Source organism: Marinomonas sp. HM11-D (genome assembly GCF_057626615.1).
This window is the reverse complement of record NZ_JBMMKT010000020.1, coordinates 1-45,043: the sequence shown is the minus strand read 5'-3', so window position 1 is coordinate 45,043 and position 45,043 is coordinate 1. Positions and strand designations below refer to the sequence as shown.

The 45,043-nt window shown below is 48.3% G+C and carries 47 protein-coding genes; 29 read left to right on the top strand and 18 right to left on the bottom strand.

All coding sequences use genetic code 11. The features are described 5' to 3' along the window. Window positions 1-264: 264 nt before the first annotated feature. Window positions 265-1,224 carry a zinc transporter ZntB gene (locus ACOSVP_RS17770; RefSeq protein ID WP_487348820.1) on the bottom strand — a complete coding sequence of 320 codons (960 nt, stop codon included), beginning with the start codon at window positions 1,222-1,224 and terminating at the stop codon, window positions 265-267. Window positions 1,225-1,348: 124 nt separating this feature from the next. Between ACOSVP_RS17770 and ACOSVP_RS17765 the strand changes: the two genes are divergently transcribed. Then, the gene (locus ACOSVP_RS17765; protein ID WP_487348819.1) at window positions 1,349-2,308 is read left to right on the top strand and encodes a class 1 fructose-bisphosphatase; all 960 of its coding nucleotides are present in this window, start codon (window positions 1,349-1,351) and stop codon (window positions 2,306-2,308) included. 68 nt (window positions 2,309-2,376) lie between these two features. Here ACOSVP_RS17765 and ACOSVP_RS17760 read toward each other — a convergent pair whose 3' ends face one another. Then, window positions 2,377-2,694, bottom strand: a complete 318-nt coding sequence (locus ACOSVP_RS17760; protein ID WP_487348818.1) for a hypothetical protein — start codon at window positions 2,692-2,694, stop codon at window positions 2,377-2,379. 258 nt (window positions 2,695-2,952) lie between these two features. On the opposite strand from ACOSVP_RS17760, the gene ACOSVP_RS17755 reads away from it, so the two are divergent. From ACOSVP_RS17755 to ACOSVP_RS17740, 4 genes are all read left to right on the top strand, one after another. Then, window positions 2,953-4,182, top strand: coding sequence for a hypothetical protein (locus tag ACOSVP_RS17755; RefSeq protein WP_487348817.1), 1,230 nt, complete (start codon window positions 2,953-2,955; stop codon window positions 4,180-4,182). Between the two features lie 160 nt (window positions 4,183-4,342). Next, window positions 4,343-5,629 carry an L-fucose:H+ symporter permease gene (fucP, locus tag ACOSVP_RS17750; RefSeq protein ID WP_487348816.1) on the top strand — a complete coding sequence of 429 codons (1,287 nt, stop codon included), beginning with the start codon at window positions 4,343-4,345 and terminating at the stop codon, window positions 5,627-5,629. Window positions 5,630-5,870: 241 nt separating this feature from the next. Then, complete coding sequence (locus ACOSVP_RS17745) at window positions 5,871-6,254, top strand: SpoIIAA family protein (protein WP_487348815.1); 384 nt, start codon at window positions 5,871-5,873, stop codon at window positions 6,252-6,254. Window positions 6,255-6,318: 64 nt separating this feature from the next. Beyond that, the gene (locus ACOSVP_RS17740; protein ID WP_487348814.1) at window positions 6,319-6,738 is read left to right on the top strand and encodes a hypothetical protein; all 420 of its coding nucleotides are present in this window, start codon (window positions 6,319-6,321) and stop codon (window positions 6,736-6,738) included. A 4-nt stretch (window positions 6,739-6,742) separates the two neighbouring features. On the opposite strand, the gene ACOSVP_RS17735 is transcribed toward ACOSVP_RS17740, so the two are convergent. Together ACOSVP_RS17735 and ACOSVP_RS17730 are read right to left on the bottom strand one after the other, a co-directional pair. Next, complete coding sequence (locus ACOSVP_RS17735; RefSeq protein WP_487348813.1) at window positions 6,743-6,994, bottom strand: hypothetical protein; 252 nt, start codon at window positions 6,992-6,994, stop codon at window positions 6,743-6,745. An 86-nt stretch (window positions 6,995-7,080) separates the two neighbouring features. Beyond that, complete coding sequence (locus ACOSVP_RS17730) at window positions 7,081-8,331, bottom strand: DEAD/DEAH box helicase (RefSeq protein ID WP_487348812.1); 1,251 nt, start codon at window positions 8,329-8,331, stop codon at window positions 7,081-7,083. Window positions 8,332-8,535: 204 nt separating this feature from the next. Between ACOSVP_RS17730 and ACOSVP_RS17725 the strand changes: the two genes are divergently transcribed. Next, window positions 8,536-9,267, top strand: coding sequence for a substrate-binding periplasmic protein (locus tag ACOSVP_RS17725; RefSeq protein WP_487348811.1), 732 nt, complete (start codon window positions 8,536-8,538; stop codon window positions 9,265-9,267). 51 nt (window positions 9,268-9,318) lie between these two features. On the opposite strand, the gene ACOSVP_RS17720 is transcribed toward ACOSVP_RS17725, so the two are convergent. Next, a complete protein-coding gene (locus ACOSVP_RS17720) occupies window positions 9,319-11,241 on the bottom strand; it encodes a RecQ family ATP-dependent DNA helicase (protein WP_487348810.1) in 1,923 nt (640 codons plus the stop codon). Window positions 11,242-11,414: 173 nt separating this feature from the next. Between ACOSVP_RS17720 and ACOSVP_RS17715 the strand changes: the two genes are divergently transcribed. From ACOSVP_RS17715 to ACOSVP_RS17700, 4 genes are all read left to right on the top strand, one after another. Next, window positions 11,415-11,807, top strand: a complete 393-nt coding sequence (locus ACOSVP_RS17715) for a SpoIIAA family protein (RefSeq protein WP_487348809.1) — start codon at window positions 11,415-11,417, stop codon at window positions 11,805-11,807. 26 nt (window positions 11,808-11,833) lie between these two features. After that, window positions 11,834-12,505, top strand: a complete 672-nt coding sequence (locus ACOSVP_RS17710; protein ID WP_487348808.1) for a TIGR02466 family protein — start codon at window positions 11,834-11,836, stop codon at window positions 12,503-12,505. Window positions 12,506-12,530: 25 nt separating this feature from the next. Beyond that, window positions 12,531-12,881: a DUF4870 family protein gene (locus tag ACOSVP_RS17705; protein WP_487348807.1), complete on the top strand. Its 351-nt coding sequence runs from the start codon at window positions 12,531-12,533 to the stop codon at window positions 12,879-12,881. Window positions 12,882-12,981: 100 nt separating this feature from the next. After that, entirely contained in the window at window positions 12,982-14,067 is a 1,086-nt protein-coding gene (locus ACOSVP_RS17700; protein ID WP_487348806.1) for a GGDEF domain-containing protein, read from the top strand. Here the strand turns inward: ACOSVP_RS17700 and ACOSVP_RS17695 are convergent. Next, on the bottom strand, window positions 14,060-14,632 hold the full coding sequence (locus ACOSVP_RS17695) for a TetR/AcrR family transcriptional regulator (protein ID WP_487348805.1): 573 nt from the start codon (window positions 14,630-14,632) through the stop codon (window positions 14,060-14,062). The two genes, ACOSVP_RS17700 and ACOSVP_RS17695, sit on opposite strands and share 8 nt — an antisense overlap. Before the next feature lie 104 nt (window positions 14,633-14,736). On the opposite strand from ACOSVP_RS17695, the gene ACOSVP_RS17690 reads away from it, so the two are divergent. Both ACOSVP_RS17690 and ACOSVP_RS17685 read left to right on the top strand, forming a co-directional pair. Continuing rightward, a complete protein-coding gene (locus tag ACOSVP_RS17690; RefSeq protein WP_487348804.1) occupies window positions 14,737-15,222 on the top strand; it encodes an HPP family protein in 486 nt (161 codons plus the stop codon). Between the two features lie 72 nt (window positions 15,223-15,294). Continuing rightward, window positions 15,295-16,302, top strand: coding sequence for an LLM class flavin-dependent oxidoreductase (locus tag ACOSVP_RS17685; protein WP_487348803.1), 1,008 nt, complete (start codon window positions 15,295-15,297; stop codon window positions 16,300-16,302). Window positions 16,303-16,325: 23 nt separating this feature from the next. On the opposite strand, the gene ACOSVP_RS17680 is transcribed toward ACOSVP_RS17685, so the two are convergent. Together ACOSVP_RS17680 and ACOSVP_RS17675 are read right to left on the bottom strand one after the other, a co-directional pair. Beyond that, on the bottom strand, window positions 16,326-17,243 hold the full coding sequence (locus ACOSVP_RS17680; RefSeq protein ID WP_487348802.1) for an alpha/beta hydrolase: 918 nt from the start codon (window positions 17,241-17,243) through the stop codon (window positions 16,326-16,328). A gap of 15 nt (window positions 17,244-17,258) precedes the next feature. Next, window positions 17,259-18,242 (bottom strand): helix-turn-helix transcriptional regulator, encoded by a 984-nt coding sequence (locus ACOSVP_RS17675; RefSeq protein ID WP_487348801.1) that lies wholly within the window; start codon window positions 18,240-18,242, stop codon window positions 17,259-17,261. A 178-nt stretch (window positions 18,243-18,420) separates the two neighbouring features. On the opposite strand from ACOSVP_RS17675, the gene ACOSVP_RS17670 reads away from it, so the two are divergent. After that, on the top strand, window positions 18,421-20,535 hold the full coding sequence (locus tag ACOSVP_RS17670; protein WP_487348800.1) for a TonB-dependent siderophore receptor: 2,115 nt from the start codon (window positions 18,421-18,423) through the stop codon (window positions 20,533-20,535). A 50-nt stretch (window positions 20,536-20,585) separates the two neighbouring features. Here ACOSVP_RS17670 and ACOSVP_RS17665 read toward each other — a convergent pair whose 3' ends face one another. Beyond that, window positions 20,586-21,959, bottom strand: coding sequence for a sensor histidine kinase (locus tag ACOSVP_RS17665; RefSeq protein ID WP_487348799.1), 1,374 nt, complete (start codon window positions 21,957-21,959; stop codon window positions 20,586-20,588). Window positions 21,960-21,977: 18 nt separating this feature from the next. Continuing rightward, window positions 21,978-23,543, bottom strand: a complete 1,566-nt coding sequence (locus ACOSVP_RS17660) for an HD domain-containing phosphohydrolase (protein ID WP_487348798.1) — start codon at window positions 23,541-23,543, stop codon at window positions 21,978-21,980. A gap of 238 nt (window positions 23,544-23,781) precedes the next feature. On the opposite strand from ACOSVP_RS17660, the gene ACOSVP_RS17655 reads away from it, so the two are divergent. The 5 genes from ACOSVP_RS17655 (at window position 23,782) to ACOSVP_RS17635 (ending at window position 27,915) form a co-directional block, all read left to right on the top strand. Then, window positions 23,782-24,813, top strand: a complete 1,032-nt coding sequence (locus tag ACOSVP_RS17655; protein ID WP_487348797.1) for an MBL fold metallo-hydrolase — start codon at window positions 23,782-23,784, stop codon at window positions 24,811-24,813. 144 nt (window positions 24,814-24,957) lie between these two features. Continuing rightward, window positions 24,958-25,365 (top strand): ketosteroid isomerase-related protein, encoded by a 408-nt coding sequence (locus tag ACOSVP_RS17650; protein ID WP_487348796.1) that lies wholly within the window; start codon window positions 24,958-24,960, stop codon window positions 25,363-25,365. Window positions 25,366-25,404: 39 nt separating this feature from the next. Then, complete coding sequence (locus tag ACOSVP_RS17645; protein ID WP_487348795.1) at window positions 25,405-26,007, top strand: GNAT family N-acetyltransferase; 603 nt, start codon at window positions 25,405-25,407, stop codon at window positions 26,005-26,007. Window positions 26,008-26,019: 12 nt separating this feature from the next. Then, window positions 26,020-26,898: a carbon-nitrogen hydrolase family protein gene (locus ACOSVP_RS17640; protein ID WP_487348794.1), complete on the top strand. Its 879-nt coding sequence runs from the start codon at window positions 26,020-26,022 to the stop codon at window positions 26,896-26,898. A gap of 471 nt (window positions 26,899-27,369) precedes the next feature. Beyond that, window positions 27,370-27,915 (top strand): YaeQ family protein, encoded by a 546-nt coding sequence (locus ACOSVP_RS17635; protein ID WP_487348821.1) that lies wholly within the window; start codon window positions 27,370-27,372, stop codon window positions 27,913-27,915. Here the strand turns inward: ACOSVP_RS17635 and ACOSVP_RS17630 are convergent. From ACOSVP_RS17630 to ACOSVP_RS17615, 4 genes are all read right to left on the bottom strand, one after another. Beyond that, window positions 27,912-28,214 carry a hypothetical protein gene (locus ACOSVP_RS17630; RefSeq protein ID WP_487348793.1) on the bottom strand — a complete coding sequence of 101 codons (303 nt, stop codon included), beginning with the start codon at window positions 28,212-28,214 and terminating at the stop codon, window positions 27,912-27,914. The two genes, ACOSVP_RS17635 and ACOSVP_RS17630, sit on opposite strands and share 4 nt — an antisense overlap. Continuing rightward, on the bottom strand, window positions 28,214-28,615 hold the full coding sequence (locus tag ACOSVP_RS17625) for a hypothetical protein (protein WP_487348792.1): 402 nt from the start codon (window positions 28,613-28,615) through the stop codon (window positions 28,214-28,216). Before ACOSVP_RS17625 ends, ACOSVP_RS17630 begins: the two co-directional genes overlap by 1 nt. 27 nt (window positions 28,616-28,642) lie before the next feature. Next, entirely contained in the window at window positions 28,643-28,981 is a 339-nt protein-coding gene (locus ACOSVP_RS17620) for a hypothetical protein (RefSeq protein WP_487348791.1), read from the bottom strand. Between the two features lie 143 nt (window positions 28,982-29,124). Beyond that, on the bottom strand, window positions 29,125-30,357 hold the full coding sequence (locus ACOSVP_RS17615; RefSeq protein WP_487348790.1) for an NAD(P)/FAD-dependent oxidoreductase: 1,233 nt from the start codon (window positions 30,355-30,357) through the stop codon (window positions 29,125-29,127). Between the two features lie 237 nt (window positions 30,358-30,594). Between ACOSVP_RS17615 and ACOSVP_RS17610 the strand changes: the two genes are divergently transcribed. From ACOSVP_RS17610 to ACOSVP_RS17575, 8 genes are all read left to right on the top strand, one after another. After that, window positions 30,595-31,572 (top strand): TRAP transporter substrate-binding protein, encoded by a 978-nt coding sequence (locus ACOSVP_RS17610; RefSeq protein WP_487348789.1) that lies wholly within the window; start codon window positions 30,595-30,597, stop codon window positions 31,570-31,572. Then, window positions 31,573-32,103 carry a TRAP transporter small permease subunit gene (locus ACOSVP_RS17605; RefSeq protein ID WP_487348788.1) on the top strand — a complete coding sequence of 177 codons (531 nt, stop codon included), beginning with the start codon at window positions 31,573-31,575 and terminating at the stop codon, window positions 32,101-32,103. Between the two features lie 12 nt (window positions 32,104-32,115). Next, window positions 32,116-33,417 (top strand): TRAP transporter large permease, encoded by a 1,302-nt coding sequence (locus tag ACOSVP_RS17600; protein ID WP_487348787.1) that lies wholly within the window; start codon window positions 32,116-32,118, stop codon window positions 33,415-33,417. A gap of 135 nt (window positions 33,418-33,552) precedes the next feature. Continuing rightward, window positions 33,553-35,298, top strand: a complete 1,746-nt coding sequence (locus tag ACOSVP_RS17595; RefSeq protein WP_487348786.1) for a putative bifunctional diguanylate cyclase/phosphodiesterase — start codon at window positions 33,553-33,555, stop codon at window positions 35,296-35,298. A gap of 107 nt (window positions 35,299-35,405) precedes the next feature. Next, on the top strand, window positions 35,406-35,834 hold the full coding sequence (locus tag ACOSVP_RS17590; protein ID WP_487348785.1) for a DUF7282 domain-containing protein: 429 nt from the start codon (window positions 35,406-35,408) through the stop codon (window positions 35,832-35,834). Window positions 35,835-35,990: 156 nt separating this feature from the next. Beyond that, window positions 35,991-36,641: a 2OG-Fe dioxygenase family protein gene (locus ACOSVP_RS17585; RefSeq protein WP_487348784.1), complete on the top strand. Its 651-nt coding sequence runs from the start codon at window positions 35,991-35,993 to the stop codon at window positions 36,639-36,641. Between the two features lie 183 nt (window positions 36,642-36,824). After that, window positions 36,825-37,841, top strand: coding sequence for an amino acid ABC transporter substrate-binding protein (locus tag ACOSVP_RS17580; RefSeq protein WP_487348783.1), 1,017 nt, complete (start codon window positions 36,825-36,827; stop codon window positions 37,839-37,841). A gap of 8 nt (window positions 37,842-37,849) precedes the next feature. Then, window positions 37,850-39,565 (top strand): GGDEF domain-containing protein, encoded by a 1,716-nt coding sequence (locus ACOSVP_RS17575; protein ID WP_487348782.1) that lies wholly within the window; start codon window positions 37,850-37,852, stop codon window positions 39,563-39,565. A 3-nt stretch (window positions 39,566-39,568) separates the two neighbouring features. Here ACOSVP_RS17575 and ACOSVP_RS17570 read toward each other — a convergent pair whose 3' ends face one another. Together ACOSVP_RS17570 and ACOSVP_RS17565 are read right to left on the bottom strand one after the other, a co-directional pair. Further along, a complete protein-coding gene (locus tag ACOSVP_RS17570) occupies window positions 39,569-41,137 on the bottom strand; it encodes an EAL domain-containing protein (RefSeq protein ID WP_487348781.1) in 1,569 nt (522 codons plus the stop codon). A 134-nt stretch (window positions 41,138-41,271) separates the two neighbouring features. Beyond that, complete coding sequence (locus ACOSVP_RS17565) at window positions 41,272-41,859, bottom strand: DUF2057 family protein (RefSeq protein WP_487348780.1); 588 nt, start codon at window positions 41,857-41,859, stop codon at window positions 41,272-41,274. A 143-nt stretch (window positions 41,860-42,002) separates the two neighbouring features. Here ACOSVP_RS17565 and ACOSVP_RS17560 point away from each other — a divergent pair, with 143 nt between their 5' ends. Both ACOSVP_RS17560 and ACOSVP_RS17555 read left to right on the top strand, forming a co-directional pair. Then, window positions 42,003-42,668 (top strand): 7-cyano-7-deazaguanine/7-aminomethyl-7-deazaguanine transporter, encoded by a 666-nt coding sequence (locus tag ACOSVP_RS17560; RefSeq protein WP_487348779.1) that lies wholly within the window; start codon window positions 42,003-42,005, stop codon window positions 42,666-42,668. 71 nt (window positions 42,669-42,739) lie between these two features. After that, window positions 42,740-43,024: a TIGR03643 family protein gene (locus tag ACOSVP_RS17555; protein WP_487348778.1), complete on the top strand. Its 285-nt coding sequence runs from the start codon at window positions 42,740-42,742 to the stop codon at window positions 43,022-43,024. A gap of 51 nt (window positions 43,025-43,075) precedes the next feature. On the opposite strand, the gene ACOSVP_RS17550 is transcribed toward ACOSVP_RS17555, so the two are convergent. Next, window positions 43,076-44,029 (bottom strand): glutathione S-transferase family protein, encoded by a 954-nt coding sequence (locus tag ACOSVP_RS17550; RefSeq protein ID WP_487348777.1) that lies wholly within the window; start codon window positions 44,027-44,029, stop codon window positions 43,076-43,078. Between the two features lie 13 nt (window positions 44,030-44,042). After that, window positions 44,043-44,447, bottom strand: a complete 405-nt coding sequence (locus ACOSVP_RS17545) for a DoxX family protein (protein WP_487348776.1) — start codon at window positions 44,445-44,447, stop codon at window positions 44,043-44,045. A 254-nt stretch (window positions 44,448-44,701) separates the two neighbouring features. On the opposite strand from ACOSVP_RS17545, the gene ACOSVP_RS17540 reads away from it, so the two are divergent. Continuing rightward, window positions 44,702-44,860, top strand: coding sequence for a YqaE/Pmp3 family membrane protein (locus ACOSVP_RS17540; protein WP_072242132.1), 159 nt, complete (start codon window positions 44,702-44,704; stop codon window positions 44,858-44,860). Window positions 44,861-45,043: the final 183 nt, after the last annotated feature.

Sequence of the window (45,043 nt, the reverse complement as noted above, 5' to 3'; positions counted from 1 at the left end):
GAATCCATTAAGCAGACTCATTAGGATAGGACTCAACGTTATTTTTCAGTGACTTCTAGTGCTTGCGCGTGGAACGGAAAATAATTGTTGCGAACTAATCAGCTGCAAGAATCGCCTTTGTATAGAAAAGCTCTTCAGGCTTATTAAGATAGAGCCCAGCGTTATTTTTCAGCGACTTCTAGCGCTTGCGCGTAGAGCGAAAAATAATGGCTGGGCTCTAGCTCTCTACAAAACCTATCTAAAGAACTAAAAACAACCAAAGACCTAGAACCAGCGGCTCTTACGCATCAGCACATATTGGCCGATGCCCATTAATACCAGCACGCCGACAAACAGCCAAAATGCTGCACTATTCTCTACGCCAGGCATACCGCCAATATTGATACCAAATAAACCGGTTAAGAAACCTAACGGCATAAAGATACCGGATAGGATTGACAGCACATACATGCGGGCGTTCATCTTCTCTGCTTGATGGTTGGCGAATTCTTCTTGCATCAACAAACAGCGCTCGCGCAAGGATTCCAAGGCTTCCACATAACGAGTGATATCGTTGGCCGCTTCCTGAACATGGGCTAATTGTTCTTTGGTCATCCAAGATTGCATCTCACTCGCTAAGCGAGAAATCGCTTCTTTTTGCGGTACGAGGAAACGACGTAGGCGAACGGTTTGTAGACGACGATCCACAAGGATGGCACGTTGCTCCGCTTCAACGCGTTCACTCATTTCTTCTTCAAGCTCGCCCAAGGTATCTTCCAAACCATCGATGACGCCGGCCATACGCCCCGTCAGGGTATGGGTTAAGGTGGCCACAAGATCAGCGATGTTTTCCGGGCCTTCACCTTTTTCTAAGTTATCCACCTGCTCAATCACAGATAACAAGCGACGACGGCGAGTCGAGACAATAAAGTGTGGCGTCGCCCATAGGCGCAAGGACACCATGTCCGATGGATCTGAGTCAGGGTTAAGGTTGACGCCACGTAGAGTCACCAATACGCCCTGTCCCATTTTCACGGTACGTGGGCGGGTTTCATCGGCAAACAAGGCGTCTACCACCGCATCTGGAATCTCGACCATATTATCGAGCCAATCGCGACCATCGTCTTTAGAGCAATCGATATGTACCCAATGGGCACCCGTTTCAGGAAGGGTTGTTGGTAGTTGAGTTTCGCGGGTTGCGCCACCTTTTCCATCAAATTTTAAGTAGTGCAGTAAGTAATCCATAGCGTTCTCATCTCTTTATCAATGAGTCGAGCCTTCGACTCATATTTATTGGCTTTTTGGCTGACGCGAAACCAAGGGGGTGGCATAATTTCGGATAGCGAATAAATAAAAAGGACCCTATGCCATGCAAAGCCTATCTCAGTTCCTTGCGTCTGATGTCTCATCCGCATCATTGCAGGAAGTTCTGTTAGTCACAACCCAAACTTGTATCGAAATCTCTGGCGCTCTTAAGAAGGGTTCCCTAGCTGGCATCCTTGGGATGGCAGGTAACGAGAACGTACAAGGGGAAGAACAAAAGAAACTGGATGTGATCTCTAACAACATGCTTAAAGGTGCTTTGCTAGCCTCTCCTGCCGTGCGCGCGATCGCATCGGAAGAAGAGGACGACATCGTTCCTGCGAATACAGCTGGCGAATATTTGATTGCCTTCGATCCATTGGATGGCTCGTCAAACATCGACATCAACTCTATGGTGGGTACGATTTTCTCCATCTACCGCCAGGTAGGTAGTGAGCCAGCAACGGAAGCAGACTTCCTACAGCCGGGCAAAAACCAAGTCGCGGCAGGTTATGTGCTTTACGGTCCATCCACTATGTTGGTATTCACCACAGGTCATGGCGTGAACATGTTTACGCTAGATGTTGAGCAAGGCGAATTCATCCTAACCCGTGAAAACGTGAAAGTGGATGCAGAGACACAAGAGTTCGCGATCAATATGTCGAACCAGCGTTTCTGGTCTGACGCGATGCAAAACTACGTCAATGACTTGGTTGCTGGTAAAGACGGCTCCCGTGGCAAAAACTTCAACATGCGTTGGGTCGCGGCGATGGTCGGTGATGTGCACCGCATCCTATGCCGTGGCGGTATCTTTATTTACCCATGGGATAAGAAAGATCCTAACAAAGCTGGCAAGCTACGTTTGATGTACGAAGCGAACCCAATGGGCATGCTGCTTGAGCAAGCCGGTGGTAAAGCCTTCACTCATACCGATCGCATTCTGGACATCCAGCCAGATGGCATTCACCAACGTGTGGCGGTGGTATTGGGTGCAGCAAACGAAGTGGATAAGTGCCTAAGTTATTAACACTTATCATGAAACACAAAAAGACCGACTAATTTAGTCGGTCTTTTTCGTTGTGGAGGCGGTCACTATTAATCTGGTGCGACGCCGGATAGGAAGATCTGTACTTGCTGATGCTTCTCTCCCCAGATATGGGTTTTCACATCTTGTAAAAATTTCTGTGCTTCATGCAGGGTAACGATCCCCGCCATCAGTTCGACACCAATCCCTTCTTGGGTAAAGAAGAAACGCCATACATGGCCGTCGACTTTTACTTCCCCTTCCCCGTTTACATAAGACACTTGTTCAAAGTTGTAATCAGATGGCACAAAACACGCAAGCTCTTTGCCTGCGTCACCGTAATTCATGTCCGGAACATACCCTTGGCGATCGACTAATCCGAATTTCATACTGCGCTCCTGTTGTTGTTTCCTTCAGCATAGACCTTTGCAAATTTATTTGCTGAGTTTTTGCTGTGGGGATTGCGCAGGGTCATCAGGGGGCTGATTGCTATTTGTATTGCACGATGGTTTGGTGGAGAAAAACCAACAATTATTTTTTGCTCTACGCGCAAGCGCTAGAGGTCGCTAAAAAATAACGTTGGTTTCTCTCTAATGAGTCCAGACGCATGTTAGTATCAGTGCAAGTCGTAATACGGGAAGCATATTGTGAATCAGGGACATTCAGATAAGAAAGCGCCTCAAAAGAAAGCAGATATCTCTTACAAAATGTGGGCTACTGCTTTAACGCTATTAGTCTTAATCATCATTTTCTATCATCGTACATACTTTTCTTTGCGATATGAGATAAATTCTATTGAACGTCTCGCACAGCTTGGAGATAGCTTTGGTATTTGGTCTTCCCTCTTCTCAGGTCTAGCCTTTGCCGCTGTTGCAGCGACATTTGTTATGCAAAGAAAAACCCTTGATGCCCAAATGGAAGAGCTTCAACTTGCTAGAGAAGAATACGCAAGGCAGAGCAAAGCGCTAGCTGGCCAAGAAAAAGTTATGAATGAACAGTTTGAAGCAATTAGGCTTCAACAGTTTGAAAGTACGTTTTTCAGGCTCATAGATGATTACAGATTATTTAGAAGTAAAGATAACTTCCGATATAGTAATGAAAACTCATTTAAATTTGCCTCTATTCTAGATGCTGACCCAAATTACCAAATAGAAGTAAGTGACTTATATTCAAATGCAGATTTATGGAAGTCTTACATAAGTAAAGTAAGCTCTATAATTAGATTCACACATTACAACTATTTGAAAGATAACAGTAACATAAAGACATACCTAGACGTGCTAGATAGTGAATTTAGCCAACTAGAGCTCTTCTGGCTTATACTGGCTTTGTCCTTTTTTTCTGATAAAGAAGATGCGGATTTATATGTAAACACTAGGTTTCTAGAAAAATTTGATTTTGAAAATTCATACTTTGGCCCTCTATTAAAAGACGAGGAAAACATATATGAAGATCGACTAACTTTATTTTCAAACATTAATAAAGATATTTTATCTGGGAAATATTCAGACATATGTAAAAAGCAAACAATAAAAATCGAAATGCACATCAGAAAAAATGAAGACAAAATTGAGCAATCAAGAAAACAAATAAAAATAATAAAAAATGATAGAGAAGAATGTATTAAAATAATTGAAAAAAGATTTTATGACAACAAAGATGAATTGTATGAAAAGTTAGTCAATAATAACATTGAATACCGACCAAGGAATTACGAACTTTTAGATGTGCAAAAAATTAAAACCATAGAAGATTTAACATCTCAAATGTCGAAAATCCAAGGGCTTATCGAAAAAGAGAATCGATATATTCATCAAAATATTGATCAGATAGAGCGTTTAAAAGAACTAAGTAACATTCTATCTAGTCAAGTATAAAAATTAGCCTCGACACCACATTTCACATTTATTGCAAATTACGCCTCGACTGTTAATCGTTCATCAGTAATAGCGCTCTAAGGTGCTGCCTTCATGCATTCGTCTGGCTCTCATTTGCCGGACGCTTTCAGCAATAAGAACAAGATAAAGGCAGTTTCCTATGCAAGCTAATGAGCGCGAGCCATTCGTGTACGCCAATATGCGTTTGGCGTTTATTCTTTTGATCACCTGTTTTGCAGCGTGGGGGGTGGCGGCGAATATGACCGACCCGCTGGTGAAGGTGTTTAGTAAGATCTTTACCATGAGTAACCTGCAGTCGGCGTTGGTGCAGTTTGCCTATTATGGGGCGTATTTCTGTTTGGCGTTGCCGGCGGCCTTTATCAATGTCCGTTTCTCTTATAAAACCGGTGTGCTGACGGGGCTTGGTTTAGCTTGTTTGGGCGCTTTGGCGTTTTACCCTGCGAGCCTGTCGATGACTTACGGTTTCTTTTTGGCGGCGCTGTTTATTATGGCGGCGGGCTTGTCGATTTTAGAAACTTCGGCCAATCCGTTTGTGATGGCGATGGGGCCAAAACATAACGCCACCCGTCGTTTGAATCTGGCGCAAGCGTTTAACCCTGTGGGCACTAACATCGGTGTGTTTTTGGCTGCGGTGTTGATCCTACCTAGCTTAAATACCGCGACGGCAGAAGAGCGTGCGGCCATGTCCCAAGATGCGCTTAATGCGGTGCGTGCCGCAGAGCTGCAAGCAGTGATGACGCCCTATGTGGGCATGGCATTAGTCTTGATCGTGATCTGGTTGTTGATTGCTTTTGTCAAAGTCCCGCGTGCCGAAAACGCAGGCGTCAGCCAAGAGCAAGAACAGCACGATGGTTTTGTCGCGACCCTCAAGCGTCTTATCAAACTGCCGCAATACCGTTGGGGTGTGGTGGCGCAATTCTTTAACGTGGCGGCGCAGACCTGTGTCTGGACCTTTACCATTCAATACGTGCAGGAAGTCCTCGGCGGCAGCGAAGCCAATGCCGCGGATTATCTGCAATACAGTTTGATTTTGTTCTTAATTTCACGCTTTGTCATGACGTGGCTGATCGGTGTTTTCCGTCCCACTATCTTGTTGGCAGTACTAGGCTTTGCCGGCACCTTGCTCTGCGTCTACGCATCCCAAGCCTCTGATATCACAGGTGTATTGGCGATTGTGGCGATCTCAGCTTGTCTGTCATTGATGTTCCCGACCATCTACGGCATTGCCCTAACGGGCTTAGGTAAAGACACCAAATTTGGCTCAGCGGGCTTGGTGATGGCGATCCTTGGTGGTGCCATTATGCCGATGGTTCAAGGCGCCGTAATCGATACCTTTAGCGCCAGCGTGTCTTATCTCGTGCCAGCCGTTTGTTTCTTAATTGTGGCGGGCTACGGCGTGTTTGCCGTGCGTCATATTCAAGACTAACCCTGCACTAAAGCGCTGCTGACAAGGCAGCGCTGTTCCCCTCTTGATCCCGACAAAGATCTGCCGTTCTTGATGGTTTGGCGACTTTAACCGCCTTTTCGTTCGCAATTGCTACCCAATCCGCACAATAACTCAAGAATTGCCTGTCAGGCTGACAATTGATGCTGAGCTAATCAACTTTCCTCGCAACGCTTTTGATTTACATTAACCCTATCGCAACGAACGGACGGAGGGTGACTCCATGACAAATCAAACAAATAACATTTCCATGAATTTAGAGCGCCATCGTGACACCTTGGTGATCAACTTAAAGCCAACAGGCCGCCCAAGCAGCAAAGACTTTAAAAAGCTGTCTGCCATGCTAGAAAGCGCGATCTACTCGATTCGTGCTTCAGAAGTGGCCTTGCTGGTAGATTTGAGTGAACTAAAAGGTTTAAGCGCAAGAAGCGCATGGAACGAGCTATTACATGGTTTGAAAATCGGTTCTGAGTTTCACCGCATCGCTATTTTCAGCCAAAACCGCTGGCAGAAATTTATGATCAACGCCCTCAGCTGGTTGATCTCGCCAAACTTGAAAGTGTTCAAACGCAAACAAGAAGCGACCGACTGGGTAATGGCATCTTAGATAGACGGCCAGTCCCCAAATCCGTTACTCTCTTCCTTAGTAAATCGTCTGGAAGGAAGAGAGTATGCAAACGCCTGTTATACAGGAAGAAACAACTGGTTGTGGGATTGCTGCTGTAGCGAACATCTTAGGCAAAACCTACTCAGAAATGAAAGCCATCGCCAACGGCCTCGGTATCTATGCCGACGATGAGGCACTCTGGTCTGACACCCAATATGTGCGTACTTTGCTAAGTAACGCTGGCGTCAGCACCTCCGACGACGAAATCCCCTTCACCACCTGGGACACCCTCCCCGATACAGCCCTACTGTCGATCAAGCATCAAGAAAAAGAAGGCAAAGAATTTTGGCACTGGGTGGTGTTTCAACGCACCGACGGCAAAGCCGTAGTACTCGACTCTGCTGCTTACCTTGATTCCAATATCCGTACGGATTTTGCAGAGATGTCACCGAAGTGGTTTATTGAGGTCACTTCGGCAGTTTAGATTCTTAACCCAACTTCACCGTGGCAGCGATACCTGGTTCTGGGCTCCATTCACGCATTTCCGCAAACACTTCAGGGAAATCGTCGAGGTATTTTTGTGCTTCGGCGATATCCACAAAGGTGATCTTGGCTTTTTCGGTCATAATGCGATCGCTTAGGTCGAGCAGTTGGGCGTGGTTAAAGTAGCCGATGCCTTCCACCACGGTGACTTGGAATTCTACGCCTGCAAAGGTTTTAGTTTGAATATCTAGTTCCATGGTGCGTATCCTGTTCTAAATGTTAAAAGTAAGGCCACATACTAGGTGGCCTTGTAGCTGAGGACAATCAGAAAGTCGCGAACGACTTAACGACGGCGTGGTTTGCCGCTTTTTGGTTTGCTGGCAGCGCCTTGGCCTAAGGCTTTAGCTCGCAGGGCTTTCTTTGACGGTTTACGTTTCGGGCTGGCTTGCTCTTCTTGCACCATCATATTGGGTTCAAAGCCTTCCATCCATTGCGCCACAAAGTGTTCGCCAGTCAGCTTTTCGATCTCTTCAAGTAAGTATTTTTCTTTCGGTGAGACCAACGATACCGCTAGACCTTCTTTGCCAGCACGGCCAGTACGACCGATACGGTGAATATAGTCTTCGGCGTTGTACGGTAGCTCGTAGTTGATCACATATTGCAGCTGCTCAATGTCCAAACCACGGGCGGCCACATCAGTTGCGACAAGCGCACGAACCTGACCGGTTTTGAACTCTTCTAGACCGCGATCACGGGCACCTTGAGATTTATCCCCATGTACTGCCGCAGCGCTGATACCGTCTTTTTCCAGCTCTTTCGCTAATTCATCCACCGCTTGCTTAGTGCGGGTAAAGATCAGCACCTGTTGCCAGTTACGTGAGCCAATTAAGTAGGCGACTAAGCCTGCTTTGCGTTTGTTATCCACTTCGTAGATGCGTTGCTCGACTTTCGCAGCCGTGGCGTTACGCTCCGCCACTTCGATCAGCTTAGGCTGCTGCAAAATGGTTTTACTAAGAGCAAACACCTCATCGTTAAAAGTCGCCGAGAAAAACAGAGTTTGGCGCGTTTCAGGCAGGCGTTTAAGGATGCGTTCAATATCGACAATAAAGCCCATATCCAGCATGCGATCGGCTTCATCAAGGATCAAGGTTTCGACCGTACTCAGGTCGATCAGCTGCTTGATGGCCAATTCTAACAAGCGTCCAGGCGTTGCCACCAACACATCACAGCCTGCGTTTAACGCATCGATTTGTGGATTAATACTCGCGCCGCCATAAGCCACCACCGCATTTAAACCTAAACCTTGGCTGTATTTAACAAAGCTTTGGTGGACTTGCTGGGCAAGCTCTCGCGTCGGAGTAAGCACTAACACACGAATCGCTTGTTCTGATGCTTCACGCTCTAAATGACGTTGAATCAAGGGCAAGGCAAACGCCGCCGTTTTACCGGTACCGGTTTGCGCTCCCGCCATCACATCGTGACCGGCTAGGACTTCTGGGATCGCCGCTTGTTGAATCGGCGTTGGCGTTTGATAGCCAAGCGTGTCGAGGACTGACAGTAAATCCGCGTGAAGACCTAGGGTGGAGAAACTCATAAACAAGCACCGTGTTAGCAATGGATTAAGACGGCGCTAGTTTATCACTCGCAGGCCGAATGCGCGCCTAGGCATAGAGGAAAATTCTACCGTCCAGTTGATTGGCGATGGGCTGTGTTTTGTAACGAACTTATGACCTAAGCCGTAGTATTTAACTTGGGCTTGAAATATATTTGCACTTTAGGCGAAAAATAAGGAATAAAAATGACCAAGGTTAAGCAATTACTTCTGATGGCTGGTTTGGCACTCAGCACCCCTCTATTAGCGCAAGAAGTCCATTACACAACGTTAAACTGGCCACCTTATATTGGTGAAACGGAAGACCGCCAAGGTGTGTTGGCCGAAATCGTTAAGCAAACCATGGCCAAAGCAGGTACGGACTACACACTGGAATTCACCAGCTGGACGCAAGCACTAAAAGATGGCGAAGCCGGTACTAAAGATGCCGTCGTTGGTGCTTACTACTCTGAAGAGCGTGCCGAGAAATACTACTTCTCACTGCCTATTTACAGCGTTTTCACCGGTCTCGTGAAACTGGACACTATGGATGTGGAGTTCATCAAGTCCTACGACGAACTTAACGCCTACCGTATTAGTAAACTGGCGGACTCGGTGATCGGGGATACCTTTGACGAACACCCATTCCCACACATGAACACCTTTACCACTGAGAACGAAGCGGTAACAGCTCTGTTCAATAATGATGTCGATTTCTATGCGGGTACGCTGGATGTGGCAAAGTCGGTGGCGAAGTCGACTGGTAAAGACAGCTCTAAGCTATCGATCGTGTTACCACCTATCAATGAACAAGAAGTGTTTGTGATGTTCTCACGCAATACCGCGAACGGTCTAGAACTGCGTGATGCGTTCAACAAAGCGCTGATTTCACTGCAAGCCAGCGGTGAATACGATCAGATCGTGGAAAGCTTTAAGTAAGGTTTGCCGCCGAACATAGGGATACTCCAGCGGAGTATCCCTTTTTTGGATCTACAGACCTTGAGCTTGGCTTAATAGGGTTTGATAGGCCATATCTTCGTACTTGGCGAAGCTTGGCTGCTGGCGGGCTTTGAACTTGGTAAACACTGGCTGTGTCAGTCCAGCCATAAAGCGTGCGAGCAAGACGGGCGTCACTTGCTGTTGTGGCAGCTTTTGCAACAGCCAAAGTTGGGCCGCTTGCAGATCCGAAGAAAGACTACCTATCACTTGATAGCCATCATTTTTAACCAAGGATAACACCTGTCCACGACAGACAGAGCAATGGCCACAGCGCTCTGGCGCCTGCTGGTCACCAAAGTAACGGGCCAAGTTATGATTCAAGCATCGGTCCAATTCGAAGAAGCGAATCATGGTGGCGATACGCTCGATTTCTGAGGTTTCCTTTTGTGCCACATAGCGTTGCAGTTCTTCCGCCAAGGCAGGCGTTAACAGCTCAGTACGTACGCCATAAACTTCGGTTAGCCCCTTGGTTTCTAAGATAATCAATTCACGATCGGCCAGTTGCTCAAGTAGACTTAATACTCGGCCGCGCTCAAGACCTTGCTGATGCAAACGCTCGAAATCCGGTACGCCCCAGATTTTCTTAAAGGCCGTGTGCTGCACCACTTGGTTAAACAAATCCAGCTGCTCTACCGGCAAAACCGAACGGATCTGTTCAAGGCTTTGATTCCATTTGAGTTTTACATCGCTGTAATAGCTGTAACGGGGCACGATTGCCCCCGCTAGCTCTAGCTGAACCAACAAAGTTTTTAACGGCAGCGCTCGGATATTAGTCGCTTGCGATAAGCCGTAGGCTTGGGTTTCCCATTCACCATTAATCGTATTGCTAAAGATCTCTTGTAACAGGGCTTGGATGGCGTGGGACTCTGGGGTATCGCCGTAAACGAAGTTTTCCAGCACATGCAAACCATCCAGGCTCGCCAACATAACACAGCGACTTGCCTGGCCATCACGCCCTGCACGGCCAATTTCTTGGCTGTAGTTTTCGATGGATTTCGGAAGATCGTAATGCACTACAAAGCGAATATCGGATTTATCGATGCCCATGCCAAAGGCAATGGTGGCGACGATAATGCGCGTTTGTCCGGCCATAAAATCGTTTTGAATGGCAGCTCGTACGTCATTGCCCAAACCGGCGTGATAAGACACGGCGGAATAGCCTGATTGTTGCAAACTCGCTGCCAGCTCATCGGCGGTTTTCTGCTGCGTCACATAGACAATGCCCGCGCCTTGCGTCTGGTCAAGCACTTGGCGCAGTAAGGCTTGTTTGTCTTGGCCTTGAGCCGAGATTAAATCGATATCTAGGTTATGACGGTAGAAACCGGTCTGCACAATATGCTGCGGCGCGATGTTGAACTTCAGCGCCATATCTTTTTGCACGCGACGGGTGGCCGTAGCGGTGAGCAAGAGCACCAGTGGAATGTTGAGCTCTTGCTGGTACTGCGGCAGCTTCAAATAGTCAGGACGAAAGTTATGGCCCCATTCGGAAATACAGTGGGCTTCGTCGACCACCAACATGGATACCTGCACGCCCTGAATAAAGCGACGAAAACGCTCGTTTTTAAAGCGCTCCACCGAGATCATCAAGATCTTAATGCGCCCTTCTCGCACCTGCTGCATCACTTCTTGACTGTCTTCTTTGCTCTGGGTTGAATCCAAGCTTGCACTGGGGATGCCTTTGCTTTGCAAAAACGCCAGCTGGTCATGCATCAGGGCGATCAAAGGCGAGATCACCAAGGTTAAATGCGGTAGCTGAGTGGCGGTAAATTGATAGCATAAGGACTTGCCTGAACCGGTAGGAAACACGGACAAAGACGACTGTCCCGCGAGCAATTGTTCGATCGTTTGTTGCTGTCCTTCGCGAAACTGATCGAAGCCGAAATACTGATTTAGCAATCCTGCTAATGGCTGCATGATGGGAACCTTTTAACGCAAACAGTGAATGAAGATCATGCCGATACTAGCAGGACATGGACGCGCGCCAGCATGACATTTACAGGTGAATTGACCGAACTCTTGATCCGACACCCGGCGAAGCTGGGCAAACTGATCTACAGTGACAGAAACAGCCTTGTTTGGAGAATCCCATGTCTCACACTATTCACGGTATTTCAGTCGGTATTGAGCGCCATCATCAGCAAATGATGGTGGTCATGAAAGCGTCCGGAACCTTAACACACGAAGACTATCAGAGCATCACGCCGATGCTGATCGGTGCCTTTCAAGCCATTGAACAACCAAAAGTGAAAATCCTAGTGGACATCACGGACTTTGATGGTTGGGAACTGCGCGCCGCTTGGGATGATTTTCGTCTTGGGCTCGAGCTCGGTACAGACATCGACAAGATCGCCATTTATGGTCATAAGTCTTGGCAGGATATGGCTGCAAAAATCGGCGCTTGGTTTATTAAAGGTGAGATGTGTGCCTTCGAGCAATATCAGGACGCTATCGACTGGATCCTGTCGTCTGAATCCGAGTAAATGTCTGCTACAATGGCGCTTTCTTTATGCATGAGCACACACTGATGGAATCCCCAACCATTGAAGCCATTCAGGCTTGGACCACACCGCTGTTTGTTACTGAACTACCGGATCACGAGTTTTTAAAAGATGCTCTGTTGGCACATATCTACCAACGTCAACAAGCGCAAGAAAACGCCGTCGACAGCGCTGTGGCGGTGCAAGCCAAACACAATCTGTCTGAGAGTCGTTTGGACTTTTTGGAAGACGAAGTACCTGAAGTGATGGAGCTGCGCCGCATGGTAGAAGAGCTGATCGCAGATGTGGCGTTTGAGGTGAACCATCAGCACTGGCCAGAAGATGCTGAAGCTTATGCGCATGTGATCGAATCTTGGTATCACGTTACCAAGAACGGCGGCTACCACGATGCGCACTCGCATCCGAACTGTTCATGGTGTGGTATCTACTATCTCGATCCAGGCGAAGCCAACCTTGAAGCACGTAACGGTATCAACCGTTTTTACGACCCACGCGTGAATGCTGAACATTATGCCGATCCGGGTACGGCTTATTTGGGCGGCCAAGGTTTTTGGGATTTCGCACCAACCGAAGGTCAGGTGGTGATCTTCCCTTCTTACCTGAAGCACTCAGCGCTACCGTATTTTGGGCAAAAAGATCGTGTCGTGATCGCCTTTAACTGCGTGATAGAGTTGGAATAACGCAATCTCTAAGAGGCCCAAGCACATGGATTTAAACGATATTCCGATGACGCCCCATGACGATCAAGCGAAACAAAATGCCTTGATTGCTTATGGATTCATGTTGCTTGGCCTGCTCACTGGTATCTTCTGGTTGGTTGGCGCGGTATGGGCCATGGCCAAATCCAGCGACGCCAAAGGCTCGATTTTTTATGACCATTTCCAGAACATCACCAGTGTTTTTTGGTGGGGGCTGTTGATGAGCGTGATTGGCTTTGTGCTCGCCATCTTCTTTATTGGTTACCTGATTTTATTAGGGGTTTGGATCTGGTCCGTATTTAAACTGATTAAGGGACTGATCCGCCTGAGCAACGATCAGCCGTACCATTCGCAATAAGCTCAGAGCTCCAAAGCGTGCACTATCTGCCGCAAATATTGATCTAGCGACAGGTTTTCAACTATTAAGCCACAACATAGCACTCGTATTACGTGCTATTATGAGTTCATATTTTTTGCAAATTCCTAACCGTTTGATCGAACTACAAGGGGCCAATACTGTGAAGAGCCACTCTGTCTCAAAAATTAATCAGTATTTCCGTCAAACCATCCCCCTGATGGTTCAGCATAATATTCCCATTACGCCGCCTTACTACACCCTTTGGTTTAACTATACGACCGGTGACATTCCAAAGTTGAATCAACGCATGGATGACATCATCAAGCGCCTTGGCCAGTGCGATAGCTTTATGTGTGACAAGCTATTGGATGAGTTCATTGTCAACTCGGCAGAAGACAAATTGCTGGCGATGCAAAACGACATCAACAAGGTCGTCAAGTCCATGGGGCATTCGACACAAAATGCCATGAGCGATGCGCAAGACTTCAATCAGTCGATGTCGAAAGATATTCAAATGATGGCTCAAGAAGCATCTCAATCAGATGTGCCTGCTGCCCATAAGATGGTTTCGATCGCACGCGAGTTTATGGATAAGACTGAGAATTACCGCTCGCAGCTAGAAAAGCAAAATGCCGAAATTCAAGCACTCAAAGAGAAGATTGCCGAAACCGAAAAACAAATGTTCAAAGATGGGCTGACGGAGATTAATAACCGCCGTAAGTTCAATGAAGATTTGGCGATCTACACAGCATCGGCTGCTAACACCTGTTTGGTGATGGTGGACATTGACCACTTCAAACCTTTTAACGATGAATACGGCCATTTATTGGGTGATAAGGTGATTCAATCGGTCGCCCGCACCTTAGAGATGAGCTGTGCGCAAACCCAAGGGGCGCAAGCCTACCGTTTTGGCGGGGAAGAGTTTGCCCTGCTATTGCCGAATGCGGATATTCAAACCGCGACTAAATTTGCCAACGAAGTGCGTGAGCGTATTAGCCGCTTGAATTTGACCAATAAGAAAACCGGACAGAGTTTACGTCCGATCACCACATCCCTAGGTGTGGCTCAGTTCAAACCTGGCGAAACCTTGGATGCCTTACTAGAACGTGCTGACCAACACTTATATGCGGCCAAAAATGCTGGCCGTAACTGTGTTCGCCCTATCATTACCGCGCTCGCTAGCTGATTGCTTGCGCTTGCTGTAAAACACCTTTGGCTAAGCTCCAAGCGAGCTTAGCCGCTTGTCGATCCTTACCCAAGTACGCTTGAGCAATCGCCCCTTCCTTCAATAACGCCAATTGATCCGCCACCTTTGTCGCGCCCTCTGCACCGTAGTACGGCGTCAAACGCTGTACGAGATACTCGACGATGGCTTGCTTATGTTCAAAACACAATTCATTAACGCGATGGTTCAAAAACTCTGCGTTGACTTTGACAAAGAAGCAACCTTGAAAAGGCATCAGTGTATCAACGCGATCATTAAACCAATCGTCTAAGCCATCAAACATGGCTTGGACGATTGCTTCCGCCTCGGTTAAGGGTTCCATCAAGCCAAATATCCAACTACGAAAGCGCTCATCACGATAAGCAATCACCGCCTCTAATAAGGCTTCTTTGCTGGCAAAATGCGTATACAGGGTTTTCTTGGCGACACCGGTTTCGGCCAAGATTTGGTTGATACCCACACTGTGGACACCGTTTAAGTAAAATAACTCAAACGCGGTTTTGATTAATTCTTCTCGTTTTGTCATAGGGTTCCTCTTTGAAAAAGAGTTTGACAGAGGTAGACCGATCTGTCTACCATTTGCAAGTAGACAGATCGGTCTACCTACAGAACACTTTTCACGAGGTCTTTATGCTACTGCGTTCACTCAATGCTCACCCAATCTCAAAAGCCTTGGTTGCGGGGTTAGGGGCTTGTCTATGTATTTCACTCTTGGCAATGGGTGGCGAGCTGTCCCCTGAATATCTGGGCATCATGGCCCCGTTTGGCGCCACCATGGTGATTCTTTTTGCCTTACCACAAAGCCCGTTAGCGCAACCACGCAATATTATCGGCGGCCATGTTCTGACCGCTTGCATTGGTGTCGCAATGGCTCATTATGTGGATAACACACCACTTATGCTGGGCTTAGCCGTGGGCCTAGGCGTGATGGTGATGATGCTGACCAATACTCTACATCCACCTGCAGGCGCCAACCCGCTGCTGATAATGATGACCGGCGCGCCTTGGGGCTTCGTATTAACCCCAGTGCTAACTGGTAGCCTCCTGATTGTCGTCATCGGTTGGCTTTACCATCGCTTTATCAGCAGCACTGAATACCCTAAAAAACAAGGATGATGATCGATGTCCTCTTGCCAAGTAATGACCTTGCCCTCACTGTGAGAAGCATCTAAAAGCTTGGAGGACGCTATGTCGATCCCATTTTCAATTCTAGATTTGGCACCCATTGGCGAGGGACAAAGCGTTGCCGATGCCATCGCCAACAGTAAAGCGCTCGCCCAATGCGCCGAAGCCAATGGCTATCAGCGTGTTTGGCTAGCCGAGCACCACGGTATGCGAGGCATTGCCAGTGCTGCCACGGCGGTGATGTTGGCGGCGATTGGTTCGGTCACCCAGCACATCCGTATCGGTTCCGGTGGAGTGATGCTGCCCAACCATGCGCCACTGGTGATCGCCGAACAGTTTGGCACCTTAGCCGAGATGTTCCCAGGTCGTGTTGACCTTGGCTTAGGGCGAGCACCTGGTACTGATATGGCCACCGCGCGCGCCTTGCGTCGTAACCTTGGCGGTCCGGTGGATTCTTATCCTGAAGATGTGGAAGAGCTGCAAGGTTATTTTGCCGACGAGAATAAGATCAAGCCGATAATTGCCATGCCCGGTCAAGGCACCCAGGTGCCGATTTGGCTCTTGGGTTCCAGCCTGTACTCAGCGCAATTGGCGGCCCATATGGGCTTACCCTTCTCGTTTGCCTCGCATTTCGCGCCCGATATGCTGCTGGAAGCCTTGAATATTTATCGCGCCAACTTCCGCCCGTCAGAACAATTGGATAAGCCTTATGTCTCTGCTGGGGTAATGGCTTCGGTAGCGGACACTGATGCCGAAGCCAAGTACCACTTCACATCGGCACAAATTAAATTCGCCCACTTGCGTCGTAATGCCAATCGCCCCTTCCCAGAACCGGTGGAGGATTTGCAAAGCGCGGTGTTAGCGGCAGAAATGCCGATGATCAACCAGACCCTGCGCTATGCCATGGTCGGTTCGCCAGACACGGTAGCTCAGCGCTTAGGGCAATTTATTGAGCTGACAGGTGTGGATGAAATGATCTTCTCCTTCCCGCTGCATGACCCGAAAGCCCGCTTAAAAGCGGTCGAGCTGACGGCTGGACTGGATCTGATGCAGAAACAAGTTTGGGGCTAGCCCAAACCGACTGTACGCCAGAGTTAGCTCTCTGGCGTTTGTTCTGCTTGTTCCTCCTGGTTAGCAGGCAACAGACTCTCCAGCGCCATGGTCAAGGCTGGCAGGGACACTGTGCTGTGGTTCATATAGGGTAAAATACGGTACTCGCTGTTAATGCCCTGTTCGACAAACCACTGCTGAGCAAGACGCGCATCCTTCAACATATAATCCACTTCCTGCTCCCCCATGATCATCAGAATCTGCTTACCTTGTCTTGGTTCCTTTGCTTGCTGCTGCAACATGGGTTTGAGATAGCCTTCGTTCCACCACAATGACGGACTGATGGCAGCGTACCCCTGAAAGGCTTCAGGACGAGTATGCAGCGCATACAGGGTAAACAACCCACCCAAAGAGTGTCCAAATAGAATTTGCTGATCAAGGTTGATCGGATACTGCTGCGCCAGCCATGGACGTATATCGTCCACGAGCAAAGACAAGGCCTGCTCAGCACCACCAAACTGCATGTTTTTAAAACGCTCCATATGCTTTTTCGGTAAGGCTGGCGGCTGTGGCGTTGGTGGCGTTAAATCAAACCAACGACGCTTAGTATCGCGATCGCCTTCGATGGGGTAGCCCAAACCAACAATGATCGCAGGCTGCTTATGCTCAAAACGAGGATGCACCAACGCTTGGCTAGTATTCACTGCACTGCTGAAAAAGGCGTTACCATCCATCAAATACACCACTGGAAAGCCGTCTTTTGGTGCTTTGGTTTCCGGCACAGAGATAAACACACGGTAAGGCTCAGGCTGATCAGCCACCGTCAGGTCCACATAAAAACTGTTCGGCACCGTGCTGGTGACCGGATGGGTGCTTGAAACTGACAGCGCGAAGGCTTGTGTCATAGAAATACCTACTAAATAAAAAACAACACCGATTAGGTGGCGGATCGATAAGGGCATGCTCACTCCTTGAGATTAGTGCTTTGCCAACAAGCTATTCAACGAATACTTGCAGACTTCATTAGGTGAAACCCCAAACTGACGTTTAAAGGCCGCGCTGAAATTATTAGGATGGCTGTAACCCGCCATGAGGGCGGCTTCCATAATGGAAACTTGTTCTTGGTGCAGCGCCTGGCAAGCTTGGCTAAGACGTTGCTTACGCAAATACTGAGTCAAACTCATGCCAAGATGCTCCTGGGCATAGCGCTGCAAGGTAGCGGCACTCATGCCGAGCTGATGACCAATCTGCTCCAGCGATAAGCTCCAGCTTTCTTCGCACGCTAATAGCTGGCAAAAACGTTGCCCTTGGCGTGACTCAACGGCACTTGATTCAGGGCTAGCACGGGCCTCCAATGAAGCCACCCAAGCAGCCATCAAGGCCACACCAAAGGCTTCCCGCTCCAGACGAACAACGTGACTATCTTCTGATAGGTCCAGCAGGCTACGGGCATGCAACCAAAGGTGTCGTGGCAATGCCCACTCATGAATCGCCAGCGGCGTTTGCATCGGCAAACGCCATGGAACACTGTCTAAACCCTGTTGCGCGAACCACTCTAGCTCCGCGCAGACATACAAACCACAGCGCCGATCTCCCTTACGAATTGCCATACGGCACGGCGTCGATTCGGTCGCGATAACGATGCGAGCGCGCTGGCAGTCTTTGCCTAAAGTCAGATTCTGTTCGCCAAAGCAAAAACGATTTTCACCCTCAAAAAATAAGATGATGCGCACACAGGGTGCGATTTGCGTCTCGACCTCAAAGTCTTGTAACGCCACCGCATTGGTGGTGTGTACGACTAATCCCGAGGCACCGGTTTGCGTCAAAATAGCCCCTTGTAAAACAGGCTGAGTCGACCGACTTTGCGACTCGGCAAAGTGATAACGATTAAAACTCGGCGCATGGGCTTTTAGCTCTGCACTGAGCATCTGTCGGTCTTTTAGTCGCGCGGTTTGGCTCATGAACTCACTCCTAAGACTCATCTTATCGAACATCATTGTTCGCTTGCGCTACCTCTCACTGAGATGCGTTGTTTCCATAGGGATCTGCTTGCTTTGCATAGGCACACAGGTTCTTGGGTATGGAATAATGCTTGCCAACAAACACAAATGCAAATCATTATTATTTGGAGCTTCTACAATGCGAGCCTTAGTCTTAATCAGTGTTGGCCTGATCGCACCTTTCTCAATGACGGCAATCGCCGAGTCCATTGCCAATAACCACCGCTTATCGACCCTGACCGTTGAAGGGAACGCCCTTTACGGTATGGAATCGTCGGAGAGTACCGAAGGCTATAGCGTTAACGCCGCCACAGTAGGCACCAAAGCCCCCGCTTCACTGCGCGATATTCCGCAATCGATCACGGTACTGACCCACAATTACATCGAAGATCGCAACTTGATTCATTTAGATGACGTCGCCCGCGCCACACCAGGACTACGCACCCTATCAAACGACAGTGGCCGCTCGTCGATTTTTGCCCGTGGTTATGAATACGACGAAAGTAATGTGGATGGTTTGCCAGCCCCTATGTCGTCTTTATTTGGTACCCTGCCTTCTATTTCCGCGATTGATCGTGTGGAAATCATGCGTGGCCCTTCGGGCTTGTTTAACAGCTCTAGCGAGCTTGGAGGGATCATTAATCTGGTACGTAAACGCGCGACTTATGAGGCTCAAGGCTCAATTAACGCTGGTATTGGTAGCTGGGATCGCCATCTGCTGGGCGCTGATGTCTCTGGGGCGCTAAATGAATCTGAAAGCGTACGAGGGCGTTTGGTCGTATCGCAAGAAAACATGCCCAATGATGTTGATGGCAATAAAAACCGCAACCAAAGCTTCTACGGCACCTTGGATATGGATCTAGATGAAGCGACCGAGCTGTCCATCGCAGTGCTACATCAGAACAAAGACATCAAGCCATCGAATGGTTTCCCTGCCTATGCTGACGGCACCTTAGCGGATTGGGATCGCGCCACCTTTTTGGGGGCCGACTGGAACGACTTTAACAATGACATGACCGATGTGTTTGTCGATCTGACCCACGAATTTGATAACGGTGGCTATGGCCGTCTGGCAGCTCGAGCCTCAGATCGCAGCACGGATTACCACTACGCATTCAGTGGCTCAGCCCTGACAGAAGATGGTTACACGTCACTGGAAACCACCCAAGGCGACTTCGATCAACAGACCTTAGCCTTGGACGCGAGCTACAGCCAACCCTTTCAGACATTTGATACGGTCAGTGAGTTTGTCGTTGGTATGGATTACAAGCACTACGACACTGATTCCACCAGTGGTGATACAGCGGATTATCTAAACGACATCAAGGCGGCGACCTTTAACGCCTCGTCGGCACCGTTTATCACCCCCACCTATGACTCGGCCAGTGCTGCCACGGAACAAGAAACGGGCGTCTATGGCAAGCTCACCTTCCGCCCTATTGAGCCATTAGCCTTGATCGTAGGCGGTCGTTTTAGCTGGTATGAGTTAGAAAATCAGAGTACCGACCTTAGTGATAACAGCACCTCAAACAGCCAGTTCGATGACGATGCTCGTTTCACCGCTTACGGCGGCGCTGTCTATGACTTGAATGCCGAACACTCTGTTTACGCCAGCTATTCGGAAGTGTTTAAGCCACAAACCAGCTTGGATGAAAACGATCAAATGATTGAACCGCGCCAAGGGGAACAATTTGAAGTGGGTATCAAAGGCAGCTACCTAGAGGGTCAATTAAATGGCCGTATCACCGCTTTCCAATTGACCGACAAAAACCGTGCCTTACGTGTCCCAGGGGAAAGTTACTCAGAAGCATCCGGTAAAACCCGTGTGACAGGGGCAGAAATCGAAGTAAGCGGTCACTTAGGCCAACTTGATATGATTGCTGGCTACACCTATATGGACACAGAAAACCTGTCAGGCAGTAACTCACGCTTTATGTTAATGCCACAGCACACTCTGAATCTGTGGGGCAATTACACTCTTGAAGGCGGCCGTTTGAACGGCACGGAAGTCGGGCTTGGAGTAACTGGGATGACCGACTATGCCATGACTCGCGGTAGCACCACGGTCAGCGCCCCAAGCTTTGCCACCGTAGACGCCAGCCTCAGCAAAGACCTGACGGAAAACCTAAATGTTTCGCTGAACGTGAACAACCTGTTTGACCGTAAATACTACGCTCGTATCGGTAGCACCTCGACCTTTAACTTCTACGGCCCATCACGCAATGTCATGGCCAGAGCGACGTATCGCTTCTAGACCTCATTAGCCACCCATCGAGTCAGATGGGTGGCTAAGTGAAAAATACCTTAAGACTCAAGCGTCAGTGGCAGCTTAATCTGAAAATGAGCGCCTTGATCGGAATCCCCCATGACACCAATCTCGCCTTTGAGTTTTTGTGTCACCAAGTTATAGGTAATCGACATGCCCAACCCAGAGCCGCCGTTGGCGCGGTTAGTGGTATAAAAGGGTTCAAACACGCGACGACACACATCCGGCTTCATACCGAGACCATTATCTCGATAATCGATCAACACATGATCCGCCCGCTGCTCAACCGTCAAATAGATATGGTTGTCTTGCTCTGCTCCCTGAAAGCCGTGAATGCAGCTATTACTGATCAGGTTGGTAAGAATCTGATCGATGGCACCAGAGTAGGTCACCATCGCTAACTGCTCTGGAATGGTGAGGTGAATCTGCGCATGCAGTTGTTTGTACATGGGATGCAAGCTGCTCAGTAGCGCGTCAATAGTGGCTTTTAAGCAAATGCTTTCAATCACATTGGAGCTTTGTCCGACGGCGGTTTTTTTGAAGTCCGACACCAGCTTAGCCGCGCGCTCCAAGTTACTGCGTGACATGCCATAAGCCGAATCAAACTCGTTTAAAAAATGAATAAAACCTTGCTCATCCAAGCGACCTTTCTGATAGTCACTGCGCAGCTGCTCTACTTCGTCCTTGATGTAACTCATGGCTGTAATCGCCACACTTAATGGCGTATTCACTTCATGGGCCACGCCAGAGACCAAGCCACCCAGAGCGGCCATTTTTTCACTTTCAATTAAGTGGGCTTGAGTATCTTTTAACTCCTGCAAGGTGGCATGCAGCTCTTGTGTGCGCTCCACCACTTTTTCTTCTAGATCGGCATTGGCAATGCGCAATGCATCTTCCAACTTAGCCCGCTGATAAGAAGATATAGCACGACCATATAGATCTGACAGCACACCAGAAAAGGTCGCCTCGTCATCGCTCCACATATGGCCCCGTTCAGTTCCTTCGGAGCAAATAATGCCAATCATGCGGCCGCGGTGACGAATCGGGGTATCCAACATGCAACCAATCCCCAAAGGGGTTAGATAGGCGTTAATAAATTCCGCCGTGACAGGATCGTTAAAGGCATCATTGATGCGAATCGCCCGCTCGCTGTCTAATGCCTGAAAATATTGGGGGTATTCTTTGCGCGTTAAGACAATGTCCTCTACCTCAGTGTGATTGTGGACATCAATTAATAAGCGGCAAATCATGGATTCGCCATCTTCATCTAATAACCAAATCCCTGTGCGCTTAACACCTAATCCTTCGACCACACACTCAAGAATCAGTCGAGCCGCTTTTTCTAAATCGCCATCATCAATGCACTCAGACTGAGACACTCGCAGTAATATGCTCTCTAGATGATCGTTCAACGCCTGGTCTCCATCCGTTTAAGGTTCGTCTGGGAAAAAAGCTCTGAGTGCCATAATGTCGTCGAAACGCTTGATGGCAATATCACACAGTTCTGGGTCAAAATGCTGACCGCGTTCCTGCTCCAGTAACGCTAAGATTTGCGCCTCTGGCCAAGGTTCCTTGTAAGAACGACGTGCCGCCAGCGCATCGATCACATCGGCGATAGCCATAATACGGCCTTCGATCGGGATGGCCTCGCCTTTTAATCCAACGGGGTAGCCGTGACCGTTCCATTTCTCATGATGGTGTAAGGCAATGCTCGCGCCCATCATCGGCAAGGCTTTCTTAGAATGACAGAGTAGATCATGGCCCACCTGAGCATGGGTTTTCATAATCTCCCACTCTTCTGGATCCAGTTTACCAGGCTTGTGCAATATGTATTCTGGAATCGCAATCTTGCCAATATCATGCATGGGCGTCGCATGCTTGATCAGCTCGACAAACTCTTCATCCAAGCCATATTCACGGGCTAAGAATTCACAGATCAATGACACTCGACGCACATGTGAGCCGGTTTCCTTACTGCGCTGCTCAATGGCTTCACCGAGGATAAACATTAGCTCTTGTTGCGTATGCTCAATTTCCTCTCGTCGATTGAGACTTTCAAAAATGATCGCCACCTTGGTCAGCATGACATTCAGTAGCTTCTGCGTCATCGCAGACAAGGGCTTTTGCAAGGACACGGAAATCACGCATTCGCTATTTTTAGATAAGCGCGTGAAGCAGGTAAAATTTCGGTCTGTACGTACATCACCCTCGAGTTCTAGTGCCAGATTAATACTGGTTTGGGCTGACTTGGTGTAGGGCGATTTCTCTGCATCCATTTCCTGAACAAACTGCTCACCATCGTAATTTAGCTTAATCACTTCCTGTTGCTTAAGAGGGTTATGCGCTTGGTAAAGCAAACTGAAGCACAGCTCTTGCTGCTGGGTTAAGGCTTGCACTTCTTTTAAAGCTTGCATTGAGAAGCTTTGACTGGAATCCGCCTGCAAAACTCGAGTAGTAGCGCTAATGACTTTTTCCAGTCCTTGGTGCCCCATTTCCACTTCGATGATGTCTCGATAGGAGCGGATCGCAGAATAGACGGTGGTTTTCAGGCGTGTGGAATTGAGCTCGGTTTTGTTTTTGTAATCGTTGATGTCGTAATCGCGAATCACGTCTTCTTCCGGCGCTTGGCCAGGTTGACCAGTGCGCAGCACTAGGCGGGTGGTGGTATTCTTATGGCTTTCACGAATCCACTTCACCAGTTCCAAGCCGGCGTGATCGCTTTCCATCACCACATCGACCATAGCAATAGCAATATCGGAATGCTCTTCAAACAGCTTACGTGCTTCTTGAGCGGAATGCGCTTTCAGGAACATCAGTGGGCGGTTATCAACCTGCAGACGTTTGAGCACCATCTCTGATACGGTGATGATATCGTCCTCATCATCAATCAATGCCACCTTCCAAGGCTCTATCTCCGCCACATCAAACCTATTGGCGATAGCTTCCTGCGCCAGCGACTTTGACGGAGTTTTACGGGAAAACAGTGGACTTTGCATAATGCCCCAACCTTTAACGACAACTTATGTATATTAGAATCGTCTACAAACGTCAGTTTGGTCAATGGAATTAACGCTTTTATTCGTAGCCAAGTGTAAGGCTATGAAAACACTGGCGACGGCATTTTCAGGCAAAAATGCTCGCTTTTGTTGCGATTTATTATCTCAGTTAGAGGCTTGTTTCCACCTCATAATTCCTCGTAAATATAGACCTACGAACTCAAAAATAGGAACACTCATGTCGCTTCCTCGCTTTCAATCTGAACGTCTTACTAAGCCACAAGAAAACCCTGTGCACGCCCAGCAAGGCACCTTTCATAATGTGCCAAAGACGCGTCCAACGGGCTTTTTGAACACGCTTCGTCTGTACGTGCGCTTTTTTACCGAGAAGAAAGTGGGTACGGAACCGCAGCAGGCCATTCCGCTACAGCCGCTGTCGCGTAAGCAACTGGATGCATTGCCACATAACGATATTTTTATCATCAAGCTGGGACACTCGAGCCTATTAATCAAACACTATGGCGAGTACTGGCTGATCGATCCGGTCTTTAGCGAGCACGCGTCTCCACTTACCTTTACTGGGCCAAAGCGCTTTCATCCGACGCCGATCAGCTTGTCCGAATTGCCACTGATCGATAAGGTGTTGATCTCCCACAACCATTACGATCACTTGGATAAAGCGACCATCAAGGTACTGAAGCGCAAAGCCTATGAGTTCTATGTGCCAAAAGGCGTTGAAGCCAGCTTGCAAAAATGGGGCGTGCGACCAAGTTGTATCAAGGTGTTCGATTGGTGGCAGGAAGAACACAGCGATCGTCAGATGATTGCCTATACACCAGCCCAGCATTTCTCTGGTCGCGGCCTAGGAGATGGTAATAAAACCCTATGGGGTTCTTGGGTGATTAAAAGCCGCCATCAGTCTCTGTTTTTCAGTGGTGACTCCGGCTATTTCCCAGGCTTTAAAGAAATTGGTGAGCGCTACGGGCCATTTGATATGACCTTTATTGAAACCGGTGCCTACGATAAGGATTGGCCCTTAGTACATATGACGCCAGAACAAAGCGTGCAGGCGCATCTTGATTTACAAGGTCAGATCATGGTGCCGATTCATAACAGCACCTTCGACTTAGCTTTCCATCCTTGGCAAGAGCCACTGCAACGCGTCGAGCAGGCGGCCGAGAAAAATCAGGTCACCTTAAGTACGCCGATTTTTGGCGAAGTTTTTTCCAGCCAACAAGTCCGCAGTGAACGTTGGTGGAAACGACATTAACGCCAGTGAAGCGGCGGCCCCGAGGCCTTTCTCTTTGCGACACAGATGTGCATGATTTTGCCACTCAACAAACGCGAGCCTTTCACATCTAAAGCAGCACATTTATTATGCCGCTTTTCTCTTTTTTAAACTTGGGAGTTCATCATGAGCCAAGCAACTGTTCAGCTACTGCAAAACTACTACGAAGCCTTCAACGCTCAAGATATGGATACGTTCTTGTCTCTACTAACGGATGACGTAGTACACGACATCAACCAAGGCGATCGCGAAGTGGGCAAAGACACCTTTTCTGCATTCATGGATCGCATGAACAAGAACTACAAAGAAACCATCGTAGATATCGTGGTGATGTCGAACGCAGCGGGCGACCGTGCAGCGGTAGAATTTACCGTACTGGGCGAATACCTAGCCACTGACGAAGGCCTACCAGAAGCCAACGGCCAGACGTACAAACTACCAGCGGGTGCTTTCTTCGATATTCGTGATGGCAAGGTAGCGCGCGTTACTAACTACTACAACCTAGGTGACTGGATCGCTCAAGTTTCAGCGTAAGCCTTAGCTTCTTAAGATCTTAAAGAGACAGGAACGCCAATGCTGACTTTTCAACGACTTTCTGGCCCAGCCCTCAATCAATATATTGATGAGCTGGCACAGCTACGTATGCAGGTGTTTCGTGACTTTCCTTATCTGTACGATGGGGATTTGGCCTACGAAGCACGTTATTTAAAAACCTACATCGAAGCCCCAGACAGCGTCATCGTATTGGCGTTTGACGGCGACAAAGTCGTCGGTGCGTCTACTGGCGTGCCACTGCGTCACGAAATGGCTGAAGTAAAGCAGCCATTTCTGGATGCAGGTTTAAACATCGATGAAATCTTTTACTGCGGTGAATCGGTTTTGCTGTCCGAATACCGTGGCCAAGGCGCTGGTGTGGCCTTCTTCGATCACCGTGAAGAGCACGCCCAGAGCCTTGATGGCATCCAATATTCTTGTTTCTGTGGCGTACAACGCCCAGACGATCATCCTGCACGTCCGGCGGATTACCAACCGTTGGATCAGTTTTGGCGTAACCGCGGTTACGAAAAACGCCCAGAACTGGCGACACACTTTAGTTGGAAAGAAGTGGGCGAAAGTGAAGAGTCATTGAAACCCATGACTTTCTGGATGAAACCTTTAACGAACACAGCACGATAGAACAGAACGATTATGAGCGCATTTAAACTGGCTGCGGCCCAATACGACATTGGCTTCTTTAACCGTTGGGAAGAGTTTGCCGACAAACTGGACAGCTGGGTCGGCCAAGCAGCGCAACAAGACGCCAAACTGCTAGTCTTTCCAGAATACGGCAGCATGGAGTTGGCCTCCTTGTTTGGCGAGGAAGTCTACCGTGACCTGAATCGCCAACTGCATGAAATGCAAAGTGTTTTGCCTAAGTTCCATGACTTGCACATCGAGCTAGCCAAGCGCCATAACGTCATGATTCTTGCCAGCTCATTTCCAACAATTCAAGACAATGGCACCTTCCTTAACCGTGCTAACCTATTTGACCCAAGCGGCCTCATTGGTTTCCAAGACAAGCTGACCATGACCCGTTTTGAAAACGAACAATGGCACATCACTGGCGGCGATCAGATCAAGGTGATCGACACCGACCTAGGTCGTGTCGGCGTGCATATCTGTTACGACTCTGAATTCCCAATGATCGCCAACCAACAGGTAGCGGCGGGCGCTGACTTGCTATTGGTACCAAGCTGTACCGATACCGAAGCTGGCTTCCACCGCGTGCGCATCGGCTGTCAGGCTCGCGCCTTGGAAAACCAATGCTACGTGGTGCAATCTCCAACCGTAGGCCACGCGCCATGGTCTGAAGCAGTCGACGTCAATACTGGCCGTGCGAGCGTGTACACGCCAGTGGATTACGGCTTCCCTGATAACGGCATCTTGGCACAAGGTGAAAACGGTGAAGCAGGCTGGGTTTACGCCACCGTCGATCTTTCTGAAATCGCCCGCATCCGTGACGAAGGCCAGGTCTTTAACTACCGCGACTGGCCAAAGCAGTTTGAGCTTAAAGGGCCTCAAGCCTAACTAGATATGGCTCCGACCTCTCATTCCTTAGTCCGACAGAAATGAGAGGCCTCTGAATGCTGACTTCTATGCAATTCAATTGGCTTGCGATTCAGATTAGTCCTCTTAAGCCCCTCAGTTAGCGTTAGTTCTAGGCAATTCAATTGGCTTGCGCAATTCTCGTTCCTCGACCGCGTCAGCGCCAATTAAACGCCTAGAACTTCGCTTAATTGGTAACTCAGTTTTAAATCCTTCGGGTTGTTTAGTTCTCTGCTAGGGACGCTCTCTATGTGTTTAATTAGCGCTGACGCGTCGGTGGTGAGGAACGAACCGAGACATGCGCAAGCTAATTGAATTACACAGAGATCGGCCCCTCTAAAATACTCGAAACAATCAAATACCCAGCCTATTTACCCGTAAAACGAGCACCATTGACTGCCATTTAGGAGTACAATGCGCGCCATCTTTTCCGATTTAGTAGAACTCCGAAAAATGGCTATCAAAGCAACGATTTACAAAGCCTCTGTGCAAGTGTCGGATATGGATCGACACCACTACCAAAGTTACGATTTAACCCTTGCGCTGCACCCTTCTGAAACCGAAGAACGCATGATGACGCGCTTAGCTGCATTTGCCTTGTTGGCCGATGAAAAAGAAGGCGATGAGCAGTTGTCGTTTACCAAAGGCATCAGCACCGAAGACGAGCCGGATCTGTGGCAGAAGAACTTCTCCGATGAGATTTTGTTGTGGGTAGAATTAGGCCAGCCAGATGAAAAGCGTCTACGTAAAGCCTGCGGCCGCGCCCAAGATGTGGTGGTTGTGAATTACAACGACAAGTCGGACATTTGGTGGGAACAGAATAAGGGCAAGACCAGCCGCTTTGATAACCTGCGCGTGTTGCAATTTGCCGAATCGGAAATCCAAGCGTTGGAAGGTTTGTGCGCTCGCACCATGCAATTGAACGTCACTATCCAAGACGGTGAGATGTGGATTTCTAGCCAACAAGGCGAATGCGCGCTGCACCCGACTTGGCGTTAATCTTTCTCATTGGCTTCCTGTGGCGGTGTCGGGTTAAAGCGCGCCGCTACGTATTGACCAATTACCCCCAGCACCTCTGTTTGTAGCCCCTTTAATAAGGTACGACGTGTGTGCTGAGCGGCGTCGCATTGGGTGGTTAGCCCCAAGACAAAACTGACCACCAAACCTTTCGTACTCGAAATAGTTTCTAAGGTCTGCCGCTTCGCCAAACCTCGATCTGCAGCGGCCTTGGCTTGCTCTCTTTTACAGCGTAGGTAAAGTTGCTCACGCTCTTGATACATCTTATTTAAACCAAACATTAGCTGTCCTCGCTGTCGGTTGGGATCATAGCATCCAAGGTCCGAGTCAAATCCATTCGCTGTAGCGTGCGGCGTATTAGATACATCAAAACGATTGCGCTGACTAAAGTGGCAATCAAGGCAAGCGCTAAAATCCCCAATAAGGACCAACCTGCATACCAAGCGGCCGTGGCCAACAGCGCAATCAAGAGAAGCCAGCTGGTGACCAATAAGAACACCACACCACACATCAGAGCGACGAGCTGAGCACTGGAAACCATCCAGATCTTGGCTTCTAAAGCGCCAAGACCAAGGATGCTTTTAAGCCATTTTTTATGGCTGTAGGCCAGCTGATCGGCGGTCACAGCCTCTTCCTTAGAGGGTGTTTCCTTTGTGTGGTTGCGCTCTTCAAGTGACGTCATAGACTGACTTCCCTGATCGACTGAGAATTACTTACGCTTGCACAGCAGACTCGCGGCCACCGCTCCGGCGAGAAAGGCAAAACCGACGGTTTTCAGTGGGTTTTCCTTGGCGTAAGCACCGACGGCATTACTGACTTTCTCCGACTGCTCGCGCGCCGTATCCGCAATCTGATGTGCTTGAGCACTGATCTGCTGCGCCATGGCTTCAACTCGCTCCTGTCCCTGTTCTGCGGCAGAGGCTGCGCCATCGACGCCTTTATGAGCCGTTTCTGCCGCTTTATCTACCGCCTGATGCGCTTTTGCTTGAGCATTGTTCTTTGCTTGAGTTCCATTTTTCTCTTGAGTAGTGCTGTTTGCTGTCGCCATCTGGTGTACCTCCTTTGCGTTAATTCAGTATTTAAACTAGCGGCACGAGACACACTTTTAAAGCTTTGATCTCTAATCTTCTATTTGTTTACAAGTTAGCAAAAAACAGACAGCAAAACTGACCAATCCCTGCAAAAGCGCGCTTAGAAGCGACCAGTGGGCAAGAGTGCATTCCACACTTTGTCATGCTCGCCCGTAATTTCAGCCATGAGGATTTGCGCCGTGGTCGGCCCTTGGGTAAAGCCTTGATGACCATGACCAAAGTGGAGCCACATGCGCTCATGTTTCGGAGCCCGCCCCACCACTGGTAGCATATCCGGCATGCAAGGGCGCGTGCCGTACCATTGGGATTCACGTACACGATCGCCCATGTCCAATAATGTGCGCAGCGCTTTGACGCCACGTTCAAGTTGAGTTGGCTGTGCTGGATCGTCTAAATCAACCAAGGCCGCTCCCGTCGTCACACGAATCCCACGCGACATAGGTGCGGCAAGGACGCCGTTGGCAACATCGAGGAACGGACGATTAAGTGGCGTGGTTTCTTTGTAGTGACCGTGGTAACCCCGTTTGTAAACCATCGGAATCTGGTAACCAAAGTGTTTGAGCAGTTCAGGGCTCCACGGCCCCAGCGCCACTACTACCTGTTCCGCGCTGATGACATCCGCTTCGCTGTGAACAGCCCAGCCAGTGGTGGTTTCAGTTAAACTGTTGGCGTCGCCTGACACTAGCGTTCCACCACGTTTTACAAATAAATCGGCGTAAGCTTGAGTCAGTCCACCGGGATCACGACAGCTCCAACTTTGTAACCAATGAATGGCACCGACTGGGGCGTGTTTCAGTGCCGGCTCTTCGGCTTGGTAAGTTACCCCATCCATAATGCGTGAGGTGACACCGTATTCACGCTCTAAACGCTCGGCACGCAGACTGTCTTGAGTAAAGCTTTGCTCATCGCGATAAAGCATGCTTAGACCTTGACGCAGGATCAGATGCTCTGCGCCAGCGGCTTCAATTAACGGCGTATGATCGGCTGTGGCCTTGGCTGCCAGCTTGGAGTAGGTCTCTGATATCGCATGATGTTTTGCCACAGACGAGTTGCGAAAGTAGCGCCACAATGCCGGCGCCATTTTCAATGTTGGCAAGGTTTTCCAAACCACATCATTACTGCTGCCGATGGCATAGCGCCACAAGGTTGTCAGATCCTGAGGCAAGGCGTAGGGCTCAGCCGCTTCCGTTTGAATAATACCGGCATTACCAAAACTGGTTTCTAACCCTGGTTGTTTGCGATCTACCAGCACCACAGAATGGCCATTCTGCTGCAACGCCAGCGCACTGGAGACACCCACCATACCCGCGCCCAATACAATAAAATCTGCCATACACCCTCCTAGTTTGCTGTGCTCAGTTTCACTTTATCGCACTTTTCTTTTCCTGCGAACACTGGCCATTTAAGCGACTTTTTCAGCTTGAATCAGTCTGTTTGGTCCAGAAATTGCGTAGAAAATTAGCACAGTATTGCTGGTTATGAATGCGACACTCTTCGCCATTAACACTAGCGATTCAATTTTAGACTCCTTATAGTAAATCTACATTCACGGAAAAGGGACAGAAGAATTATGCGCGTAACTGGTTTATTAGCCTCTGCACTGATCGCATCTAACGCCTCGTTTGCCTTGGCAGCACAGTTTGATTTCTCGAACGAATACAACACCAACTCCATTCACGCCCAAGGCGACCAATTCTTTATCGAAAAGGTAAAGGAGCTAAGTAATGGTGAAGTGAATATCACACTGCACTCTGGTGGTGCACTGGGTTACAAGTCCGCAGACCACTTTTATGCCGTGGCGGATAACGCGGTACAAATCGCGGACACCCTAGCCGGTTCGATGGCGGGCATCGATCCGATCTTTCTTCTGTCGTCTCTCCCCTTCCTAGTAGAAGGTGAAGACCAAGCCGAATTGCTTTACAAAATCGCTAAGCCTTACTACGCGGAGATTTTTGAAGATAACGATCAAATCCTACTGTATGCCTCACCTTGGCCAGCCAGTGGTATTTGGTCAAAAGAAAAAGTCGACTCAGCTGAGTCACTGAAAGGTTTGAAAATCCGTTCTTACGACAAAAACGGCACCTTGACGCTACGTGAAGCAGGCGCAGCACCAGTTAACCTATCGTGGGCTGACGTGGTACCACAATTATCCACCGGCGGTATCGAAGCGGTGCTAACCTCTGCCGATGCGGGCGCGAGCGGTAGTTTCTGGGAGCACCTAGATAACTACAGTGCGATCCAATACGCGATTCCGTTGAACATGGTGCACATGAACCGTGACGAGTTTGAAAGCCTAACCGATGACGAGCGTGCCGCTGTCATGGAAGCCGCTAAACTAACCGATGAACACAACTGGCAAACGGTGCGCATGCGCGTACAGGGTAACTACAAAGAGCTCGCGGAGCATTCTGTTGCTATCCATGATGATCTGCCTGCGCCATTTATGAAGCACTTACAAGAGTCAGCGCAACCGGCTCTGAAAGAGTGGTTAGAAGATGCCGGTGAACGCGGTGAAGCGATCCTTGCGGAATTCAACAAAGAGAAATAAATGCTATTAAACCTGCTGTTAGGCTGCTCCCGATTCCTGAATAAGGTGTCGGGAGGCATTGCCATGTTACTCATCGTCTACATTCTTGGGCATATTTTGCTGGAGATTGTGCTGCGTCTATTTGGCACCTCCACCTATGTGTTAGACGAATTCGTCGGCTACGCCGTGGCTACCTTAACCTTCCTTGGCCTCGGTTACAGCCTTGAGCGCGGTAGTCTGATTCGTGTTGGCTTGATCATTGAGCGCGTGCCAGAGAGCAAACGCTGGTTGTTTGACTTGTTTGCTACGCTCGTGTCGTTAGCCATGTTTGCCTGGATTTACAGCTACTGGCAATCCAACGTAGTGCGCAGTTTTAATCGGGGTACGACCAGCCAATCGATTATGGAAACACCGCTGTGGATTCCTCAGGGGTTGGTGCTAGTGGGGCTGGGGCTGCTGTGTTTTACCCTGTTCACCCATGCCTTGGTTTTGTTGTTCCGCCAAAAATCCCCTGAAATCCAGTCTGCCGCTGGGCATACTCAAGAACATTAAGGGACGCCTACTATGGAAATTGTATTATCCGCCGTGGGCGTGATTGCCTTGATCTTAGTCGTGCTGGGCATGGGCGTCTGGGTGTTTTCTGGCCTAGCAATTGTTGCCTTGCTGTCACTGATTATGATTGGCGATGTCAGCATAGATCGTGCGGGCGCCATCCTTAGCCGTATTATCTTCCGTGCAGGTAACTCCTGGGAGTTGGCCGCTATTCCACTGTTTATCCTGATGGGGGAACTGATCTTCCGCTCTAATATATCGGATCGCTTATTCCGTGGTTTAGAGCCTTGGACGCGCCATATTCCAGGCGGCATTCTGCATACTAATGTGTTTGGCTGTGCCATGTTTGCGGCGGTCAGTGGCTCCAGTGCGGCTACCACGGCGACCGTAGGTAAGATCACTACCAATGAGCTCAAAGTGCGTGGCTATGACCGCGATTTGTCAATCGGCTCCCTAGCCGGTGCTGGCAGTTTGGGCCTATTGATCCCGCCTTCTATCGTCATGATTGTCTATGGTGTACAAGCAGAGGTGTCGATCACCAAGCTATTTATGTCGGGCGTTCTGCCAGGTATTTTGGTGGCGGCGCTGTATACCGGCTATTTGATGACCCGCGCTTTAATGAATCCAAGCATTGCGCCAAAGGAAACCGGCAGTACCGTCACCAAACTACAGAGTTTGGGACTACTGTTCCCAGTGATCTTGCTGATCACCATAGTGATGGGCGCCATCTATACGGGGATCGCCACACCGTCGGAAGCCGCAGCTGTCGGCGTGCTAGCGACATTGGTGCTACTGCTGGTGGAGCGTCAACTCAACATCGAGATTTTCCGCGAAGCCTTGGTCGGTACCCTGCTTAGCTCCACTATGGTATGTAGTATCCTGATCACCGCGGCCTTGCTGTCCACCGCCATGGGTTACCTGCACCTGCCAGCGGAACTGGCCACCTATATTGCCAGTTTGGATTTATCGCCTGCTTGGCTGCTGCTGGCATTGGCTTTGTTTTATATCGTGTTGGGATTATTTCTAGACGGTATTTCGATCACAGTGATGAGTTTGCCGATTACGCTGCCGATTGTCATTCAAGCAGGCTTCGATCCGCTTTGGTTCGGCGTGTTTTTGGTGATCATGGTGGAGCTTGGACAAATTACGCCTCCTGTGGGCTTTAACCTGTTTGTGTTGCAGGGCTTAACCGGAGAGAAAATTGGCCGCGTGGCCAAAGCCTCGTTCCCATTCTTTGTCTTAATGTGTGTCGCAGCCTTGCTACTGTGCATCTTCCCAGACATCGCTTTGTGGCTACCTAGTGCCCTAAGCTAACCACTGACACAAGCGCAGAGCCCAGCTCTGCGCTTGTGAATTTTTGTTCACATCCGGTGCAAGCTTGCGCTACATCAATTTTCTCTAATCTGGTTTCTATAGTCTTAAACATCCTTATATTTTGAGTAGGTGTTCATGGAAGCCCTGTTAACCAATGTCCCGTTCTCCCCTGCTATCATGAACCTGTTTCGTGATGCCGTTGTTGTGACCGATGCTCAGGGCATTATTCAGCAAGTGAACCAAGCCTACCAAGACGTCTCCGGATATCGCGCAGATGAGCTCATTGGGCAGCCTCCCGCCAAGATCAAATCAGGCCACCATAGCAAGGTGTTCTATGAATCCATGTGGCAGGCACTGAAGACTCAAGGGGTTTGGGAAGGAGAGATTTGGGACCGCCGTAAAAATAATGAGGTCTATCCTAAATGGTTGAAAATCCAGGCCATTCATAACGAAGACAATGAAATCACTCACTATGTGGGCGTATTTCATGAGACCAGTAGCAGCACCCCCAGTTTCCATGAGAAAGAACGCCTCGCCAACATTGATCCCTTAACCGAACTCTATAACCGTCATTGTTATCGTGAGTTCCTGACTCGCATCCTGCGTACCGTGTCAGAACAAGATCAGTTAGTGCAGCTGTATTTGGATATTGACCGCTTTAAGGAGGTCAATGAGCGCTATGGCTATGTCGTAGGCGATGACCTGTTGGCCATGTTTGCTGATCGTATTCGTGGCCTGTGGCATGAGATCAATAATGAGCTGTTACACCCGATCCAGCGAGACCAAGAACACTTGATTGGCCGTTTTAGTGGCGATGAATTTTTAATGGCATTTCGCTTTGATGCCAAAGAGCAGGTTGACCTTGACCTGCTACTAGAACGTCTGTCCAACGCGCTCAATGAGCCTTATAAGATTCGCGGCCACATTATTAAAATCAGCTGCAGCATCGGCATGGCACAGTTAAATGTGGATGCCCGAGACGACGATGAACTCATCTCTCACGCTGAGTCCGCCATGTATATCGCCAAACAAACCGGCGGTGATCGCTCAATGATTTTCACCCAATCTATACAAGAGCAAATTGAGCGCCGTAAACTGATTCAGCAAAGTCTATTACAAGCCGTTGAAGAACAGCAGTTTGAGCTGTATTACCAACCTAAGATTGGCGGCATGTCGCGGCGTGTCTGTGGTTATGAAGCACTGGTGCGTTGGAATCACCCAACCTTGGGCATGCTCTCGCCAGTGGAATTTATTCCAATCGCTGAAGAGAATGGCGCCATCTTACCGTTAGGGGATTGGATCTTTGAGAACGCTTGTTTATACGCAAAAAGCCTTAATGACATTGGTTTGATTGATTTGCCGGTGGCGATCAACGTCTCTGCCATTCAACTGTCTGATCCTGGTTGGCTAGACCGTCTCATGCTAACCATCGATAAAACACACATTTCGCCACACTTAATTGAGCTAGAGCTGACCGAAAGCCAGTTGCTCGCCGACATTGAGAACTCCACCGATATCATCAACTACATCCGCTCAATGGGTATTAAAGTGGCCTTGGATGACTTTGGTACCGGCTACTCATCCTTAAGCTATCTGCGTAACTTGCCGCTGGATACCTTGAAGATTGATCGCTCTTTTGTCTCCCATCTACAGGAAGATCATGAAAATTACGATCTGGCCATTATTAAAGCGGTGACTACCCTCGCCAAGCAGCTGGGGATGGCACTGGTTGCAGAAGGTGTTGAACAAGCGGTTCAAGAGCGAATCCTACGAGAAATCGGTTGTGACCAACTACAAGGCTACTTGTACAGCAAACCCATCCCAGCCGAAGAGTTCCTAGAATTGTGCCTCAATAGCCTCGTTCATAAAAAAGATGATTAATTTTTCATTTAAAGTGAATCATTCCTGCAATTGCTGCGTATTAGATAATACTGACAGGTTGTTCGTTAGTGTCTGACACACCATCACCCCATTACAGGAAGGTATCTATGAACGCTACAACGCTTAAAACACTGAAAGTTTTTTCTCTAGGTTTGGCTCTTACGGGAGCCGGTTTAGCCTCCGCGGGTCATCACGAAGTCGCTGTCAAAGGAATGGATCAAGATGTTTCCAATGGCTACGTAACTGCCAGCATGATCAAATCGGAAGCAAATGGTTGGCTTGTGGTGCACCGCACCGACAGTAATATGAAACCCGGCCCAGTGGTGGGCTATGCCCCTGTAATCAAGGGCACCAACAGCAATGTCAGCGCTATCTTGCAAGAACCGGTCGCTTCCGGTGACATGTTGATGTTAATGCTGCATGGCGAAGATGGAGGCATGAAAACAGGCATATTTGAATACACGTTAGGCGCTAAAGAAGATGGTCCAATTCGTGTAGATGGTAAATTAGTTATGACGGTTATCACCGCCAAATAAACTACAGAGTTGGCGCACTCAGCGCCAACTCAACTCACTCGCCAGCACTCAACTTTCCGCATTTTTTAAAGACGTCTACACTTAACAATGAGTTTACCTACTCACAAAAAATAAGTGCGTTGCGCATGATCTGCCAACGTCGGGGAGGATATTACCATGTTGACGACCAAATCTGCTCAAGAGGCATTTCGTCTAGAAATTGGGCAATTGCCACCAGACAGTGTCAGCCATCTGGCACCATCATTCGATAACTTACCAGACAACCCTTATGCCGACGGCTCGTATCGTTTACGCCGTTATTCGCGTTTTATCTTTCGTAATGACGCTTTAAAACGTCTACCGACAAAAGCCTTTGTACAAGACGCGAGCATTAATCACTTCCAAGGTAACGTCGAACGTATCTACCCCGAAATTGAAGATCAAACCGTTGCCGATCCCGCTTTTCTTGAGCTGTTCGAGCACTTTCAAAAAATGGCCGACATCGCTGATGGCAGTACCATTGAGGTGCACCAGATGCGTATTTTTGCTGACCATCATCAAGTAGACGTTGCGCCAGAAGGGGTACACCAAGACGGTTTTGACCGCATTGGTATCTATGTGATCCAGCGCCATAACATTAGCGGTGGTGATGTCAGTATTCACTTAGAGGAAGATGCTAAAGCGATGATGAAGCACCCACTCAATAATGGTGAGTTCGTGGTGTTGAACGACCGTCGTTTCTACCATTATGCCTCACCCATCAAACCGATTGATGGTGAACTTGGTTATATGGACGCCTTTGTCTTAACCGCAAACCTTGTGCATTAAGCCAGCCCTTCCAATACATTTCTACTCAGCCAACTATGATGTGTGCGTCATAGTTGGTTGTATCAAGTTTTTATCATATAGCCCTGTCTTGGCGATGGTATCCGTCTACAAATTTCTCTATATTGTTAGTCATAAGTAATAGATATAACATCGAATCAAGTAGTTGCTTCGCTAGGACGGTATATGAAAGCGCTTCCTTTACTGTACAGCTTGTCACTGGCCACATTGCTCAGCGCCACAAGCCTTTCGACACACGCCAATACCCTATCAGACATCCAGCAACGCGGTGATGTAAACTGCGGCGTCTATCCTGATGACCCAGGTCGAAGTGCATTAGACAGTAACGGAAAATGGCAGGGCTTTTATGTGGAGTTTTGCCGTGGTGTCGCCGCAGCCGTGCTTAACAATCCAGAGTATGTGAACTTTGTCGAAGTCGGCCCAACCTCTCGCTTCACCTCGTTGGTGGATAAGAGTACCGACGTGGTGATGTACAGCTCGACTTGGACATTAGGACGTGAAAACGCCTACCAAGTTAGTTTTCCTGCTCTGTACCTGTTTGATGGCCAAGGCTTTGTGGTACGTAAAAGCTCCAATATTCATACCCTCACAGACCTTCACGATAAGACAGTCTGTGTGACTGGCAACACTACCACACAACAGAACTTAGAAGAGTACATCGCCGCTCAAGGCTTTGATACTAAGGTGGTTTACGCTAACGGCGATCAGTTTTTCCGTGGCAGTGTCTGCGATGCTTACAGCGCCGATCGTATGAACCTAGCCACTAACCTTGCTAACCGCGTCGACAATCGTGACGATTACTTTGTTTTGCCTGACACCTTATCCCGTGAGCCGATTGGTCCAACCGTGCGCAACGACGATGCTCAGTGGCAACGTATCGTTCGTTCAGTAGTCCATGCAACGATCCTTGCCGAAGAAAAAGGCATCACTCAAGCCAATATTGATCAAGTGAAGCAGAACAGCCACAACGTCGAAACGCAGAACTTATTAGGGAGCAGCGGCGACATTGGTCAGCAGCTTGGTTTGGATCCAGACTGGGCCTATCGAGTGATTAAATCAGTGGGTAACTATGCTGAGATTTATAATCGTCATTTCGGCCCAGATACTCCGATCGGCCAAGAACGTGGCCTTAATGCCCTATGGCGCGATGGCGGTGTACTGTTTGCGCCGCCGTTTAAGTAAGACGCTTTATGAGTACGCCTAACCTATTTTCCGTCCCTCGCTTTCGTAAGCTCGGCGTCCGTTTAAATATTATTTTGCTTGGCATTATTCTGTTTTTCCTCGTCTCCAGTGGCTATGGCATTTGGACCCTGCAACAGCAATCGGCACAGTTTAAAACGGTCACTCAAACCTACTATGATCGCTCAATGCTGGCCGCCGAGCTGTCGCGAGACGCTGAGTTGATCGCTACCCAAGCGATGGAGCAAAGCGTCACCCAGCGGCTTAGCAATATCGATGCGAATATTCTACAAACTGATATTACACGTACCTTCACCGTTGCCCGTAGCAAACTCACCGCCAAAGCGCCCGAAGAAGTCGCCGTGCTGGCTGAAATAGATCGGCTGACACAACCCTACTTTGATCAGTTAACGCTGTTCTATAGCCTCATCGAAGATCAGCAGCGTCTGCAGCTACGTATGAATCGTTTAGATAGAGAGCGCCAACAATGGATAGCGCCCTATATCAATTTTGATGTGTCGGCCGATAATGGTCTATTCAGCACCCTAGTGATCAACCTAGCACGCAGTACCTTGGCCATGCAGGGTGCTCAAAGCCCTGGGCTACTAGCCCGTCGTAAAGCACAACTGGAAGAAGTTCGTAGTATGATGGAGAAGCTTGATGGCTTAACGCAGATTCAACAACAGGCCCGCGAGAAGCTTTTAGAAAATGTCAGTGACACACTACTACTTAAAGACCAACTAGATCGGTCACGCTTAGAAACGCTTTCTGCGATGCGTAAAACTCGCCTATTCGCGCAACGTATCAGTAGTGTTTGCTATGACTTTTATCTTTTAGTAAAGCAACGAGCAGAAAACGCAGCCGAACAACACAGCCAACTCATTGACCGTGTGACGCTACAAATCGCCGCCTTTAGCGCCGCTTTCCTAGCGTTGATTGGCCTGACCTATTGGTTTATTCATCACTACATTATGCGCCGTATGAATCGTCTTAGCCACGTGATGCAACAACATGCCACTGGCCTACCAGCTCCCATCCCACAAGATGGTCATGATGAAATTACCGTAATCGGCAGGACCTTTGCCCAGTTTGTCAGCGCTAATGACTTGGCACGTGATCAGATCCAAAGTGCTCGTCAAGCGGCCGAAGCGGCCAATGAGAAGCTACGCGAGTTGAATATCTCACTACATATGCAAAGCAATACCGATGATTTAACACAAATCCCTAATCGTCGCTCGTTCTTCGACTGGTTGCATCCCGCCTATCAAAAACTCGTTCAGCAAGATCGCGGACTCAGCATTTTGATGATTGATATTGATTGGTTTAAGTCTTACAACGACCACTACGGCCATCAAGCAGGAGACGAATGTCTTCGCCATGTGGCGCAGTTATTACGTAGCGTAGCGCAGCAATATACCGGTATGTTAGCGCGCTATGGTGGTGAGGAGTTTATTGTCGCGGTACCAGGTATTAGCTTTACCCAGGCGCAATCATTAGCAAATCAGCTACTTGAGACAATTGAAAACGCCAATATCGCCCATGGCTATACGCCGAAGCACCATATTACCATCAGCGTGGGGCTGGCCACATTAGACCACGCGAGTCAGACTTACCCAATTGAAAAGTTGATCTCGACTGCGGACCAATCGTTGTATGAAGCTAAGTCTAAAGGACGCTCACAGGTTGCCAGCCAACAGATCAAGCTGGCGCTTGACCCTCTCGCTTAATGGTTAGACCTTTAACGCAAGATAGGATTCGAGCTGAGCAATAATCATCGGCTTAGCATAGAGCCAACCTTGCACCAGCGCTTCGGGACAAGCTTGATAGATGTAGTCCGCTTGCTCTTGGGTTTCTACCCCTTCAAACACGCACACCACCCCTAGCCCTTGAAGCAGACCAAAGATCGCATCCAGCATGGTTTGGTTAATCGAACCGGTACCAATCGACTGAGTAAAAGATTTATCTACTTTGATTTCACTGGCATTTAAATGGCCAAGCCATGCAAGGTTGGAGTAGCCCGTACCAAAGTCATCTAAGGAAATGCTCACCCCTGCGGCCACATACTGGCGCACCACTTGAGCCAATCGATCTTCGTCCCCGGCAGAACGCTCTGTGATTTCAAAGACCAATTGCTCTAGACGAATATCCAGCTGCTCCGCCGTTTGGATGATAAACGGCAATAAGTCCGGATCCATCAGATCTTGAATCGACAGATTAATACTCAGTTTAAAATCAGGGTAAGAACGCAATACTCCGCGCATTTTACAAAGACTTTTATCGATCACTAAATGAGTGACTTGACGAATCAGTCCTTTCTGTTCTGCCACAGCGATAAAAATTTCTGGGGATACCATACCAAAGTAGGGGCTGTTCCAACGCACTAATGCCTCAGCGCCAACAGGACGCCCATTTACGAGACAAATTTTAGGTTGGAAGACAACATTAAGCTCTTTGTTTTGCAGCGATTTTTTCAAGTGATACGCCATCGAGTGACGACGACGATGGGTCTTATAAACCAGAGAGCTGATCCCTAAGCCGCCGAAACTACCCAATAAGCCAATCATGCTGGCACTGATCCAAGTAAGACCAAAAATGCCCGAAGCCCGATCTTCAGCGAGAACACACAGACCAACATCGGAGCAATCATAGTAATGTAAAGTGGTCGAGGGGTAGCTCGGAAGCCAAGTCTGTAGATGACCTAATTGCTGCTTGAGCTGGTCCGCATATTGACCATAGGAACGAAACACATAGGTCGCATTTTGATTGACCACGATAGCGGAAATATTCTGACTAGGCTCGCGCATGGCATCAAATGCAAACGGTGAGGTAATGGTCATGACATTTCCATCTTGGGCAATGTCTGACTCAAAAATAGTACCAACGATCTGCGCAGAGTTATGCCAAAACTTCACTCCACTACTTAAAAGCTTATCCGCTTCAGGTAAACCAATCGGGTAATACAAGACGCCTCGTTCTGCGGTACAAACAATCGAGCCATCGACTATGCGCCCAATATCTTTTAGATATTTATGGTTCCAAAGAACTTCTCGTAGCCACTCAATATCATCAGAGGTGCAAAGTTCGTAGGGAGAGCGCTGCGCCTCCGCAATGCTTTGCTTCAGGTCTTGAGTGACGTCGCTGGCATACTTTAACGCATAACGGGAATAGCTTTTCAGCTCGTCAAGCTGACCCTTTTGCAAGGTGACATGAGCGATCCACAGCGCCAGTAGGGCGCAGATTATCGCCACTATCAAAGACTGCACAATCAGTCGAGTATGTTCTTGCAGCAGTCGTAACATCCTTGCAACCTAGCCATTCAAACCTAAAAAACGGCATTATATTTAATTCCCTTATAGATAATAGGGGCATAAATTCAAGAAATGTGAAAAGACCGTGAGTTCGTTACATTTCGCTACTTTTCCCTATATTTTAGCTACTGCTTTATTATCCACTCCTTGATTTCCTGACGTTGCTCTTGATTGGCTTGTAAGTACAGCAGCTGAATCGACTTCAATAGATCATTATTTTTCGGATCTTCTAACTTGCTACGCACAAACTCATTTCCCTCCGCTTCATTATACTGGTCAAGCAATGACTGAATGGCTTCTTTGGGTACCACTTGCTCAGATAGAGGTTGGAAATTTAGGGTTTTAATCGCACCATTATTGAATTGTACACGCCAGACATTGAGATTTTGAAAGTACAGCTCCGCCTGGCTTTTGGTAAATAAATCCGGCGCTAAGACTTGCACTTCATCATTAGCCAAGGTTGAGAACGTCATCAGATAAGGCAGTGTTTTAAATTCCACTTCCGCACTACCATCTTGTAAACGATTTTTATAGCGAAACACGAGTTGATGCTCGCCGGACTTGAGATCCCGTGGCGTGGTATTGAGAGACTTTAGCACCTGGCCATCGACCGCCAGCAGTTCAATGGCTTTATCCACATGTAACGAGCCGGCTTGCAGTAGCGTTGAGCTTAATAACAGCACAGCACTGGCCATCATTTTGCATCGGTTCATAGTAATCTCCCTTGAAGGCCATGTTGTAGCATGGACTCTTGAATTGGTTAATGTATAATCGGCGACCTTGTTTGACCATCTGGTTGAACAACCACAGAAGCATTTGGGTTCCCTCACCCCAAACCAACTAAAAAGGTAACGCTATGAGTTCGTTTACTCCTGCGCAACAAGGTAAGGCTTTGCGCTATTTAATCGCCTTCCATCTTTTGATCATCGCATCAAGTAACTATCTGGTTCAAATCCCGTTTACGCTATTTGGTTTTCATACCACTTGGGGCGCCTTCACCTTCCCATTTATTTTCCTAGCAACGGATTTAACCGTGCGTATCTTTGGCGCGGCGCTGGCACGTAAGATCATTTTTTTAGTGATGATTCCTTCGCTATTAGCGTCTTATCTATTATCAGTGCTGTTCTATGAAGGCGCTTTTCAAGGCTTGCAAGCCTTAGGTGAATTTAATCTGTTCGTCGCTCGTATCGCCATTGCCAGCTTAATGGCATACGCCTTAGGTCAAATATTAGACGTACATGTGTTTAATCGTCTACGAAAGCTGCGCAGCTGGTGGATAGCACCGGCCGCATCAACGGTCGTGGGTAATGGCTTAGATACACTGGCTTTCTTTGGCATTGCGTTTTACCAAAGCCCTGATGCTTTTATGGCCGCTCACTGGCAAGAAATCGCTTGGGCAGATTATGGCTTCAAGCTAGTCATCAGTCTTGGGTTATTTATCCCAATATATGGCGTGCTGTTGGCTTTCTTAGTGAAAAAGATCACGGCTACTAGAACCGATTTCCAGCTTGCTAACGTATAGTAAAGACGCAAAAGCCGCGGCATCCACCGCGGCTTTTTTTGTATCTGTGATAACGTGTTAGGAGTTGAACCATGAATGAAACAGCACATTTAGACAATGCCTCGATCTCCAGAGTCATCGAGATGGCATGGGAAGACCGAACCCCATTCGAAGCCATTGAAGACTTATATGGCTTAAATGAGACAAGCGTCATCAAACTTATGCGCTCAACGCTAAAGCCTACTAGCTTTCGTAACTGGCGCGCACGTGTGTCTGGCCGTCCAACAAAACATAAAGCACTTCGTTCAGAAGAAATCATTCGCGGATATGCCCCAGCGCAATATAAGCCGAATCATGGTTTAAAACGCCGTCCATAAAAAGGCGAACCCTATGGTTCGCCTTGCATAACACGATGACAATCTTTTTGCCTATAGACCGTAGCGACTCATATCAGGGCCTACTGGTACAATTTGTGTAGGATTAAGCGCTTTTACTGAGTAATAACCACGCTTAATATGATCAAGATTCACCGTCTCACGAATACCTGGCAGGTTAATCACACGCTTCACATACGCATCTAAGTATGGGTATTCTCGTAGCTGTTTGTGACTGCATTTAAAAATACCGTGGTAAGCCGGATCAAAGCGAATCAGGGTTACAAATAAGCGAATATCCGCCTCTGTGAAGGCTTTTCCTAGCAAGTAGTCTCGACCATCGGACATACGCGTTTCCAGCGTGTCTAGCATCTCAAAAACATCCTGATAAGCTTCTTCATAGCTTACCTGTGTCGTGGCAAAACCTGCACGATAAACACCGTTGTTTAGCTTTGGATAAATGGTGTCATTGAGGATCTCAATATCAGCCTGTAAGGCTTCTGGGTACAAATCAAAATCTTTGTTAGCCAATGAGCCAAAGCCTGAATTCAGCATACGCACAATGTCAGCCGATTCGTTGCTAACGATGGTTTGTGTCTTCTTATCCCATAGCACAGGCACGGTTGCACGACCAGTAAACTGCGGATCCGCTTTGGTATACAGCTCATGCATGTATTGCACACCGTTTAGAGTGTCGATGTCAGCACCTGGGTAGGTGCCAAATTGCCAACCTTGATCGGTTAATGCTGGCTCCACCACTGACACACTGATGACCTCTTCGAGCCCTTTCAGCTTGCGAGCCATCAGAGTACGCGATGCCCATGGGCAAATGAAAGCAGCATACAAATGGTAGCGGTCTTTCTCCGCCACAAATTTGCTATCAGGAGTGGCTTGCTCTGGAGCAACGACCCAATCACGAAAGCTTGAGATTTGGCGTACAAAACCACCTTTTTCATCAGTAGCTTGAACCGGTTGCCAATCTTGTGTCCATTTACCTTCTACTAGCATCGCGAACCTCCTATTAAGAACGTAGAGTTGGTTTTAGTGCAAACTTACCGTCACCCGCTAGAGCCAAAACTAGTAACGCGACGGCCCAGAATGCTGGGAATTCCCAGCCGCCATTTGGGTTGTTAAAGTAAAAGCCCGCAGCGCCGTGTACCATTACAATTGAACCGATCAAAATTGGGATCAAAGTGATTGCGAAGAAACGTGCGTAAACACCTAGAATCAAAGCAAGACCACCAATCAATTCCCACCCCATACCTAGGTAGGCAGAAAAGCCAGGTAGCCCTAAAGACTGAAAGAATTGCGCAGTACCAGCAGGTGTGAAGACAAAGAACTTCAAACCAAAGTGCATAAGGAATAAACCACCTAGTGCAAGGCGAAGTAGTAATAGAGCGTATGGAGCAGTACGTTGATCGATCATCTGGAAGAATCCCTATTGGTTAATTATTGAGTGTAGATTAGCGAATAACTGATAAGATTGTAATTACCCTAAAATGCAGTTCATTATTTCTTTTATTGAAACAATTTAAATAAGTGTAAAGACAACTTCTTATCTTCTAATCATTACGCAATAAATATCGTGCTAGTGTGTAAAAGCACGAACTAGGCTTGCCGAAACTGGTTAGGGCAGCCAAAGTAATAGTGAATACTGATAAATAACGAGGATGAAACGATATGGACTTAATTCGAATTTTATTCGCGATCTTACTTCCACCATTGGGGGTCTTCCTACAAGTAGGTATTGGCGGTGCATTCTGGCTGAATATTCTACTAACTCTGCTGGGTTATATTCCTGGTATCGTTCACGCAGTATGGGTAATTGCCCGACGTTAGCGAAGCCTTCATTAGTAAGCAGCCCAGCCTTGTATGCTGGGCTTTTTTATATGGGGATAACTAAAGGAGTTATTAACAGTTAAGAAGAGCTTTGGTTCATTGCAGCCAGCTAGCAATAACTAGGGGTCAGATCCCTCAACAGTATGCAGTGATTGGACGCTGTTGTACGTACAGGGATCTGAT

What these genes read in the sequence shown, in the direction of transcription:
- ACOSVP_RS17740 (WP_487348814.1), top strand. Translation starts at nt 6,319, where the DNA reads ATGCAAACGCCTGTTATACAGGAAGAAACAACTGGTTGTGGGATTGCT.
- ACOSVP_RS17570 (WP_487348781.1), bottom strand. Translation starts at nt 41,137, where the DNA reads ATGTTACGACTGCTGCAAGAACATACTCGACTGATTGTGCAGTCTTTG.
- ACOSVP_RS17555 (WP_487348778.1), top strand. Translation starts at nt 42,740, where the DNA reads ATGAATGAAACAGCACATTTAGACAATGCCTCGATCTCCAGAGTCATC.
- fucP (WP_487348816.1), top strand. Translation starts at nt 4,343, where the DNA reads ATGCAAGCTAATGAGCGCGAGCCATTCGTGTACGCCAATATGCGTTTG.
- ACOSVP_RS17705 (WP_487348807.1), top strand. Translation starts at nt 12,531, where the DNA reads ATGGATTTAAACGATATTCCGATGACGCCCCATGACGATCAAGCGAAA.
- ACOSVP_RS17580 (WP_487348783.1), top strand. Translation starts at nt 36,825, where the DNA reads ATGAAAGCGCTTCCTTTACTGTACAGCTTGTCACTGGCCACATTGCTC.
- ACOSVP_RS17730 (WP_487348812.1), bottom strand. Translation starts at nt 8,331, where the DNA reads ATGAGTTTCTCCACCCTAGGTCTTCACGCGGATTTACTGTCAGTCCTC.
- ACOSVP_RS17590 (WP_487348785.1), top strand. Translation starts at nt 35,406, where the DNA reads ATGAACGCTACAACGCTTAAAACACTGAAAGTTTTTTCTCTAGGTTTG.
- ACOSVP_RS17655 (WP_487348797.1), top strand. Translation starts at nt 23,782, where the DNA reads ATGTCGCTTCCTCGCTTTCAATCTGAACGTCTTACTAAGCCACAAGAA.
- ACOSVP_RS17595 (WP_487348786.1), top strand. Translation starts at nt 33,553, where the DNA reads ATGGAAGCCCTGTTAACCAATGTCCCGTTCTCCCCTGCTATCATGAAC.
- ACOSVP_RS17615 (WP_487348790.1), bottom strand. Translation starts at nt 30,357, where the DNA reads ATGGCAGATTTTATTGTATTGGGCGCGGGTATGGTGGGTGTCTCCAGT.
- ACOSVP_RS17695 (WP_487348805.1), bottom strand. Translation starts at nt 14,632, where the DNA reads ATGACAAAACGAGAAGAATTAATCAAAACCGCGTTTGAGTTATTTTAC.
- ACOSVP_RS17630 (WP_487348793.1), bottom strand. Translation starts at nt 28,214, where the DNA reads ATGTTTGGTTTAAATAAGATGTATCAAGAGCGTGAGCAACTTTACCTA.
- ACOSVP_RS17550 (WP_487348777.1), bottom strand. Translation starts at nt 44,029, where the DNA reads ATGCTAGTAGAAGGTAAATGGACACAAGATTGGCAACCGGTTCAAGCT.
- ACOSVP_RS17610 (WP_487348789.1), top strand. Translation starts at nt 30,595, where the DNA reads ATGCGCGTAACTGGTTTATTAGCCTCTGCACTGATCGCATCTAACGCC.
- ACOSVP_RS17670 (WP_487348800.1), top strand. Translation starts at nt 18,421, where the DNA reads ATGCGAGCCTTAGTCTTAATCAGTGTTGGCCTGATCGCACCTTTCTCA.
- ACOSVP_RS17605 (WP_487348788.1), top strand. Translation starts at nt 31,573, where the DNA reads ATGCTATTAAACCTGCTGTTAGGCTGCTCCCGATTCCTGAATAAGGTG.
- ACOSVP_RS17625 (WP_487348792.1), bottom strand. Translation starts at nt 28,615, where the DNA reads ATGACGTCACTTGAAGAGCGCAACCACACAAAGGAAACACCCTCTAAG.
- ACOSVP_RS17765 (WP_487348819.1), top strand. Translation starts at nt 1,349, where the DNA reads ATGCAAAGCCTATCTCAGTTCCTTGCGTCTGATGTCTCATCCGCATCA.
- ACOSVP_RS17660 (WP_487348798.1), bottom strand. Translation starts at nt 23,543, where the DNA reads ATGCAAAGTCCACTGTTTTCCCGTAAAACTCCGTCAAAGTCGCTGGCG.
- ACOSVP_RS17575 (WP_487348782.1), top strand. Translation starts at nt 37,850, where the DNA reads ATGAGTACGCCTAACCTATTTTCCGTCCCTCGCTTTCGTAAGCTCGGC.
- ACOSVP_RS17675 (WP_487348801.1), bottom strand. Translation starts at nt 18,242, where the DNA reads ATGAGCCAAACCGCGCGACTAAAAGACCGACAGATGCTCAGTGCAGAG.
- ACOSVP_RS17650 (WP_487348796.1), top strand. Translation starts at nt 24,958, where the DNA reads ATGAGCCAAGCAACTGTTCAGCTACTGCAAAACTACTACGAAGCCTTC.
- ACOSVP_RS17715 (WP_487348809.1), top strand. Translation starts at nt 11,415, where the DNA reads ATGTCTCACACTATTCACGGTATTTCAGTCGGTATTGAGCGCCATCAT.
- ACOSVP_RS17635 (WP_487348821.1), top strand. Translation starts at nt 27,370, where the DNA reads ATGGCTATCAAAGCAACGATTTACAAAGCCTCTGTGCAAGTGTCGGAT.
- ACOSVP_RS17540 (WP_072242132.1), top strand. Translation starts at nt 44,702, where the DNA reads ATGGACTTAATTCGAATTTTATTCGCGATCTTACTTCCACCATTGGGG.
- ACOSVP_RS17680 (WP_487348802.1), bottom strand. Translation starts at nt 17,243, where the DNA reads ATGCCCTTATCGATCCGCCACCTAATCGGTGTTGTTTTTTATTTAGTA.
- ACOSVP_RS17620 (WP_487348791.1), bottom strand. Translation starts at nt 28,981, where the DNA reads ATGGCGACAGCAAACAGCACTACTCAAGAGAAAAATGGAACTCAAGCA.
- ACOSVP_RS17560 (WP_487348779.1), top strand. Translation starts at nt 42,003, where the DNA reads ATGAGTTCGTTTACTCCTGCGCAACAAGGTAAGGCTTTGCGCTATTTA.
- ACOSVP_RS17770 (WP_487348820.1), bottom strand. Translation starts at nt 1,224, where the DNA reads ATGGATTACTTACTGCACTACTTAAAATTTGATGGAAAAGGTGGCGCA.
- ACOSVP_RS17600 (WP_487348787.1), top strand. Translation starts at nt 32,116, where the DNA reads ATGGAAATTGTATTATCCGCCGTGGGCGTGATTGCCTTGATCTTAGTC.
- ACOSVP_RS17720 (WP_487348810.1), bottom strand. Translation starts at nt 11,241, where the DNA reads ATGCAGCCATTAGCAGGATTGCTAAATCAGTATTTCGGCTTCGATCAG.
- ACOSVP_RS17745 (WP_487348815.1), top strand. Translation starts at nt 5,871, where the DNA reads ATGACAAATCAAACAAATAACATTTCCATGAATTTAGAGCGCCATCGT.
- ACOSVP_RS17735 (WP_487348813.1), bottom strand. Translation starts at nt 6,994, where the DNA reads ATGGAACTAGATATTCAAACTAAAACCTTTGCAGGCGTAGAATTCCAA.
- ACOSVP_RS17685 (WP_487348803.1), top strand. Translation starts at nt 15,295, where the DNA reads ATGTCGATCCCATTTTCAATTCTAGATTTGGCACCCATTGGCGAGGGA.
- ACOSVP_RS17710 (WP_487348808.1), top strand. Translation starts at nt 11,834, where the DNA reads ATGCATGAGCACACACTGATGGAATCCCCAACCATTGAAGCCATTCAG.
- ACOSVP_RS17545 (WP_487348776.1), bottom strand. Translation starts at nt 44,447, where the DNA reads ATGATCGATCAACGTACTGCTCCATACGCTCTATTACTACTTCGCCTT.
- ACOSVP_RS17585 (WP_487348784.1), top strand. Translation starts at nt 35,991, where the DNA reads ATGTTGACGACCAAATCTGCTCAAGAGGCATTTCGTCTAGAAATTGGG.
- ACOSVP_RS17690 (WP_487348804.1), top strand. Translation starts at nt 14,737, where the DNA reads ATGCTACTGCGTTCACTCAATGCTCACCCAATCTCAAAAGCCTTGGTT.
- ACOSVP_RS17565 (WP_487348780.1), bottom strand. Translation starts at nt 41,859, where the DNA reads ATGAACCGATGCAAAATGATGGCCAGTGCTGTGCTGTTATTAAGCTCA.
- ACOSVP_RS17640 (WP_487348794.1), top strand. Translation starts at nt 26,020, where the DNA reads ATGAGCGCATTTAAACTGGCTGCGGCCCAATACGACATTGGCTTCTTT.
- ACOSVP_RS17645 (WP_487348795.1), top strand. Translation starts at nt 25,405, where the DNA reads ATGCTGACTTTTCAACGACTTTCTGGCCCAGCCCTCAATCAATATATT.
- ACOSVP_RS17700 (WP_487348806.1), top strand. Translation starts at nt 12,982, where the DNA reads ATGAGTTCATATTTTTTGCAAATTCCTAACCGTTTGATCGAACTACAA.
- ACOSVP_RS17725 (WP_487348811.1), top strand. Translation starts at nt 8,536, where the DNA reads ATGACCAAGGTTAAGCAATTACTTCTGATGGCTGGTTTGGCACTCAGC.
- ACOSVP_RS17760 (WP_487348818.1), bottom strand. Translation starts at nt 2,694, where the DNA reads ATGAAATTCGGATTAGTCGATCGCCAAGGGTATGTTCCGGACATGAAT.